The 47,948-nt window shown below is 65.5% G+C and carries 39 protein-coding genes, 1 tRNA gene and 1 pseudogene; 24 read left to right on the top strand and 17 right to left on the bottom strand.

Translation table 11 applies throughout. The features are described from left to right. Window positions 1–260: 260 nt before the first annotated feature. From RCF13_RS16350 to thiS, 4 genes are all read right to left on the bottom strand, one after another. Complete coding sequence (locus tag RCF13_RS16350) at window positions 261–2,108, bottom strand: SLC13 family permease (RefSeq protein WP_005418803.1); 1,848 nt, start codon at window positions 2,106–2,108, stop codon at window positions 261–263. A 27-nt stretch (window positions 2,109–2,135) separates the two neighbouring features. Next, window positions 2,136–2,870, bottom strand: a complete 735-nt coding sequence (trmB, locus tag RCF13_RS16345; RefSeq protein WP_053501092.1) for a tRNA (guanosine(46)-N7)-methyltransferase TrmB — start codon at window positions 2,868–2,870, stop codon at window positions 2,136–2,138. Further along, window positions 2,870–3,664, bottom strand: a complete 795-nt coding sequence (locus RCF13_RS16340; protein WP_005418798.1) for a thiazole synthase — start codon at window positions 3,662–3,664, stop codon at window positions 2,870–2,872. Before RCF13_RS16340 ends, trmB begins: the two co-directional genes overlap by 1 nt. Window positions 3,665–3,782: 118 nt before the next feature. Next, window positions 3,783–3,983 (bottom strand): sulfur carrier protein ThiS, encoded by a 201-nt coding sequence (gene thiS, locus RCF13_RS16335; RefSeq protein ID WP_005418796.1) that lies wholly within the window; start codon window positions 3,981–3,983, stop codon window positions 3,783–3,785. A 207-nt stretch (window positions 3,984–4,190) separates the two neighbouring features. Here thiS and RCF13_RS16330 point away from each other — a divergent pair, with 207 nt between their 5' ends. Together RCF13_RS16330 and RCF13_RS16325 are read left to right on the top strand one after the other, a co-directional pair. Further along, window positions 4,191–6,044, top strand: coding sequence for an autotransporter domain-containing protein (locus RCF13_RS16330; protein ID WP_134968674.1), 1,854 nt, complete (start codon window positions 4,191–4,193; stop codon window positions 6,042–6,044). 120 nt (window positions 6,045–6,164) lie between these two features. Then, window positions 6,165–6,238: transfer RNA gene (locus tag RCF13_RS16325), tRNA-Gly, on the top strand. 50 nt (window positions 6,239–6,288) lie between these two features. Here the strand turns inward: RCF13_RS16325 and RCF13_RS16320 are convergent. Then, complete coding sequence (locus RCF13_RS16320; protein ID WP_134968673.1) at window positions 6,289–6,792, bottom strand: hypothetical protein; 504 nt, start codon at window positions 6,790–6,792, stop codon at window positions 6,289–6,291. A 145-nt stretch (window positions 6,793–6,937) separates the two neighbouring features. Here RCF13_RS16320 and RCF13_RS16315 point away from each other — a divergent pair, with 145 nt between their 5' ends. From RCF13_RS16315 to RCF13_RS16280, 8 genes are all read left to right on the top strand, one after another. Beyond that, window positions 6,938–7,180 (top strand): hypothetical protein, encoded by a 243-nt coding sequence (locus RCF13_RS16315; protein ID WP_053499212.1) that lies wholly within the window; start codon window positions 6,938–6,940, stop codon window positions 7,178–7,180. Window positions 7,181–7,277: 97 nt separating this feature from the next. Then, window positions 7,278–8,156 carry a 30S ribosomal protein S6--L-glutamate ligase gene (gene rimK, locus RCF13_RS16310; protein WP_005418651.1) on the top strand — a complete coding sequence of 293 codons (879 nt, stop codon included), beginning with the start codon at window positions 7,278–7,280 and terminating at the stop codon, window positions 8,154–8,156. A gap of 258 nt (window positions 8,157–8,414) precedes the next feature. Then, the gene (locus tag RCF13_RS16305; protein WP_061479299.1) at window positions 8,415–8,894 is read left to right on the top strand and encodes a hypothetical protein; all 480 of its coding nucleotides are present in this window, start codon (window positions 8,415–8,417) and stop codon (window positions 8,892–8,894) included. A gap of 94 nt (window positions 8,895–8,988) precedes the next feature. After that, complete coding sequence (locus RCF13_RS16300) at window positions 8,989–9,459, top strand: hypothetical protein (RefSeq protein ID WP_111202060.1); 471 nt, start codon at window positions 8,989–8,991, stop codon at window positions 9,457–9,459. Window positions 9,460–9,574: 115 nt separating this feature from the next. Beyond that, window positions 9,575–10,036: a hypothetical protein gene (locus tag RCF13_RS16295; RefSeq protein ID WP_134968672.1), complete on the top strand. Its 462-nt coding sequence runs from the start codon at window positions 9,575–9,577 to the stop codon at window positions 10,034–10,036. A gap of 162 nt (window positions 10,037–10,198) precedes the next feature. Beyond that, complete coding sequence (locus RCF13_RS16290; protein ID WP_005410804.1) at window positions 10,199–10,876, top strand: response regulator transcription factor; 678 nt, start codon at window positions 10,199–10,201, stop codon at window positions 10,874–10,876. Further along, window positions 10,839–12,209, top strand: coding sequence for a HAMP domain-containing sensor histidine kinase (locus RCF13_RS16285; protein WP_032954439.1), 1,371 nt, complete (start codon window positions 10,839–10,841; stop codon window positions 12,207–12,209). Before RCF13_RS16290 ends, RCF13_RS16285 begins: the two co-directional genes overlap by 38 nt. A 541-nt stretch (window positions 12,210–12,750) precedes the next feature. Then, window positions 12,751–13,137, top strand: a complete 387-nt coding sequence (locus RCF13_RS16280; RefSeq protein WP_231352268.1) for a hypothetical protein — start codon at window positions 12,751–12,753, stop codon at window positions 13,135–13,137. A 173-nt stretch (window positions 13,138–13,310) separates the two neighbouring features. On the opposite strand, the pseudogene RCF13_RS16275 reads toward RCF13_RS16280, so the two are convergent. Continuing rightward, window positions 13,311–13,451: pseudogene (locus RCF13_RS16275) on the bottom strand (dephospho-CoA kinase); the annotation flags it as partial. Window positions 13,452–13,540: 89 nt separating this feature from the next. Between RCF13_RS16275 and RCF13_RS16270 the strand changes: the two are divergent. Beyond that, entirely contained in the window at window positions 13,541–18,376 is a 4,836-nt protein-coding gene (locus RCF13_RS16270; protein WP_308141346.1) for an RHS repeat-associated core domain-containing protein, read from the top strand. Between the two features lie 352 nt (window positions 18,377–18,728). Here RCF13_RS16270 and coaE read toward each other — a convergent pair whose 3' ends face one another. Genes coaE through RCF13_RS16255 form a run of 3 tightly spaced genes read right to left on the bottom strand, consistent with a single transcriptional unit; the run spans window position 18,729 to window position 21,482 of the window. Further along, window positions 18,729–19,340: a dephospho-CoA kinase gene (gene coaE, locus RCF13_RS16265; protein WP_134968481.1), complete on the bottom strand. Its 612-nt coding sequence runs from the start codon at window positions 19,338–19,340 to the stop codon at window positions 18,729–18,731. Between the two features lie 11 nt (window positions 19,341–19,351). Beyond that, a complete protein-coding gene (locus RCF13_RS16260; protein WP_065185263.1) occupies window positions 19,352–20,215 on the bottom strand; it encodes an A24 family peptidase in 864 nt (287 codons plus the stop codon). A 7-nt stretch (window positions 20,216–20,222) separates the two neighbouring features. Next, window positions 20,223–21,482, bottom strand: coding sequence for a type II secretion system F family protein (locus RCF13_RS16255; protein ID WP_134968482.1), 1,260 nt, complete (start codon window positions 21,480–21,482; stop codon window positions 20,223–20,225). A 356-nt stretch (window positions 21,483–21,838) separates the two neighbouring features. Here RCF13_RS16255 and RCF13_RS16250 point away from each other — a divergent pair, with 356 nt between their 5' ends. From RCF13_RS16250 to pilB, 3 genes are all read left to right on the top strand, one after another. Beyond that, window positions 21,839–22,255 (top strand): pilin, encoded by a 417-nt coding sequence (locus tag RCF13_RS16250; protein WP_134968483.1) that lies wholly within the window; start codon window positions 21,839–21,841, stop codon window positions 22,253–22,255. A 116-nt stretch (window positions 22,256–22,371) separates the two neighbouring features. Next, a complete protein-coding gene (locus RCF13_RS16245; protein ID WP_134968489.1) occupies window positions 22,372–22,779 on the top strand; it encodes a pilin in 408 nt (135 codons plus the stop codon). Between the two features lie 224 nt (window positions 22,780–23,003). Then, window positions 23,004–24,734 (top strand): type IV-A pilus assembly ATPase PilB, encoded by a 1,731-nt coding sequence (gene pilB / locus RCF13_RS16240; RefSeq protein WP_134968484.1) that lies wholly within the window; start codon window positions 23,004–23,006, stop codon window positions 24,732–24,734. Between the two features lie 173 nt (window positions 24,735–24,907). Here pilB and RCF13_RS16235 read toward each other — a convergent pair whose 3' ends face one another. Together RCF13_RS16235 and RCF13_RS16230 are read right to left on the bottom strand one after the other, a co-directional pair. Then, a complete protein-coding gene (locus RCF13_RS16235) occupies window positions 24,908–26,281 on the bottom strand; it encodes a sigma-54 dependent transcriptional regulator (RefSeq protein ID WP_075676419.1) in 1,374 nt (457 codons plus the stop codon). Between the two features lie 60 nt (window positions 26,282–26,341). Next, a complete protein-coding gene (locus tag RCF13_RS16230) occupies window positions 26,342–27,955 on the bottom strand; it encodes an ATP-binding protein (protein WP_134968485.1) in 1,614 nt (537 codons plus the stop codon). 407 nt (window positions 27,956–28,362) lie between these two features. On the opposite strand from RCF13_RS16230, the gene sucC reads away from it, so the two are divergent. From sucC to RCF13_RS16215, 3 genes are all read left to right on the top strand, one after another. Continuing rightward, window positions 28,363–29,532, top strand: coding sequence for an ADP-forming succinate--CoA ligase subunit beta (sucC, locus tag RCF13_RS16225; protein ID WP_005418614.1), 1,170 nt, complete (start codon window positions 28,363–28,365; stop codon window positions 29,530–29,532). A 24-nt stretch (window positions 29,533–29,556) separates the two neighbouring features. Beyond that, window positions 29,557–30,432 (top strand): succinate--CoA ligase subunit alpha, encoded by an 876-nt coding sequence (gene sucD / locus RCF13_RS16220; RefSeq protein ID WP_005418610.1) that lies wholly within the window; start codon window positions 29,557–29,559, stop codon window positions 30,430–30,432. A 230-nt stretch (window positions 30,433–30,662) separates the two neighbouring features. Next, window positions 30,663–32,297 (top strand): NAD+ synthase, encoded by a 1,635-nt coding sequence (locus RCF13_RS16215; protein WP_134968486.1) that lies wholly within the window; start codon window positions 30,663–30,665, stop codon window positions 32,295–32,297. A 114-nt stretch (window positions 32,298–32,411) separates the two neighbouring features. Here RCF13_RS16215 and RCF13_RS16210 read toward each other — a convergent pair whose 3' ends face one another. Continuing rightward, window positions 32,412–33,614: a lipase family protein gene (locus tag RCF13_RS16210; protein ID WP_134968487.1), complete on the bottom strand. Its 1,203-nt coding sequence runs from the start codon at window positions 33,612–33,614 to the stop codon at window positions 32,412–32,414. A gap of 198 nt (window positions 33,615–33,812) precedes the next feature. After that, the gene (locus RCF13_RS16205; RefSeq protein WP_032960726.1) at window positions 33,813–34,700 is read right to left on the bottom strand and encodes an outer membrane protein assembly factor BamD; all 888 of its coding nucleotides are present in this window, start codon (window positions 34,698–34,700) and stop codon (window positions 33,813–33,815) included. Window positions 34,701–34,813: 113 nt separating this feature from the next. Here RCF13_RS16205 and rluD point away from each other — a divergent pair, with 113 nt between their 5' ends. From rluD to RCF13_RS16185, 4 genes are read left to right on the top strand one after another with little or no spacing between them, the layout of a single operon-like run. Beyond that, window positions 34,814–35,803: a 23S rRNA pseudouridine(1911/1915/1917) synthase RluD gene (rluD, locus tag RCF13_RS16200; protein WP_080376926.1), complete on the top strand. Its 990-nt coding sequence runs from the start codon at window positions 34,814–34,816 to the stop codon at window positions 35,801–35,803. Then, window positions 35,803–36,573, top strand: coding sequence for a peptidoglycan editing factor PgeF (gene pgeF, locus RCF13_RS16195; RefSeq protein ID WP_154351294.1), 771 nt, complete (start codon window positions 35,803–35,805; stop codon window positions 36,571–36,573). The genes rluD and pgeF overlap by 1 nt, the downstream gene beginning before the upstream one ends. 20 nt (window positions 36,574–36,593) lie before the next feature. Continuing rightward, window positions 36,594–37,100, top strand: a complete 507-nt coding sequence (locus tag RCF13_RS16190) for a DUF4166 domain-containing protein (protein ID WP_154351293.1) — start codon at window positions 36,594–36,596, stop codon at window positions 37,098–37,100. Continuing rightward, entirely contained in the window at window positions 37,075–37,512 is a 438-nt protein-coding gene (locus RCF13_RS16185; RefSeq protein WP_231352266.1) for a thiol-disulfide oxidoreductase DCC family protein, read from the top strand. Before RCF13_RS16190 ends, RCF13_RS16185 begins: the two co-directional genes overlap by 26 nt. A 70-nt stretch (window positions 37,513–37,582) precedes the next feature. Here the strand turns inward: RCF13_RS16185 and otsA are convergent, their stop codons facing one another. The 4 genes from otsA to RCF13_RS16165 all read right to left on the bottom strand — a co-directional run bounded on the left by otsA (window position 37,583) and on the right by RCF13_RS16165 (window position 44,127). Then, window positions 37,583–38,947, bottom strand: coding sequence for an alpha,alpha-trehalose-phosphate synthase (UDP-forming) (gene otsA, locus RCF13_RS16180; protein ID WP_134969526.1), 1,365 nt, complete (start codon window positions 38,945–38,947; stop codon window positions 37,583–37,585). After that, complete coding sequence (locus RCF13_RS16175; RefSeq protein ID WP_308141345.1) at window positions 38,944–40,725, bottom strand: glycoside hydrolase family 15 protein; 1,782 nt, start codon at window positions 40,723–40,725, stop codon at window positions 38,944–38,946. Before RCF13_RS16175 ends, otsA begins: the two co-directional genes overlap by 4 nt. 41 nt (window positions 40,726–40,766) lie before the next feature. Further along, on the bottom strand, window positions 40,767–41,525 hold the full coding sequence (otsB, locus tag RCF13_RS16170; RefSeq protein WP_134968416.1) for a trehalose-phosphatase: 759 nt from the start codon (window positions 41,523–41,525) through the stop codon (window positions 40,767–40,769). A gap of 166 nt (window positions 41,526–41,691) precedes the next feature. Continuing rightward, window positions 41,692–44,127, bottom strand: coding sequence for a TonB-dependent receptor (locus RCF13_RS16165; RefSeq protein WP_308141344.1), 2,436 nt, complete (start codon window positions 44,125–44,127; stop codon window positions 41,692–41,694). Between the two features lie 214 nt (window positions 44,128–44,341). On the opposite strand from RCF13_RS16165, the gene RCF13_RS16160 reads away from it, so the two are divergent. The 3 genes from RCF13_RS16160 (at window position 44,342) to RCF13_RS16150 (ending at window position 47,543) form a co-directional block, all read left to right on the top strand. Then, window positions 44,342–44,824: a DUF3574 domain-containing protein gene (locus RCF13_RS16160; protein ID WP_134968414.1), complete on the top strand. Its 483-nt coding sequence runs from the start codon at window positions 44,342–44,344 to the stop codon at window positions 44,822–44,824. Between the two features lie 36 nt (window positions 44,825–44,860). Beyond that, the gene (locus tag RCF13_RS16155) at window positions 44,861–45,715 is read left to right on the top strand and encodes an SH3 domain-containing protein (protein ID WP_134968413.1); all 855 of its coding nucleotides are present in this window, start codon (window positions 44,861–44,863) and stop codon (window positions 45,713–45,715) included. 109 nt (window positions 45,716–45,824) lie between these two features. After that, entirely contained in the window at window positions 45,825–47,543 is a 1,719-nt protein-coding gene (locus RCF13_RS16150; protein ID WP_134968412.1) for a thiamine pyrophosphate-dependent enzyme, read from the top strand. Window positions 47,544–47,948 lie beyond the last annotated feature (405 nt).

The raw sequence follows: 47,948 nt of genomic DNA, 5'->3' as shown, positions 1-47,948 counted from the left end.
CGCGGTGCCGCCCCGGGGGGGGCCCCCCCCTGCCGCCGGGTGAACGTGTCTTGGGGGGGGGGGGGGGGTTGGGGGGGGGGGTGTGCCGATTGTTGGGGGCCCCGGCGTTTACTGGGAGGTATTTCCTGGGGCCCCCGCGATACCGGTGTGCACGGGCCCGCCCCCCCCCCCCCCGCCCCCACCCCGCCATCCCACAGGAAGCCAGCTGTTGCTTCGGCTTCTGCGGGTGCAGGGCGCAGCCCTGCCAACAAACCCAACCCTCAGAACATCAGGTTGATCATCAGCACCACCACGCAGGTATAGATCAGCGACAGTGGGCCGCCGACCCGCCACATCTCGCGCGGGGTGTAGTTGGCCGGGCCAGTGATCATCGAGATCACCGGGTTGGAGGCCGTCATCAGGTTGTTGGACGCCGACAGCGCCACGATCAGCGCGAACGCGGTCGGGTTGCCCCCCGCTGCCAGTGCCAGGTTCACCGCGATCGGCACCATCACGATGGTCGCACCCACATGGCTGATCACCAGCGAGAACGCCGTGGTCAGCAGCGCCAGCGCCACCTCCAGCACCCACACCGGAATGCCGGTCGGCAGCTTGTCGATGGTATGGCCGGCCACCCATGCGGCCGCGCCGCTGGAGTCCATCGCCCAGCCAAGCGGAATCAGCCCGGCCATCATGAACACCGTCTTCCAGTTGATCGAGGCATACGCCTCGTCCATGCGCAGCACGCCGGTCAGCAGCATGCCGGCCACGCCGGTCATCAGCGTCAGCGCCACCGGCAGCTTGCTGGTCAGCGCGATCAGGATGGTCAGCGCGAAGATCGCCATCGCAATCTTGAACTTGTGCGGGCGCTGCTCGCCGGTCGGGTAGTCGGTCACCACCACGAAGTCGCGGCTGCGCGCGGCCTGCGCCAGGTCGGTCCAGATGCTGTGGAACACCAGCATGTCGCCGGCGCGCAGTTGCACGTCGCGCACGTCCTCGCGGATCACCTGCTTGTCGCGGTTGATCGCCAGCAGGCTGATGCCGCGCTCCTTGCGCAGGCGCAGATCGGCCGCACTCTTGCCGATCACGTTCGAGGTCGGTGGCACCACTGCCTCGGAAATACCGGCACGGCTGGGGTTGAACAGGTCACCCAGGTGCTTCAGGCGCGAGGACATGCGCAGGAACTGGTTCTGCGCGAAGTCGCTGATCTGCTGGCGCGGTCCCATCGCACCAAGCACGCTGCCGACCCAGATGCGCATCTCCGCCGGCGGTGCCAAGCGAGTGTCGTTGCCGGTCTTCAGCGCCAGCAGCAGCGGCGCATCGTGCAGGGTCTCTGCCTCGCCCAGGGTCATGCCCACCAGCGGGCTCTCGGCGGTCACCACCAGCTCGAACACATCGCCTTCGATGCCATAGGTCTTGGCGAAGTAGCTCTCGGTGCGCGCCGGGGTGACCCCGTCATTGACCAGGCTTTCCTCTTCGATCAGCTTGCGGTCACCGTAGTAGCGGAAGTACAGCAACGAAGCGATCAGCAACGCCACGCCAATCGGCAGCGGCGCGAACATGCGCAGCGGCTCGATGGTGGCCAGGCCGGAAGGCAGGTTGTTGTTGGCCGAGGCCAGCAGATCGTTCAGCAGGATCAGTGGCGAATTGCCGACCATGGTCAGCGCGCCGCCCATCACGATCGCCGCCGAGATCGGCAGCAGCAGGCGCTGCATCGTCAGCCCGGTGCGCGCCGCCAGTCGCGAGGCGACCGGCAGATACAACGCCATCACCGACGGGTTCTGCATGAAGGACGAGTTCAGGCCGGCGATGGCGGTGGTCATCATCAGCAGCCGTTGCTCGACGCCGTGGCCGCGCCGCAGCAGCCAGGCCGCCAGCCGGTTCAGCGCCCCGGTGCGGTCCAGGCCCGCACCGAGGATGGTGGTGGCGATGATGCTCATCACCGCGTTACCGGAGAAACCGCCGAAGATCTCCTCCGGTGCGATCAGGCCGGTGACACCGAGCACCACCAGCACCACCAGCGCGACCACGTCGGCGCGGATGCGCTCGAACAGGAACATCGCCATCGTGAAGCCGACCAGCCCGAGCACGAGCTTCATGTCGTTGGTCAGCGTCAGCGCGGTATCCATGTGGGGCGCGGCGTCCTCAGGCGATCGTCAGGTGCGGTCGTACAGCAGGTCCCAGACGCCGTGGCCGAGCTTCTGGCCGCGGGTCTCGAAGTGCGTCTGCGGGCGCCAGTCCGGGCGCGGCACGCTGCCTCGCGGGCCGGCGCGGTTGACCAGCCCGGCGGTGGCGTCGAGCACGTCCCACATCTGCTCGGCGTAGTCTTCCCAGTCGGTCGCGCAGTGCAGGCGGCCCCCCGGGCGCAGCTTGCGCACCAGCAGTTCGGCGAATGCCGGCTGCAGCAGGCGGCGCTTGTTGTGGCGCTTCTTGTGCCACGGGTCCGGGAAGTAGATGCGCACTTCATCGAGCGCGCCGTCGGCGATCTCGTTCTGCAGCACTTCCACCGCGTCGTGGTGGTACAGGCGCACGTGGTCGGCATTGTCCTCGGCCAGCGCGTTCAGCAGCCGGCCCACGCCCGGGGCGTGCACCTCGATGCCGATGTAGTCGCGCGATGGGTCGTGCTGGGCCGCGAAGCGCAGCGCGGCACCATTGCCGAAGCCGATCTCCAGCACCTTGTGTGCCGGGCGGCCGAAGGTGGCGTCCAGGTCACGCGGCTGGCCGTTGTAATCGATGCCGAAGCGCGGCCAGCGTTCGTCGAATGCGCGCTGCTGGGCGGGAGTGAAACGGCCCTGGCGCAACACGAAGCTGCGCACCTCGCGGCGGCCCTCGCTCACGGTGAAGGGCTTGGGCGGGGCCTTGGAACCGGCGCTGTCAAAAGGATTGGTCATCAGCCGATCAGCCCGTCCACCGGCGAGGAGGCGCTGGCGTAGCGCTTGCGCGGGATGCGCCCGGCCAGGAAGGCCTCGCGGCCGGCCTCGACCGCCTTGCGCATCGCGCTGGCCATCAGCACCGGGCTGCGCGCACCGGCAATGGCGGTGTTCATCAGCACGCCGTCGCAGCCCAGCTCCATCGCGATCGCCGCGTCCGACGCGGTACCCACGCCGGCATCAACGATGATCGGTACCTTGGCGTCTTCGATGATCTGCAGCAGGTTGTACTTGTTCTGGATGCCCAGGCCCGAACCGATCGGCGCGGCCAGCGGCATCACCGCAGCGCAGCCGATCTCTTCCAGGCGCTTGGCCAGGATCGGGTCGTCGGAGGTATAGACCATCACCTCGAAACCGTCCTTGACCAGCTGCTCGGCAGCCTTGAGGGTCTGCATCACGTCCGGGTAGAGGGTCTTCTGGTCGCCCAGCACTTCCAGCTTGGTCAGGTTGTGGCCGTCCAGCAGCTCACGGGCCAGGCGGCAGGTACGCACGGCGTCCTCGGCGGTATAGCAGCCGGCGGTGTTGGGCAGGATGGTGAAGCGCTCCGGCGGCAGCACGTCCAGCAGGTTCGGCTCGCCCGGATTCTGCCCGATGTTGGTGCGGCGGATGGCCACGGTGACGATCTGGGCGCCAGCGGCCTCGGTGGCCAGGCGGGTTTCTTCCAGGTCCTTGAACTTGCCGGTGCCGGTCAGCAGCCGCGAGCCATAGGTCTTGCCGGCGATCACCAGCGAATCGGGGGAGACATGAACGTTCATGGCGCGATTATCGCTTATCCGCCTGAAGATGGGGTCACGTAGAGGGCGGGGGCGAGCGTGGGATCAGATCCCTTTGCCACCGGCAAAGGGATCTGACCCCTGAACACCCGCGCAGGTCTCAGCCCCCACCCAGCGCGTGCACGATCTCCACCACGTCGCCTTCGGCCAGCACGTGCTCGCCGTGGCGGCTGCGGCTGACGATTTCGCCGTTGACCTCGACCGCGACCCGGCGTTGCAGCAACTGCTCGGCCTGCAGCAGATCGTGGAGGGTCGCCGAGGCGGGCAGGGTACGGGGTTCGCCGTTGAGCTGGATGTTCATCGCCGCATTGTCGCCTATGGCCTTCGCGGATCGGAACCCTTGCAAATTGCCTCGGCCGCCAGCCCCGGCACAGTGTTGTCCGACGCTGCCGGGCGACAATCCATGCGGCGGCGCAGCGTGAGCAAAAGGCGGCGCAGTGAAACCATTCACCGTGCGCCGGCGTACGTCCGCCGGGTCCTCAACGATATCCCCACAGGAGTTTCTTACATGCTGCTCAGCAAACGCCCGATCCGCTCCCTGATGGCGGCCGCGATCGCGCTGGCCGCGGTTCCGGCCATGGCAGGCGAATCCCCGTATTCCAAGGCCGTGTTCTTCGGCGACAGCCTGACCGACGCCGGCTATTTCCGCCCGCTGCTGCCGGCCGATGTGCGTCCGGTCACCGGCCAGTTCACCACCAACCCCGGTTGGGTGTGGGCGCAGCAGGTCGCCAACTACTACGGCCTCAATGGCGCCGCCAACGGCAACGGCCAGAGCGGTGACAACTATGCAGTCGGCGGTGCCCGCGTGTCAGTGGACGAGGCCGGTGGCCTGGGCGTGATTCCGTCGCTGAAGTCGCAAGCAACCCGCTACCTTGCCGCGAACGGTGGCAAGGCTGACGGCAACGCCCTGTACACCGTATGGGGAGGCGCCAATGATCTGTTCGCGGCCACCCGTGCGGCGGCAGGTGGTGCGTCGCAGGCCCAGGTGCAGGGTATCATCGGCGCAGCGGTCACCGACCAGATCGCGCTGGTGGGTGCGCTGAAGCAGGCCGGCGCCCAGTACGTGCTGGTACCGAACCTGCCGGATGTGGGCATCACCCCACAGTTCCGCGGCCCCAATGCCGCCGCCGCCACCGCACTGTCGGCCGGCTACAACAAGGCCCTGTACGGTGGCCTGAAGCAGGCGGGCATCGAGTTCATTCCGCTCGATACCTTCAGCATCCTGCGTGAAGTGACCGCCAACCCGGGCATGTACGGTTTCACCAACGTCACCAGCACCGCCTGCAAGATCGATCCGGCCAACTCGACGCAGAGCATCCTGACCTGCAACCCGACCAGCTACGTCAGCCCGGATGCGGCCAACACCTACCTGTTCGCCGATGGCGTGCACCCGACCACCGCCGGCCATCAGCTGCTGGGCCAGTACGCGGTCTCGGTGCTGGAAGCGCCGCGCCTGCAGCAGGTGCTGAGCCACTCGGCGCAGACCATCGGCCGCTCGCGCGCCGACCAGGTCAGCATGCACCTGGGCGGTCGTCCGGCTGACGGCCTGTCCTGGTGGGGTGGCGTGCGGGGTGACCTGCAGCGCTACGACCACGCCGACCTGTACGACGGGCTGGCCCCGGCCGGTCTGTTCGGTATCGACTGGGCACGCGACGGCATGGTGTTCGGCGGCTTCGCCGGTTTCGGTCGCCTCAACGCCGACTTCGGCAACAACCGCGGCGACTTCACGCAGAAGGACACCACGGCCGGTCTGTTCGCTGGCTGGTACGGCGACCGCATCTGGGTGAACGGTCAGGTCAGCTACACCTGGCTGTCCTATGACGTGAACCGCAAGGTCCAGCTGGGCCCGGCCACCCGTGAGCACGGTGGTTCGCCGGACGGCAGCAACCTGACCGCCGCCCTGAACGCCGGTTACGAGTTCGGCACCGAAGGCGGCTTCCGCCACGGCCCGATCGCTTCGGTGATCTGGCAGAAGGTGAAGATCGACGGTTACACCGAAAGCGCCGCGGCCGGCACCCTGGCCACTGCACTGGGCTATGACCGCCAGAACGTCGATTCGACCGTCGGCCGCATTGGCTGGCAGGCCCGCTTCGATGGCGGCACCCTCAAGCCGTATGCGCAGGTGACTTACGATCACGAGTTCGAGGACACCAAGCAGGCCAGCGCCTGGCTGCAGACCCTGCCGGAACTGGGCAGCTACCGCGTGCCGGGCCTGAAGTTCGACAAGAACTACGCCACCGTCGTGCTGGGTGCCCGCACCGAACTGTTCGGGCTGCAGAGCAACTTCGGCCTGAGCGCGTCGACCGGCCAGAAGCGTGCGCAGGACGCCACCCTGTTCGCCAACTTCAGCGGCACGTTCTAACTAAGCAGCAACCGCCGGGGTCGGAGCCCTTTCCGCAGGGAAAGGGCTCCGACCCCTCGCGGATGCGGTGGCCACCATTGCGCTCTACCGGCCCAACCGCATAGACTTTCACCGCGCACTGCGGGCGTAGCTCAATGGTAGAGCTGTAGCTTCCCAAGCTACTGACGTGGGTTCGATTCCCATCGCCCGCTCCATCCTTCAAGACCGCGCCGCGTTTCCGCCGCGCAGGTTCCTTCAGACCGCCTCAGTACGCCGCGAACACCGCGGCCAACGCGTCGGCGTCCAGCACGCGTCCCTGGGCGCGATCATGCGTGTGCAGGTACCAGACCTCGTCCGGCTCCAAGTGCCGTGTCAGGTGCCACTGGTTTTCCCGGGCCAGAATATCCACCCGTCCCTGGCAGCCGAAGCAGAAGCGGGCCAGAGGCTTGATCGCGGCGGCCTTGCCATTGACGTTCAGGGTCAGTGCGGGGGCCGCGTAGGTTTTCAGTTCCCCGGATGACGGATTCTCGGTGATGGTGACCGTGTCCCGACGCAGCGTGGCCACCTCCGCCTGCACCAACGGTTGCAGCCACCGTTCGAGGGTGTCGAACAACACATGCAGCGATTGGATCCAGTCCTGGTACTGCTTTTCGACAGCGGCGGCCCTGGCCTGCTCCGCGTGTGCGGACTGCTGCAGCTTCTGTGCAAGTTGCTCCATTTTCGACATCGGGATTTCCGCTTTGGGAGGAGCTTCCATGGTGATCGGCACGCTCGCCTGCTTCCAGCCGAAAGCGACATTTTCGTAGAAGTCCTAGAGGCGCTGCGGAGGGGCGCGTAACGCTTCAAACTTTTCCCATGGGCAGGCCGGCGCTGAGCAGCTAGCGTGAGCGGATACTGATCAGGAGCTGCCTTCCATGAACTGCCGGAACGACGTCGTCGAGCGCATCCATCGGATCTTTCTTTCAGCCGGCGTCGGCTCGAACAAGCAGCTTGAGGCCGTGCGCGCGCTCGGGCGTGCCGGTGGTCCCAAGGCCGCGGAACTGCTCGAACAGATCTACCAGCAGGCGTTCAGCAATTCTGCCCTGCAGATGGCCTGCGTGGCGGCGCTGGGCGAAGCGGCCCGTGGCTTCCAGGCCAGTGCTGAACGGGACAGCTGAAGCTTCATCCACAACGCTCGAGATCGTCGGCGACGGGCATCATCCGCCCGCCACACGCCCGCGCTATGCTGCGCGCCTGCCGACCGATCCCGCCGCGATGAAGCTCGCCATCCTGTCCCGCAACAGCTCCCTGTATTCCACCCGTCGGCTGGTCGAGGCGGCGCGCGCGCGCGGCCATACCGTGCGCATCCTCGACCCGTTGCGCTGCTACATGCGCATCGCCGCCGATGGCTTTTCCATGCACTACAAAGGCCGGCCGATGACCGGCGTGGACATGGTCATTCCGCGCATCGGCGCCTCGATCACCCGCTACGGCACCGCCGTGCTGCGCCAGTTCGAGCTGATGGGCGCGCGCACGCCCAATCCGTCCGATGCCATCCTGCGTTCGCGCGACAAGCTGCGCGCGCACCAGCTGCTGGCGGCCAAGGGCATCGACATGCCAGTCACCGTGTTCGGCGACAACCCCGATGACACCGTCGACCTGCTGTCCATGCTCGGTCCGCCGCCGCATGTGGTGAAGCTCAACGAAGGTACCCAGGGGCGCGGCGTGATCCTGACCGAGAAGGCCAGTGCCTCGCGCGGCATCGTCGAAGCGCTGCGCGGCCTGTACGCCAACTTCCTGATGCAGGAATTCATCGGCGAGGCCAAGGGCGCCGACCTGCGCTGCTTCGTGGTGGGCGACCAGGTGGTGGCGTCGATGCAGCGGCAGGCACCGGAGGGTGATTTCCGCTCCAACCTGCACGCTGGCGGCACCGCCGTGGCGGCCAAGGCCAGCCGCGCCGAGCAGCAGGTGGCGGTGCGTTCGGCCAAGGCGTTGGGCCTGTCGGTGTGCGGCGTGGACCTGATCCGCTCCGCGCGCGGCCCGCTGGTGCTGGAGGTCAACTCCACGCCCGGTTTGGAAGGCATCGAAGCGGCCTGCGGGGTCGACGTGGCCACACGCATCATCGAACACGTAGAGAAGATCAAAAAGCCCTGATTATTCATGGGGTTGAGATTCTCATGGGTGAATGAGCCAAGGCTTTAACGAGGCTTTAATCGACGTCGGCGTAGGCTTCAGCGAACCGCAGCTCTGCCTCTCAGCAGGATCGGTATCGGGATACGACTTCAGGCCCAGGCGGGTGCACCGTCTGGGCCTTTTTTATGCCTGTCGGCTCTGTGCCCAAGGTCTCTTGTGGAGGCCGCGTGACGGTCGTAGAGTTGGCCCTTCGTTCCGGGATGGATCGGGAGGTTGGCGATGTACCGCATCATGACGATCGCGTTGCTGCTGGGCCTGTCTGGCGCTGTTGCCGCCAAGCCGGAGAAGGTCGCCGTACAGATGGACCGGCAGGGCTCGGTCGCCGAGCAGATGCGCCAGGTGGAAGCCGCGCTGGCCGCCCCCGACTACGCCGAGCTGTCTGCCGAGGATCGCGGCCAGGTGCAGCAGTCGCTGTCGCGTATCCGCCAGCACCTGGGCGAACGCCAGACCGTGCAGGAGCTGCCGCCGCAGCTGCAGGCCGAGGTCTTCAACGAGCAGGAACGCATCAACACCCTGATGGCGCGTGGCCATGACGACAGCCGGCAGATCTGCAGGTACGAACGCACCACCGGCAGCAACATGCCCAGGAGCCGCTGCCTGACCGTGGCCGAACGGCGCCGGATCGAAGAGAAAGGCAAGGCGCTGATCAACGACCAGCGCAGCTACAACACGCTCAGCCCACCGCCCGCTGGGCGTTGACCGCACCGCCTTTCGGTCCACCGGGGTGCCGTAACGGCGTATCGGTGGCACCGCAGGGCCGATGTTCCACTCATGGAAGAACCTGGAGGTAACGATGCAGCGCATGACCCCCTTCGCCCTGATGCTGGGCCTGGCACTGGCCACCACCGCGCACGCCAAGCCCGAGAAAGGGCAGGTAAAGTTCGACGCCAACGCACCGGTGGCCGAACAGATCCGCAACGTTGAGACGGCGATCAACACCGAGGACTACAGCGAGATCGGGCTGGAAGACAAAAGCCGCGTGCAGCAGGCGCTGGGCCGCATCAAGATCAAGATGGGCGACCACGAACGGGTGGAGCAGTTGAGCCCGCAGGACCGCACCGAGATCTTCAACGACCAGGAAGTGATCAACACGATCATGACCCGCGCCCATGCCGACAGCCGCATGGTCTGCCGCCGCGAGCGCACCACCGGCAGCAACATGCCGCAGAGCGTCTGCCTGACCGTGGCCCAGCGCCGCAAGGCGCAGGAAGACAGCCGCAAGACGCTCAACGACAACCAGCGCTTCAACAACTACAAGCCGTAACCGTGGTTGGGCGGGTCGCAGGCCGCCATCGGTCACCCTGCCGTGCGTCCCTTGTGGACGCATCGGCGCAACCGTAAAGTCGAGACCCTATTCATGGACGAACATGGAGCTCGTCATGTACCGCATCACTACGCTCGCCCTGATGCTGTCGCTCGGCCTGGTGACCACCGTGCAGGCCAAGGCGCAGAAGGACACCGTGCAGATGGATGCCTTCACCCCGGTATCCGAACAGATCCGCCGCGTTGAAACGGCCATGGGCAGCGAGGACTACAGCGAGATCGGGCTGGAGGACAAGAGCCGCGTGCAGCAGGCGCTGAACCGGATCCGGATCAAGATGAATGGCCGCGAGAAGGTGGATGAGCTGGCCCCGCAGGAGCGCAACGACCTGTTCAACGAGCAGGAGATCGTCAACACCATCATGACCCGCGCCCAGGCCGACAGCCGCATGATCTGCCGCCGCGAGCGCCTGACCGGCAGCAACATGCCGACCAGTGTCTGCCTGACCGTGGCCCAGCGTCGCAAGGCCCAGGAAGACAGCCGCCAGGCGCTGACCGACCAGCAGCGCATCAGCCGCTGACCCGCCGACGCAGGGGCCTTGCCCGGTGTCGCCCCGTCGGTACGAAATGTTAAGAATGGAACCTGTATCGTTCAGCAGGTAGACGTCGCGTCCACCCGCACAGGGGCATCCTGAGCGGGTGGGCCTGGCCCCCCGACGACCCTTCAAGAACCAGAGGTCCCAGTGCGCATTCTCGTAATCGAAGACAACAGCGACATCGCCGCCAACCTTGGCGACTACCTTGAGGATCGTGGCCACACCGTGGACTTCGCCGCCGACGGCGTGACCGGCCTGCACCTGGCCGTGGTCCACGAGTTCGACGCCATCGTGCTGGACCTGAACCTGCCGGGCATGGATGGCATTGAAGTCTGCCGCAAGCTGCGCAACGAGGCGCGCAAGCAGACCCCGGTGCTGATGCTGACCGCCCGCGACTCGCTGGACAACAAGCTGGCCGGTTTCGATTCCGGTGCCGATGACTACCTGATCAAGCCGTTCGCGCTGCAGGAAGTGGAAGTGCGCTTGAACGCGCTGTCGCGCCGCGGCAAGGGCGTGCAGACCCGCGTGCTGGAAACCGGCGACCTGGAATACAACCTGGACACGCTGGAGGTGCGTCGCCAGGGCAAGCTGCTGCAGCTCAACCCGACCGCGTTGAAGATCCTGCAGGCCCTGATGGAGGCCGCGCCGGCCGTGGTTACCCGCCAGGAACTGGAGACCCGCGTCTGGGGCGAAGAGCTGCCCGATTCGGATTCGCTGCGTGTCCACATCCACGGCCTGCGTGCGGTGGTCGACAAGCCGTTTGAAGTGCCGCTGATCCAGACCCGCCATGGCATCGGATACCGCATCGCCACCCCGGAAGCCTGATTCCGTGGCAACCAAGGGGGAGCGCCGGCGTTCGCCGTATCGGCGGCGCCTGCGCAGCCGCATCATCGTCTCGTTCGTGTTGTTGGGCTTCTGCCTGACGACACTGTTCGCGTTCGCCACCAACTGGGCCCGCATGCGCGTGGAAAACCAACTGGTGGAAGACGTGATGAACCGCAACATCAACGAGTACGTGCGGCGGTTCTACGAGAGCCCGGATCGCAACCCCGACCTGCCCGTGCAGCAGATGCGTGCGCGCCTGATCAAGCCTGACAAGTTCGAGGCGCTGCGCGAGGAAGAGCCGGACTGGTACGAGTTCAAGGATGGCCTGTACAACATGGGCGGCGTGGACGAGCGCGGCCAGCGCTATTCCTACAAGCTGGCCGTGCGCAAGACGCCCGACGCCTGGGCATTCCTGGCCTACGACATGACCGACAGCGTGCGCGGCGGGCAGCAGCTCAACCGCGCGCTGGTACTGTCGGTGCTGGTGTTCAGCCTGTTGTCGCTGGTGCTGGGCTGGTGGTCGGCGTCGAAGGTGATGAAGCCGGTTTCGGACCTGGCCGCGCGGCTGCGTGCCTATCGCGGCGGCACGAGCGAGCCCGAGCCGCTGGCGCCACGTTTCCCCGATGACGAAGTGGGGCAGCTGGCGCAGGCGCTGGATGACTATTCGTCGCGGCTGACCGAAGTGGTGCAGCGCGACCGTGAGTTCAACGCCGACGTCAGCCACGAGTTGCGCACGCCGCTGGCGGTGATCCGTGGCGCCACCGAACTGCTGCTGACCCGGCCCGGCCTGGATGAGAAGGTGCTGCAGCGTCTGCAGCGCATCCAGCGTGCCGAACAGCAGTGCAGCGACCTGATCGGCGCGCTGCTGCTGCTGTCGCGCAACGAACGCGGGCAGGGCACCAGCAACGTCGCCCGCGTGGCCGAACAGCTGCTGGACGCCCACCGCGCACAGCTGGGCGGCAAGCCATTGGAACTGGCGCTGGAAGGCGAACGCAACCTGGTGATCGATGCGCCGGAGGCGGCATTGTCGGTGGCGCTGGGCAACCTGATCGGCAACGCGGTGAAGTACTCGCAGGATGGTGAGGTCCGCGTCTTTGTCGGCAGCAATTCGGTGTCGGTAACCGACAGCGGACCGGGCCTGAGCGAAGAGGATGCCGCCAAGCTGTTCCAGCGCGGCTATCGCGGCACGCACGCCGGCCATTCGCAGGGCGGTGGTATCGGCCTGTCGATCGTCAGCCGTCTGTGCGATCTGTATGGCTGGCAGGTGAGCGTGCGCCCCGGTGGCGAGCGCGGCGTGATCGCCACCCTGACGTTCTCGCCGAAGCCGTTGTAAGGGGCTTTACTTTGGTGGGGGCTCCACGTTTGTAGAGCCGAGCCCGCGCTCGGCTGCGGTGGCTTCCCGAAGCCGAGCATAGGCTCGGCTCCACAGCGGGTTCGTGTCGCGCCCTGTGTCGCTTGTGCCATCGAATTAACTTCGCAGTCGTGATGCGCCAGAAGCCCAACACGACATCACCGTGACCGCCGCCACGCCGCGTGCGTGTCCGCATGCACGCATTCGTACCCTCAGCGGCGGCTTGAGAATTTCCTTACAGATCACAGCGCTACGTGATGGCCAGATGGAGCGGCCAGGGCAGGTGCCCTGGCCGGGATTGGCGTCCTGAAAAAAACCTTCAACTCAAGCGCTCCGGGTGTGCTGCGGCTCATCATGGAAAATGCATCGGCTGCCTTGTTTCGGCGGATGGTGCGTGGGGATTCATCAGAATCCGCTGGAGTCTTTTTCCTCGCGCTTGAGTTGTTGGGTCTCCGGTACGCCAACCCGCACCGTCCGCCACCTTGCATCCGCAGGTGGCTCGCCGACTGCGAGGAGATCCACCATGTCCGCACGCCCCGTGTTCCCCCAACTGTACGCACTGATCGGCGAAGCCGCTGACCTGCTGCCGGCCGACGTCGCCGCGCGCATCGAAACCCTGCTCGATGATCCGAAGGATCTGCTGCCTGCGCTGCTTGCCCGCATGGACGGGCGCGATGCAGCAGACGGCCGACGGCTGGAAGCGGAGGGACTGAGCCCGGCACAGGCGGCCACCATGGCCGGCCTCAGCCGCACCCTGGCCGGCTTGAATGCACTCATGCAGGTGCTGCACGCCGCCGAAGCCGCCCGCGAGCAGGGCGGTGCCCACCAGCAGCTCAGCCCGGATGTCGTAGATGGATTGCTGCTTGGCGCACGAGAACTGGCCCGCTATGCCCGCCTGCAGTTGGAGTAGATCCACGCCAGGCGTGGATGCAGAACACTTTGTAGAGCCGGGCCCATGCTCGGCTTGATGATCGCAGCCGAGCATGGGCTCGGCTCTACAGCAGTTCCACGCTGGCGCCCGGTAGATCACCGCCGTGCGTGGAGTCGCTCCGGTAGTGCCGGCCGCTGGCCGGCAACCCGGCCTCAACTCCCAGCCAACCCCAGGTACCGCTCATGCAGCGCTTCCACCTGCGCCTGCAGGTCTTCCGGGTGGCCATCGTTGACCACCACATCATCGGCCAGTGCCAAGCGCTGCGCGCGGCTGGGCTGGGCGGTTGAGATCTGGTACGTATAAGTTGGGGGAACGGCCTCCGGACGCGTTACGCTCTTGCTACGTCCAGAAAGGCCGTCGGCATCTGGGGCCGAGGTAGCAGTTGGGACGCAAGTTGCACTACGGCCAGCTCAATCGCACGAATTTGGTATTTCTACAGGCCTGTTTAATCCAGGGATTGGAGCGTATGTTCAGATTCTATTTTTCGTTGTGCAGTTTCGTCTGCTTTGGCGTAATGCTGTTTGTCGGGGCCGCATTTGCGCAGACGCCGCCTTCCGAAACCAGGTACTGTTATCAGGGGAGCTGCTTCGACAACATTGGTGCAGCGGAGTCTCTGATGCGGTCGAAGTCGCGGTACGGAAGTGCACTTCGCAAAGAAAGGACCATTCGGGACAGTTGGTCTCCCGCCACTGGTGATGTGCTTAGAATTCTCTACCAAGCACCTGATCGGCAGCCTGAAGTTTGGTACGAGCCTGGCTATGGTCTGGGCAATGACGGCCCAGAGCTGGGCTACTGCCAAGCTGCCGCCGCAGGGCATGGAAAAAGCCACTGCAAGAGTGAAGACGAGATGGTCAGTGGCTATATGGCATATATGCAGTCACTGTTCCCGGAGTGTACGCATGTCAGTCGTGGAGTGTCAGGCGAACACCTGCAACCGTACTCGAGCATAACGTCCCACTACGGCTACGGGACTGCAGTTTTTTACTCTCTCGCCAGCCCGCGTGAACTGCACTATGAGGTCTACTGTCCTGGCTGGGGTACTGGAGTGCCTGATCAGAGGAAGAACAGTATCGGGAGATTTCAGTACTTTGACTGTCCAGTTGGCTATCGGGTCATCGATGGTGGGCATCCTCAGTACAATCCGAATTCAACGCTCATTGATTGGCCAAATGTATGCCGGGCCGTTGATGCACATGAATCCATCTACATCTACAACGTCACTCAGACTGAGTCGACTCCAGGCAACTGCAATCCCTGTTTTCCTGCAACGGGTGATAAGGCGCGATTTGAGGTGGACTTCCAGTTTGCCGGGAAGGACTTCGTTCGCTCCTATCACTCGCTGGGGCAGATTCAAATTTCGCCAGATGTGGGTACCAACTGGTCGCATTCCTATATGGGTTCATTCACGTCCTCCTATGGGGAGGGACGCTTCACGGAGCGAGGCTATCTGGAAGCCTACTCATCCGGACGTGGTGAGCGCGCTTCTGCGGAGACGCTCAAGAAGCTCCCTGGCGGTGAATTCGAGCTCGTTGAGGAGTCAGGTTCAACGCGGCGCTTCACCGCGCAGGGGCGTTTGATTGCGATCGGCGACCCGGATCCAAAGAACGGAGTGTCGCTCAGCTACGATGTGAATGGCAGGCTGCAGCGAGCCGTTGATGGGTTGGGCCGGTCGCTGGTCTTCGCCTACGAACGTGGCAGGCTGATCTCAATTACGCTCCCCGACGGCTCAGCGGCTTCATACACCTACGATGACTTCGATAACCTCACAAGGGTCGTGAGGCCCGATGGCACCTCTCGACAATATCTGTACGCGGAGCCTGGGCTCGCCCCGGCGGCGGGGCGTAACCTGTTGACTGGCATCGTCGAAGGCGGCGCGCGTCACGCAACGTTCTCGTACAACGAGAAGGCCAAGGTCACGGGGAGCCATCTCTGGTCGGCGGGGCAGTCTGTGGATGCCATCACCATCAGCTACAACAATGATGGCTCGGCGACGACCGTGAACAGCTTGGGTGAGGTACGTCAGAACTTCATTGGCGGTGAGAAGTTCCGGCAGATCACCCAAACCACAGATTCCAAGGGGAGCAAGTCGTTCGGTTTCACGCCATATGGCCGCCCCTCCTATACGCAGGACGCGCTGGGGAATCGCACTTCGTACGCCTACGCCGACTCCAGCAGCGGCCCGGTTTCGCAGGTGCTGACGACGACAGAGGAATCATTGGGGCGGGTGACGCGGACGGTCCGTGATTCGGGCAACAGGGTGATTGAACAACGTGTGAGCCAGAAGAACGCTGGCGATGAACAGCTCGTTTCGCTTGATAGAGAAGTGCTGGATACAGCGGGGCGTGCTCTCTATTCATGCCAGTACGATGCAACGCAGAGCACGGATTACGTGTGTGGCTCCCTACCCGTTGCGCCTGGCAATGTCCGGCAGACGGCACGTGCGTATTGCACGGATGCAGATGTGGCCGCCAATGCAATGCTATGCCCCCTCGTGGGCCTTCAGCGCTCGATCAAGGATCCGGCGGGCAATGTCACGCAGTTTGAGTACTTCGGCGCAAATGATCCGGGCTGTGACGCAGGGGGCGCATGTTCCCATCGCAAGGGCGACCTGCGGGCAATCGTCAATGCGTTGGGTCAGCGCACCGAGTTGCTGGAGTATGACGCGCTCGGTAACCCGGTTCAGATCCGTGGCATCGATGGTTCCGTAGTCGAGCGGTTGTTCGATTCGATGGGGCGCGTTCTGACGGAGGCGCTCAAGGGCGATGTGCCGGCCAATGATCGCATCAGCCTTTACGAGTACAGCTCTACTGGCAAGCGGACTCGTGTCACCGGGCCAGATGGTGTGTGGGTTCGCATGGTCTATGACACGGCCGATCGACTGGTGGCCATCGAGGATGCCGCTGGCAATCGTGTTTCGTATACCTTGGATGCTGCAGGCAACCGTATCCGCGAAGAGGTCCGGGACAGTAGTGGTGCGTTGAAGCGGTTCGGGGATCGTCAGTTCGACACCCATAGCCAGATGACCCGACAGGCGGGTGCTGACGGACAGCCTTTCCTCTTCCGTCATGATGCCAATGGCAACGTGCTGGAGACCGAGAGTCCGCTGGGTGTCATCTCAATGAGTACCTACGATGGTGCAGATCGCCCCAAAGTGCAGATTCAAGACGCGGGTGGGATCAATGCCGAAGTCCGCTATGCCTATTCCGCCAACGGGCAGGTAGAGCAGGTCGTCGATCCCAAGGGGCTTGCGACACGGTACGTATACGATGGATTTGGCACTCCTCAAGGCCAGCTCAGCCCGGATACTGGCACTGATGCCTTTACGGTGGATGCCATGGGCAACCGCACCACGCGCACTGATGCGCGTGGTGTGAAAGCGTCCTACAGCTACGATGTGATCAATCGCCTCAAGAGCATCACTTATGCGGACCCGAATCTTGATGTGGTCTACGCCTATGATGCTGCCCCTGCGGTCTGCCCGGCTGGTGAGCGCTTCGGCGAGGGGCGCGTGGGTCAGGTGCTGCATGCGGGTGGCAGTACGGCATACTGCTATGACCGTTTCGGTCAGTTGGTACGCAAGGTACAGACGGTCGATGGGGTTGGTTTGACTCTGCGCTACTCCTACACCAAGGCGGGGAGGCTGGAGCGGTTGACCTATCCGGATGGCAGTATCACCGACTATGCCTACGACAATCTGGGCCGTGCCAGTGAGGTAGGACTGACGCTTCCAGGGCAGGCTCGGAAGGTGGTCGTTACCAACATCACGTACGCACCGTTTGGCCCGATGACGGGTTGGGCGTACGGTAACGGCCGCCATCTGCTTCGGGAGTTGGATGCCGATTACCGTCCGACTCGGGTGTATGACGCGGCGCCCGGAGGCTTGTCCATCGGATTCGGCTACGACGCGGATGGGAATATTGTTGAAGTCAAGGACGGCACCGGGACGACCAGGCTGGCGCGATATGGCTACGATGCGCTGGGCCGCCTGACTCAGACCCGGGATGGTGCAACCGGCACGCCGATTGAAACCTATGCCTATGACGCCACCGGTAATCGGACCGCGCTGACCACCTCGGCAGGCACCGCCAGCTACACCTATCCAGCAACCAGCCACCGGTTGACCGCGGTGGATGGCGAGGCACGTAGCCATGACGCAGCGGGTAACACCACCAGCATCGGCAGCAAGATGTTCACCTACAACGATGCCAACCGCATGAATGCGGTGAAGCAGGACGATGCCGTACTGGAAAGCTACGGTTATAACCATCGCGGTGAGCGCGTGCTGCGCACCCCAGCCGGTGGCGCTGCTCAGATCACCCTGTATGACGAAGCGGGGAAGTGGCTGGGCAACTATTCGGCCACGGGCCAGGCACAGCAGCAAGCCATCTGGCTGGAAAACTATCCGGTGGCGCTGATCAGCATGCCGGCTACCGGCGTGCCGGACCTGGCCTACGTCCAGCCGGATCATCTGGGCACGCCGCGCGTGGTAATCGACCCGGCGCGCGATTCGGCGATCTGGGAGTGGAGCAGTAAGAGTGAAGTGTTCGGCAACCAGATTCCGAATGCCGATCCGGACGGAGACGGTGTGGCGTTCGAGCTGGCGCTGCGCTTTCCTGGGCAACAGACCACGGATGCAAATGGACTCTTCTACAACTACCGCCGCGACTATGATTCTGAGACGGGACGATATCTGCAGAGTGATCCCATTGGACTATGGGGTGGGTTGTCAACGTTTTCCTATGTCGAAGGAGATCCGTTGTCACTAGTGGACCCACTGGGGCTGAGAGGCGGAGTCCCGCCGAACATGAATAGACATGGGGGCGGGAACTCAGCACAGAGAAGGCGGGCGCTTCGTGCGCAAGTAAGAGCGGTTCAATCGAACTCACTCTCCTCGCCCATCTATTCACGGGGGCTTTCGCCTGAGGACGTGGGGTCATTGGAGAACGCGGCAAGTCTTGTGAGTGAGCATGACTACACCCAGTATTGTGCCGTTGAAATTTGCAGGGCATCTCAGGACCGCTGTACCAGTGGCGACGTAATGGTGGGCGGATTTCCGTCTGATCCAACTGTGGCGCAGGTTCATGCGCGCGGCTGCTCTTGTGCGAGCGCCTACTATACAAATCCGTATCCGCCACTTCTATCAAGGCCCGAGGTCGAGTCTGCCGATATCATTGAGATAGTGCGCGACACGTTAATCAATTGGAAGGGGCGCAGATAAGTGGTGGTCCTGCGGATATTCGGCTTTCTTGTGGGTCTATTGATGGTCGTCTATGGCGTTGCAGTCATGGACGATGCATTGATTGGGACAGGGCCTTGCCGAGCGAACTGTGGTCTGTATAGCGCCTTGATTCGTTTGTTCGGCCAGTCGATCTATAACAAATTGATGGGCTTTTCCTGGATTGTTGCGGGAGTGATGTTCATTTTTGTTTCCATTGTGGTTTGGCACGGAAAAGGATCTGCGGAAAGGCGTAGGCGGAAAAAGGGACGCCGAGGCCGATCGAGATGAGTGGATGAAATATCTCAGGAGATCCAAGTTGTGTGTGAAAGCGCTTCCGCGCAATGCGGACGGCTCAGCCCCCAGCCAAATCCAAATAGCGCTCATGCAGCGCTTCCACCTGCGCCTGCAGGTCTTCCGGGTGGCCATCGTTGACCACCACATCATCGGCCAGTGCCAACCGCTGCGTGCGGCTGGCCTGGGCGGCGATCATCTTGTCGGCCAGTGCGGCGTCGATGCCGTCGCGCTGCATCAGCCGGGCGTGCTGCACGGCTTCGGGTGCATCCACCAGCAGCACCCGGTCCAGCCACGGGTAGGCGGTCCGCCCACCGACCTCGGTCAGTAGCGGAATGGCGGCAATCGCATAGGGGCTGGTTGCCTGCTCGCACTGCTGTTGCATCAGCAGGCGGATGGCCGGGTGGGTGATCGCTTCCAGTGCCGCCCGCTCGGCCGGGTCGGCAAATACGTGGGCACGCAGGCGCGCCCGGTCCAGGCTGCCATCCGCCTGCAGCATGTCGGCGCCGAAACGCTCGGCGATGCGGTTCAGGGCGGGGCTGCCGGCAGCGACCACCGCGCGGGCGGCCAGATCGGCGTCGGCCACCACGATGCCCAGCGCCTCGAAGCGCCGGGTCACCTCGCTCTTGCCGGCGGCAATGCCGCCGGTCAGGCCCACTACATACCGGCTCATGGGGATTCCCCTCAGCGCAGTCCGCTCAACACCAGGTACTGCTCGACCACGGGCGCGCCCCACATGAAGTACAGCCAGCCTGCGATGGCCAGGTAGGGGCCGAACGGAATCGGCGTGGCGCGGTCACGGCCCCGGGTGTACAGCCAGATCGAACCGATGATGGCGCCCAGCACCGACGACAGCAGAATGATCGGCAGGATGCCCTTCAGCCCGCACCAGGCGCCGAGGGCGGCCAGCAGCTTGAAATCGCCGTGGCCCATGCCTTCCTTGCCGGTCAGCTGCTTGAACAGCCACCAGACCATCCACAGCGACAGGTAACCCACCGCCGCGCCGACCAATGCAGGCTTGGCCGGCATGTACAGGTTGTCGATGTTGCCTATCAGGCCCAGCCACATCAGGGGCAGGGTCAGCTGGTCGGGTAGGAGCTGGGTGCGCAGGTCGATGCCGGACAGGGCGATCAGGAAGCAGGTCAGCACGATGGCGCCGAAGCCCTGCCAGCCGAAGCCGAACTGCCAGACGCAGGCCAGCACGAGCACCGAGGTCAGGGCCTCGACCAGCGGATACTGCAGCGAGATCGGCGCCTTGCAGTGGCGGCACTTGCCGCCCTGGATGAGCCAGCTGAACAGCGGGATGTTCTCGTACCAGCTCAGCTTGTGCTTGCAGTGCGGGCAGTGCGAGGGCTCGACCACGATCCCCGGTGGTGGGGGCTCGTAGAAGTCCGGTTCCTCCAGGACCTCGCGCGCATCACGCTTCCACTGCCACTCCAGCCGCTTGGGCAGGCGCAGGATGACGACGTTGAGGAAACTGCCCAGCAGCAGCCCCAGGGCGGCCGCGGCGGGGTAGCCGAGGCCGGGATGCTGGTCTAGAAATGCCATGTATTGATTATCCGACGACGGAAGCGAGCTTGAAGATCGGCAGGTACATGCCGATGACCATGCCGCCGACGATGGTACCAATGATCACCATGATGATCGGCTCCAGCAGGCTGCTCAGGGCGTCAACGGCATTGTTGACCTCCTGCTCATAGTACTCGGCCACCTTGAACAGCATGGCGTCCAGGGCACCGGCCTCTTCGCCGATGCCGGTCATCTGGATGACCATGTGCGGGAACAGGGCGGTCTGCTTCATGGCCATGTTGACCGGGTAACCGACCGATACGTCATCACGCATGCGCAATACGGCATGCTCGTAAACCGTATTGCCGGTGGCGCCGGCCACGATGCCCAGGGCCTCCACCAAAGGTACGCCGGCCTTGAAGGTGACAGCGGTGGTACGGGCGAAGCGGGCGATCGAGCTGTTGTGCATGATCTGCCCGATGACCGGCAGCTTCAGGACCAGCCGGTCCATGCTGTGCTGCATCTTCGGCGACCGTTTATATGCGGCAATGAAGCCGACGATTGATCCGATGATGACCAGCAGGATCAGCCACCACCACGAGACCATGAAGCGGGACAGATTGACGATCATCTGGGTGAACGCGGGCAGGTCCGCGCCAAAACCCTTGAATACATCTTCGAACTGAGGAACCACCCAGACCAGCAGGATGCCACTGACCAGCAGGGCAACTGCCAGCACCATGGCGGGATAGAACATTGCCTTCTTGATCTTGCCCTTCAGGGCTTCAATGTTCTCTTTATAGTTGGCGACAGTGTCCAGCACTGTTTCCAGAACGCCGGCACCCTCGCCCGCCTTGACCAGATTGCGGTAGAGCTCGTCGAACTGCACCGGATACTTGCTGACCGCTTCGTAGAGCGATGATCCGCCCTCGATATCGGTGCGCAGGCCATCCACCATTTTCTTCATGCGCGGGTTCTTGTGCCCGCTGGCAATGATTTCTAGCGAACTGACGATAGGCACACCGGACTTCATCATGGTGGCCATCTGCCGGCTGAAGAAAGCGATGTCCTTCGGCGAGATTCGGCTGCCGGAGCCACCGAACAACGGTTTGGGCTTGAGCTTGACCGTGCCTGGCGTAATGCCTTGCCGGCGCAACTCAGCCCGCAGCAGGTTCGCATTCTTTGCGGCCTGCTCGCCTTTCATCTTCACGCCCCGCTTGTCGGTCCCCACCCAGACAAACGGCTGCAGCTCCGTGGTGCTGCGCGCCACGGGCTCCTTCTTGATCGCACTGCGACTGACAGACATATCGGCTCCCCAAGACCCGCCATCCCCAGGCGGGCATCTAGCCCCTGATGGTAGCGGGTTCATGCCCGTCTGGGCAGTTGCCAAGGGGCCCATGATGCGAATTCGTGCCAGGTGCCGACCAAAGGTGACGCACTGCGTCACATTGCCGCGTCCATCGCAGATTCGCATGCGGGGGGTTCCCATCCGTGAAATAGCTGCCATCATGGGCGCGGGGAAATCCAGGGGGAGGCGTGCCGGGGTTGGCACGCAACCTGCGTTGATCCACCCGCAGGGGGCAGGACCCGCTCAGCTGGCCGCCGGCCAGACCGATCCTGTGCTCTGAAATCAACCACCACTTATCTTGGGGATGTACCAAAATGAAGAACCAGAAGGGCTTCACCCTTATCGAACTGATGATCGTCGTTGCGATCATCGCCATCCTGGCCGCCATCGCCCTGCCGATGTACCAGGACTACGTGGCCAAGTCGCAGGTGACTGCTGGCCTGGCTGAAATCACCCCCGGCAAGACCCAGTACGAAGTTGCCCTGAACGAAGGCAAGACCACCGTCGCCGACATCGCCGAACTGGGTCTGAAGGACTCTGACCGTTGCACCATCTCGCCGATCACCGCCCTGAGCGCGACGGGCTCGATCGAGTGCACCCTGAAGGGCAACACCAAGATCATCGGCAAGAAGATCCGTGTGGAACGTGCCGCTGATGGCACCTGGGCTTGCAAGACCGATATCACCGCAGCGGACAAGAAGTACATCCCGAGCGGCTGCGTCACTGGCTAATGTGACCTGCATCGGTTGATCAGAGGCCCCGCTCGTCGGGGCCTCTTTTTTGGGGCTGATTGCCTGGGCAGTCAGATTTGCTGGAGCAGGTCTGGAACCATTGGGGAGTGTTCCATATGAGCCGGGAGCGTGGGTTTTCTCTGATTGAGCTGATGATCGTCGTGGCGATCATTGCGATCATTGCGGCAATTGCATTGCCGATCTATCAGGACTATGTCGCGAAGACGCAGTTGTCGGCAGCCTTTGCCGATATCCGACCGGGCAAGACGACAATTGAAACGACAGTTCAGGATAGTCGCGATAGTTCGTTGATTGACGCGACCTATATAGGCTTGAGGCCTACTGCACGCTGCTCGGTTGTATCGGCAGAGTTGGCAGCCAGTGGCGTGGCCAGCATAGGCTGTACCGTCATTGGTGGCCCGGCGATCACCGGCAAAGACCTCATCCTCCGCCGCGCAGCCGACGGCACCTGGACCTGCGACGGCAGCGCCTTCGAAGCGCGCTATCGCCCAACCGGCTGTTGATCACACTTCGGCTTGCCAATGGGATGTTGGCGGGCCGTTGACGGGGCTATCATCCGGGGGGGAGTCAGGATCGTGCCTGCCGGACTGGGAGTGCCGGGCGAGGCAGTCATGCTGAAGGATTGGCGTCGTCGTCGGCCAGCGGGTCGCGGCAGGTTCTGCTGCCCTGTGCGGTGCCCCTGGAAGGCGCGCCGCACTGCCTGACCCATGATGAGCCAAGGATTCATATGAACGCCGTAACCACCGCCAATCTCGTCGGCATCACCGGCCTGGCCCGTCGCCTGGTCCAGGATGGTGCGCTGGACGAGGCTTCCGCCCGCGACGCCATGGCCAAGGCCGCTGCGGCCCGCCAGCCGCTGCCGACCTGGTTCGCGCAGAACAAGGTGGTTGGGGCGGCCCAGTTGGCGGCCGCCAATGCGGTCGAGTTCGGCATGCCGCTGTTCGACGTGTCCACGTTCGACGCCAGCCAGAACGCGATGAGCCTGGTCAGCGAAGAGCTGCTGCGCAAGCACAACGTGCTGCCGCTGTTCAAGCGCGGCGGCAAGCTGTTCGTGGGTACCAGCAACCCGACCCATTCGCTGGACGAGATCAAGTTCCACACCAATCTGGTGGTGGAACCGATCCTGGTGGATGAAGACCAGATCCGCCGCACGCTCGAGCAGTGGCATGCCAGCCATGACACGCTGGGCGACGCGCTCGGTGGTGACGACGATGGCATTGGTAACCTGGATGTGTCCGGCGGTGACGAGGACATTTCCGGGGGCGGCGACGCCGGCATCGATGCCAAGGGCGACGACACCCCGGTGGTGAAGTTCGTCAACAAGGTGCTGGTGGACGCGATCCGCAAGGGCGCCTCGGACATCCACTTCGAGCCCTATGAAGACGACTACCGCGTGCGCCTGCGCATCGATGGCCTGCTGAAGATGGTCGCGCGCGCGCCGGTGAAGTTGAACCAGCGCATTGCCGCGCGCCTGAAGGTGATGGCGCAGCTGGACATCGCCGAGAAGCGCGTGCCGCAGGACGGACGCATCAAGCTCAATCTGTCCAAGACCAAGCAGATCGACTTCCGCGTGAGCACGCTGCCGACCCTGTTCGGCGAGAAGGTGGTGCTGCGTATCCTCGACGGCAGCGCGGCCAAGCTGGGCATCGACAAGCTGGGTTACGAACCGGACCAGCAGAAGCTGTTCCTGGAGGCCATCCACAAGCCGTACGGCATGGTGCTGGTGACCGGCCCGACCGGTTCGGGCAAGACGGTGTCGCTGTACACCGCGCTGGGCATCCTCAACGACGAGACGCGCAACATCTCCACCGCCGAAGACCCGGTGGAAATCCGCCTGCCCGGCGTCAACCAGGTGCAGCAGAACAACAAGCGCGGCATGACCTTTGCCGCGGCACTGCGCTCGTTCCTGCGACAGGATCCGGACATCATCATGGTCGGCGAAATCCGCGACCTTGAGACGGCCGAGATCGCGATCAAGGCGGCGCAGACCGGCCACATGGTGCTGTCCACGCTGCACACCAACGATGCGCCGCAGACCATCGCGCGCCTGATGAACATGGGCATCGCGCCGTACAACATCACCAGCTCGGTGACGCTGGTGATCGCCCAGCGCCTGGCGCGCCGGCTGTGCAACAACTGCAAGCGCCCGGCCAATCTGCCCGAGCATGCGCTGCTGGCCGAAGGCTTCACCCAGGCGCAGCTGGACGCGGGTATCGAGCTGTACGAGGCGGTCGGCTGCGATGAGTGCACCGAGGGCTACAAGGGCCGTACCGGTATCTACCAGGTGATGCCGATGACCGACGAGATCGCCACGATCGTGTTGGCTGGCGGCAATGCGTTGCAGATTGCCGAGGCCGCGCAGCAGATCGGGGTGAACGATCTGCGCCAGTCGGCGTTGAAGAAGGCTGCTGCGGGCATTACCAGCCTGGCCGAGATCAACCGCGTTACCAAGGACTGAGGTAGAGCCGAGCCCATGCTCGGCTGAGGTACCGAAGAGCAGCCGAGCGTGGGCTCGGCTCTACAGTAGATCCACGCCATGCGTGGATGATCGGCCACGGGTCCCATAATAGATCCACGCCATGCGTGGATGGCGCGGTCCCGACCACCGCGCAGCCGGGCATGGGCTCGGCTCTACTCCATCCCCAGCTTCTTCAGCTTGTAGCGCAGCGCGCGGAAGGTAATCCCCAACTGCGCGGCGGTGCGGGTCTTGTTCCAGCGGTTCTCTTCCAGCGCGCGCTGGATGGCGCTGCGTTCGAGCTGTTCGATGTACGAGGGCAGGGCGGCGCTGCCGGGCTGCAGGTCCACCACGGCTTCGGCGTGTGCTGCGCTGCCGGGCGTGCGCGGGGCATGCTGCGGCAGGCGCAGGTCGTCGGCGCCGATGCGGTCTTCTTCGGCCAGGGCCAGCGCGCGTTCCAGGATGTTCTCCAGTTCGCGCACGTTGCCGGGGAAGGCGTACTGGGCCAGTGCATCCAATGCCGACGGCGCCAGCAACGGCGTCGGGCGGCCGTGGCTGCGGGCCAGCCGTGCCAGCACCGACGCGGCCAGTTCCGGCAGGTCCTGGCGACGCTCGCGCAGCGGCGGCACCCTCAGTTCGATCACGTTGATGCGGTAGTACAGGTCGTGGCGGAAGCGCCCGTCCTCGACCAGCTCGGCCAGGTCCTTGTGGGTGGCCGAGAGGATGCGCACGTCCACCGGCTCCTCGTTGGCGGCGCCGACCGCGCGCACCGACTTTTCCTGGATCGCGCGCAGCAGCTTCACCTGCATCTGCAGGGGCAGCTCGGCCACTTCGTCCAGGAACAGGGTGCCGCCATGGGCGGCCTGGAACAGCCCGGGCTTGTCGGCGTGGGCGCCGCTGAAGCTGCCCTTGCGGTGGCCGAAGAATTCGCTCTCCATCAGCTCGCCGGGAATGGCGCCGCAGTTGACCGGTACGAACGGGCCGGCCGCGCGGGCGCCCTGGGCGTGGATGGTGCGTGCGACCAGTTCCTTGCCCACGCCGGATTCACCGAGGATGTAGACCGGCGCCTGGCTGCGCGCGACCTTGCCGATGGTGGTACGCAGCACGTCCATGGCCGGCGAGTCGCCAAGCAGGCGTGCGCCCTGTTCGGCGGCAGGGCCGGGTGCAGGGCGCTCGGTGTTGTTCAGTTCCAGCGCGTGCTTGACCAGGCCACGCAGCACGGCGATGTCCACCGGCTTGCTGACGAAATCGAAGGCGCCGGCCTTCAGCGCTTCCACCGCCAGGTCCATGCTGCCGAAGGCAGTGATCATCGCCACCGGCGTGCGCGGGTAGTGCTGGGCGATCTCGCTGACCAGCTCGATGCCGTTGCCGTCCGGCAGGCGCATGTCGGTGATGCACAGGTCGTACGGATTGCTGGCCAGCAGTTCGCGCGCTTCGGCAAGGTTGGCTGCGGTACTGATGCGCAGCCCCATGCGGCCGAGCGTCAGTACCAGCAGTTCGCGGATGTCGCGTTCGTCGTCGACGACGAGGGCGCTGCGGGTTTCGTTCATGGGCGTGAAAGATAAACGAGGGGGCTGGAAGCGACAAATGTTTGACGCACAGAATCGAGATCAGGTGGGCAACAGCGTATGCGGGCCGGGCAACACCAGGCGGAAGCAGGAGCCGCCGGCGGGTACCGGGATGTAGTCCAGCCGTGCCTGGTTGGCCCGGCACAGCTCGCGGGCGATGTACAGGCCCAGCCCGGTGCCGTGCTCGGAGGTGGTGAAAAACGGCCGGAACAACTGCGCGGCCACGGTCTCGGGAATACCGGGGCCGCGATCCATCACGTCGATCACTGCGCTGCGTTCGTGCTGCGCCACGCGCAGGCGCACGCGGGCCGGCTGCTGGCCGATACGGCCGTATTTCAGGGCGTTGTGCACCAGTACGGTCAGCACCTGGTAGAGGTGTTTGGTGTCGACCTGGGCCATCACCGAGATCTCGCTGATGATCGGTTCGATGCTGTCGGTCTCCAGCGTCTGGCCCTGTTTGTACTCCAGCACGAAGCGGCGCACGAAGGCGGCCAGGTCGACGTTTTCGGGCGTGGCGCGCTCGCGCCGGGCCAGGCCCAGCACGCTTTCGACGATGCCGTTGGTGCGCTGGCACTGCTGGCGGATGATCTGCAGCAGGCGGCGGTCGCTTTCGTTGAAGCCGGTGCCTTCCTCCAGCAGCTGCACCGCGTAGTTGATCGCGGCCAGCGGGTTGCGGATCTCGTGGGCGAGGCTGGCCGAGAAGCGCCCCATTGCTGACAGGGTGAGCGATTCGGCACGGCGCGAGACCACGCTGGAGTCGTCCAGGAACACCAGGGCCAGCTCGCTGCCGGCCAGCAGGCGCGCAAAGCGGGGCTGCACTTCGGGCTGGTCGGGGTTGAGCTGCAGCGGCAGTTCGTCCTGGGCCCAGCCGTTGCGCCAGCGCTGCAGGCGACGGGCGAGTTCCGGGGCGGCGCTGGCCAGGTCCAGGCGGCCGCTTTCGCCGCTGCCGTCGCTGTCACCGAGCAGCATCGAGGCGGCCTCGTTGGCCAGGGTGACACGGTTGTCGGCGTCGACCACCAGCACGCCGGTGCGCATGCGGCGGATGATCAGCTCGTTGATCTGGAACAGGTTGGCTACTTCGTCGCCGCGCTGGTTGGCCAGCTGCTGGTTGCGGCGCGCGCGGCTGCCGACCTGGTAACTGATGAAGGCCAGCGCCAGGTAGCTGGTGGCGAACATCGCCAGTTCGGCCAGGGTGCGGGTGGGGTCGCCGCCTTCCAGCAGCTTCCAGGTGTATTCGACGCCGGTGGCGAGGCTGGCGGCCAGTGCCAGGCCCAGCCCCAGGCTGAGCGGCAGCAGGGTGGCGGCGGCGGCGATGTTGAACAGCAGCGACATCGAAATGCCGGCGCTGGCACCGGGCAGGGCATGTGACAGCAGGGTGGCGGCGACGATGTCCACCAGCACGCCGCTGACCACGATCGGGCGCAGCCAGCGTTCGTTGCGGCCGATCACCAGCGCCAGCAGCGACAGCACCAGGTAGATGGCGGCGACGGTGTCGGCCAGCCGCGGGTGGTGGGCTTCGCCGACCATGGCCGACAAGGGGCTGTAGAGCAGGGCGGCGATGACCGAGGCGATCAGCACCCGGTACAGCGCGAAGAAATACAGCTCACGCCGCGGAATCGATTCGATGCGGTCGATCAATGAAGCACTGGGTGACACGCCGGAACTCCCCTTCTGGCTGCCTGGGTCTGGAATCTGCGGCGGGCCTGCCCGGCGTCCCCTGAGGCCGGGCGGTACGTCGCTTCGATGTGGCCTGCGGTGGAAGCCGTCGAGCACCCCCGACGCTACACACCCTGGTTGACCAGTATAGGGCCCCCGGCAGGGCGCCGCCGGCGCGGCCCGGATCGCGCATTTGACCCGGGATGGATACCGCTGGCCAGCCGGCCCCCGGGCGCAACTGCCTGAATGACGGCGGAAATCTGGCCGGGTCTGGCGTTTTGTACAGACTTCTTTGCGCCCCGGCGCCGGCTCGGCCACAATAGTGGGCCCGCCGCGGTCCGTGCCGGTGCCTCTTTGAGGGGGCCCTGAGGAATTGCGTGCGGTCGTTCCTATTCCCACGGTGACGCATGAATTTCCACGAATACCAGGCAAAACAACTGCTTGCCGAATACGGCATCCCGGTCCCGGCCGGCAAGGTCGCGGCGACCCCGGACGAGGCGGTTGAAGTCGCCCAGTCGCTGGGCCAGGGCCCCTGGATGGTCAAGGCGCAGATCCACGCTGGCGGCCGCGGCAAGGCTGGCGGCGTCAAGTTCTGCAAGACCGTCGACGACGTGAAGGCCGCAGCGGCCAAGATGCTCGGCACCAAGATGGCCACCTACCAGACCGCCGGCGTCGAGCTGCCGATCAACCTGGTGCTGGTGACCACCGCCGGTGAGATCGTCAAGGAGCTGTACCTGTCGGTCCTGGTGGATCGCGGCACCCGCACCATCAGCTACATCGCCTCTTCCGAAGGCGGCATGGAAATCGAGCAGGTCGCTGCCGAGACCCCGGACAAGATCCACACCCTGAACGTGGACTTCGTCGAGGGCGTGCAGGGTTACCACGGCCGTGACATCGGCTTCAAGATGGGCCTGACCGCCAAGCAGGCCGGCCAGTTCGCCAACATCATGGTGAACCTGTACCGCATCTTCAACGAGAAGGACCTGGCGCTGGTTGAGATCAACCCGCTGGCGATCCTGGACGATGGCAACCTGTACGCGCTGGACGGCAAGTTCAACAGCGACGACAACGCCAACTTCCGCCACAAGGAACTGGTCGCGATGCGCGACAAGTCCCAGGAAGATGAAACCGAAGTGACCGCTTCGGAGCTGGACATCAACTACGTCACCATGGACGGCAACATCGGCTGCATGGTGAACGGTGCCGGCCTGGCCATGGCCACCATGGACGTGATCAAGCTCAACGGCGGCGAGCCGGCGAACTTCCTGGACGTGGGCGGCGGTGCGAACAAGCAGCGCGTCATCGAAGCGTTCAAGCTGATCCTGTCCTCGGACAAGGTTGAAGGCATCTTCGTCAACATCTTCGGCGGCATCGTCCGCTGCGACATGATTGCCGAAGGCATCATCGCCGCCGTGAAGGAAGTGGGCGTCAAGGTTCCGGTCGTGGTGCGCCTGGAAGGCACCAACGTGGAAGAGGGCAAGCAGCTGCTGCGTGACAGCGGCATGGCCATCATCCCGGCTGACAACATCAACGACGGCGCCAAGAAGGTCGTTGAAGCGGTCAAGAACGCCGCCTGATCCACGACACCGAAGGAAATTCCCATGTCTGTTTTGATTAACAAGAACACCAAGGTGATCGTGCAGGGCTTCACCGGCCAGCAGGGCACCTTCCACGCCACTCAGATGATCGAGTACGGCACCCAGGTTGTTGGCGGCGTGACCCCGGGCAAGGGTGGCACCACCCACATCGACCTGCCGGTCTTCAACACCGTTGCCGACGCCGTGCAGAGCACCGGCGCCAACGCGTCGGTCATCTACGTGCCGCCGCCGTTCGCGGCCGACGCGATCCTGGAAGCTGCGGCTGCCGGCATCAAGGTCATCGTCTGCATCACCGAAGGCATCCCGGTGCTGGACATGCTGCGCGTCAAGAACGTGCTGACCCGTTCCTACCCGGACACCGTGCTGATCGGGCCGAACTGCCCGGGCGTCATCACCCCGGGCGAGTGCAAGATCGGCATCATGCCGGGCCACATCCACAAGCCGGGCAAGATCGGCATCGTGTCGCGTTCGGGCACCCTGACCTATGAAGCGGTCAAGCAGACCACCGAAGTCGGCCTGGGCCAGTCCACCTGCATCGGCATCGGCGGTGACCCGATCAACGGCCTGAACTTCGTCGACTGCCTGAAGCTGTTCAACGAAGACCCGCAGACCGAAGGCATCATCATGGTCGGCGAAATCGGCGGTGACGCCGAAGAAGCCGGCGCCGAGTACATCAAGAACCACGTGAAGAAGCCGGTCGTCGGTTTCATCGCCGGTGCGTCGGCTCCGGCCGGCAAGCGCATGGGCCACGCGGGCGCGATCGCCTCGGGCGGCAAGGGCACCGCGGAAGGCAAGTTCGCCGCGATGGAAGCCGCTGGCGTGGTCACCGTCCGCTCGCCGGGCGACCTGGGCGCTGCCATCGCCAAGCTGGTGAAATAAGATCGGCTGCCTCTGGCAGCCGATTCTGTAGAGCCGAGCCCACGCTCGGCTTGCTTTGGAAAAGCCGCCCTCGGGCGGCTTTTCTGCGTCTGTCGCCCCGGCCATCCCGGCAACCCCATCCACGCATGGCGTGGATCTACTGAGCCAGGGCTGTCCACGCAGTGAGCGCGCCCGGCGTGCGCATGGCGCAGCGCTACAATGGCGGCATTGCAACCACAGGCTGGATTCCCATGGCTTCGATCCGCATCGCGATGGCGCAGTTCGACTTCCCGGTCGGCGACGTCGCCGGCAACACCGAGCGCATCATCGAGATGATCGGCCAGGCGCGCGATGAGTACGGCGCCGAGCTGGTGATGTTCCCCGAGCTGGCGGTGAGCGGCTACCCGCCGGAGGACCTGCTGCTGCGCCCGGGTTTCCTGTACGAGTGCGAGCAGGCGTTGACCCGCATCGCCACCGCCTGCCGTGGCATCACCGCCGTGGTCGGCTGGCCACAGGCGGCTGGCGCGGTGGTCTACAACGCTGCCAGCGTACTGCGTGACGGCCTGGTCGAGCAGACCTACCGCAAGCGCGAACTGCCCAACTACGCGGTCTTCGACGAGCGCCGCTACTTCGACGTCGATCCGGATGGTGGCAGCTGCGTGTTCGAGGTCAATGGCATTCCGGTCGGCCTGCTGATCTGCGAGGACCTGTGGTTTGCCGAGCCGCTGGCCGACACCATCCGCGCGGGTGCGCAGCTGGTGGTGGTGCCGAATGCTTCGCCCTACGAGCGTGGCAAGCACGCCCAGCGCGACGCCGTGCTGGCCGCGCGTACCCGCGAGAGCGGGGCGGCCATCGCTTACCTCAACGTGGTGGGCGGCCAGGATGCGCTGGTGTTCGACGGTGCTTCGGTGGTGGCGGATGGTGATGGCACGGTGCACCCGGCCGCTGCTGCCTTCGTCGACCAGTGGCTGGTGGTGGAGTATGACGGTGAGACCCGCCGCTTCATGCCGCATGTGTGGATGGACGACGGCGACGAGAGCATGGACGCGCTGGCCTGGCGCGCGGTGACCCGTGGCATCCAGGACTACTGCCGCAAGAACGGTTTCAGGAAGGTGTGGCTGGGCCTGTCCGGTGGCATCGACTCGGCCCTGGTGCTGGCATTGGCCGTGGATGCGATGGGCGCGGAGAACGTGACCGCCGTGCGCCTGCCGTCGCGCTACACCGCCGGCCTGTCCAACGACCTGGCCGCCGAGCAGTGCCGGGCGCTGGGGGTGAAGCTTGAGGCTGTGTCGATCGAGCCGGCGTTCAAGGGCCTGATGGAATCGCTGGCGCCGATGTTCGAAGGCACCGCGCCGGACGTGACCGAAGAGAACCTGCAGTCGCGCAGCCGCGGCGTGATCCTGATGGCGCTGGCCAACAAGTTCGGCGGCCTGCTGCTGACCACCGGCAACAAGAGCGAGTACGCGGTCGGCTACGCCACCATCTACGGCGACATGTGCGGTGGCTATGCGCCGTTGAAGGACCTGTACAAGACCGAGGTGTTCGGCCTGTCCAAATGGCGCAATACCGTGGGCGGCGCACCGGTGATCCCGCCGGCGGTGATCAGCCGCCCGCCGTCGGCCGAGCTGCGCGAGAACCAGCTGGACCAGGACTCGCTGCCGGCCTATGACGTGCTGGACGGCATCCTCTACCGCTACATCGACCAGGAGCAGTCGCGCGGCGAGATCGTGGCCGCCGGCTACGACGCAGCGGTGGTCGACCGCGTGCTGCGCCTGGTGCGCATCAGCGAGTGGAAGCGGCACCAGGCCGCGCCGGGGCCGAAGGTGTCGCGCCGGGCGTTCGGTCGCGAGCGTCGCTATCCGATCAGCAACGGCTACAAGGGCTGAGGCAACGGTGGGTGGGCAGTGCCGGCCGCTGGCCGGCAACCCGTCGGCCTCTCTCCGGTGGGTGCGGAGCTTGGTCCGCACGATGGTCGAAGATCATCCTCGCTCGGCGTGGATCTACCGGGCTTCGTCGAGCAGCTGTTCGATGCCGGCAGTTTCCGCAGCGTCGCTGAAGTGGCCATCCTCAAACCGCGCACGTACGAACGCCAGGCCATCGGCCGCCGCCGCGTCCAGCGTGCCCCGGTGGTCGACGGGGTAGCGCCGGAACGCGACCGGCTCGCCTCGCAGGGCCAGGCCAGCGGCGTACAGCAGGGTGGTCAGGTAGGGCACATCGCGGTCCTGGCTGCCATGGCCCAGCATCAGCGGTTGGCTGAAGCCGCGGCGCGGTACGCCGAGATAGTCGTACAGCACGGCCCAGATGCCCGGCACGTGGGTCAGCGGTGCAGTGAACATGCTGCCGGTGTCGGCGCCGTCCAGGGTGACGGCCAGTTCGCCCAGGCACTGCTGGCGTGCCACGGCCACACGCGCTCGGCCTTCTTCGCTGAGGACGCGGTCGATCTGTGGCGCGACCTGCAGCAGGCCATCGAGCAGATACGCGTGGTAGGCGTTGAGCGCGCCCGGATTGGCTGTGCGGTTGTCCGGCTTCATCACCAGTGCGGTCAGTTCGACTGCGGTGGGCGTGCCGGTGGTGAAGCTGCCGCGGTACTGCAGCGACGGTCCACCATAGGTGGGGGCGATGTGGCCCGCCGTGAGCGCGGCGGCACCGCCCTGCGAATGGCCGACCGAGACCCAGCGCGGCGACAGCGTCCCGTTGTCGAGGTACTGGCGGCTGGCCTTGATCATGTCGATGGCATTGCGCGCGGCAGTGCGCACATGCAGATAGGCATGGTCGCCTGAGCTTCCGAGGCCCTGGTAATCCGCGGCGACCACTGCATAGCCCTGTGCCAGGAACCGATCAAGAAAGCGCCCGTCGCGTTCGGGTTGGTAGGGGCCGGAGACCGAGGGCGCACAACGATCCGCAATGCCCTGGGTGCCATGGGCCCACGACACCACCGGCCAACCGCCGATGGGCGGCGTGCCGGCGGGCAGGTACAGCAGGCCGGTGCCTTCGGCCAGCTGCCCGCGGTGGTCAGGAGTGCGGTAGTGCAGTTTGTAGGCCTGGGCGGCCTGGGACGGCACCCAGGTGGCGCGATAGGGGGCTGCGGACAGCAGATCGCCCGGTGCGCCCTGTGCGGCGGCCGGTGGCGCCGAGGTCAGCGCCAGCAGCGCGATGGCGAGGAGGCAGGACAGAGGGCGGATGCTGCAGGGCAGTGGGGCCATGGGGCGCTCCGTGATGGCCGGTGTGGCCGTGGCGCTGCAGTGTGGATGGCCGTGCCCGGGCGGGCTGCGACCGGCGTCGCATCCGCCGTGGATTCGTAGCATTCCTAGGTGCCGCCCCGGCGCGGGGAGGCGGACGAGGAAAGCAGTCCAGCATGGCTCGACTCTACAAAGAAGAAGGGCCCCTTTCGGGGCCCTCGCTTACTTCTTTTCCAGTCGCGCGTTGCGCTGGCCGGTGCTGGCGGACTTCTCGCCGGCGAACGGGTTCAGCTTGCGGATCATCCACGGGTACTTCGGCCACTTCCCTTCCAGCCACGGGTGGTCCGGCTGGTTCAGCTGCAGGACGCGGCGGGCGTCGTCGGCCAGGGTCTTGTTGCCCAGGTGGGTGTAGGAATCGGCCAGCACGGCCACGGCGTCGTACTGGAAGGCGCTCTGCGGGTAGGTTTCCAGCAGGTAGTTGGCGCGGCCCACGGCTGACACCCAGGCGCCGCGGCGCATGTAGTACAGCGCGTTGTCCAGCTCGTGCTGGGCGAACACGTCACGCAGCTCCAGCATGCGCTGGCGCGCATCGGCGGCGTAGCGGCTGTTCGGATAACGATCAACCACGATGTTGAAATCCGAGTACGCCTGGTGCGGCGTGGACAGGTCGCGGCGGCTGGCATCCAGCGACCATACGCGGCGCAGGAAAACCGTACTGCGGTTGGAGTTGGCCAGGCCGCGCAGGTAGTACAGATAGGCAATGTTGCGGTGGGTCGGGTAGGTACGGATGAAGCGGTCGATGCTGGACACCGCGTCATCGTGCTTGCCGGCCTTGTACTGGGCGTAGGCGGTTTCGATCATCGCCTGCTCGGTGTACGGACCGTACGGATACTGGGCCACCAGGCGGCGGAAGCTGGCTTCGGCGCCGCTCCAGTTGCCGCCCTGCATCAGCTTGTGGCTTTTCTCGTACAGCTGTTCGACCGGCACGCCTTCATCGGGGCGATCACCCTTCTTGGCGCCGCGATGGCAGCCGGTTGCGGCGATGACCAGCACCAGCAGCAGGGCGGTGAGGCGGACGGGCGCGGAGAGCATGGCGGAGCGTCGGATCATGGGGTCGAGGCGGGACGCGGCTGGAATACGAAGGGTCGATGATAGCCTAGTGTCCTGTCCAGCGACTGAAACCGGCCGCCGGGACCCCAAAATTTCAAAGAATGCCCCCTGCCATGTCTGAACAACCCTCTGAATCGGCCCGCCAGGCCATCGTCCCCGACACCGCTGCCGGCCGTCGTTTCGACGCGGTCGTGGCCGAACTGTTCCCCGAATACTCGCGCTCGCGGTTGACCGAGTGGATCAAGGCCGGTGAGGTCCTGCTGGACGGTGCCCAGGTGCGGCCGCGCGATCCGCTGCGTGGCGGCGAGGTGGTGACCCTCAACGCGGTGCTGGAAACCCAGACCGACGCCCAGCCGGAGGACATCCCGCTGGACGTGCTGTTCGAGGACGAGCACCTGCTGGTGATCAACAAGCCGGTGGGCCTGGTGGTCCATCCGGGTGCCGGCAACCACAGCGGCACCCTGGTCAACGCGCTGCTGTTCCGCGATCCGTCGGTGGCGGTGCTGCCGCGCGCCGGCATCGTGCACCGCCTGGACAAGGACACCAGCGGCGTGATGGTGGTGGCCAAGACCCTGGAAGCGCAGACCGCGCTGGTCGAGCAGCTGGCGGCACGTGACGTGCACCGTCAGTACCTGGCCATCGTGATGGGCGCGCTGGTGGCCGGTGGTACTGCCGATGCCCCGATCGACCGCCACCCGCGCGACCGCCTGAAGATGGCGGTGCGTGAGGACGGCAAGGAAGCGGTGACCCACTACCGCCTGCGCGAGCGCTTCCGGGCACACACCGCGCTGGAGTGCCGCCTGGAAACCGGCCGTACCCACCAGATCCGCGTGCACATGGCGCACGTGCGCCATCCGATCATCGGCGACCCGCTGTATGGCGGCGCGCTGAAGCTGCCCAAGGGCGCCAGCGACGAGCTGGTGGCCGCGCTGCGCGGCTTCAAGCGCCAGGCCCTGCACGCCGAGACCCTGGAGTTCACGCACCCGATCACCGGTGAACCGGTGCGCAACACCGCGCCGGTGCCGGAGGACATGCTGCACCTGCTGAAGGTGCTGCGCGAAGACAGCGAAGCCTTCGCCGCCCGCGAGCGGGACCGCTGGTGATGGCGGCCGCGCTGCCGTTGCTGCAGGCCGACTGGCCGGCGCCCGCAGGCGTCCATGCGCTGACAACGCGCCGGCACGGCGCGGGCATCTCGCCGGTACCGTTCGCGCAGTTCAATCTGGGCAACCGGCACGCGGCCGATGGTGATACCCCGGCCAACGTGGAGCACAACCGCCAGCTGCTGCAACAGGGGCTGGCGCTGCCGTCGGCGCCGCACTGGCTGCGCCAGGTGCACAGCAGCACCGTGCTGCGCTTCGATGCACCGCCGGCGCCTGGCGCGAGCGAGCCGGTGGCCGACGCGGCGGTAACCTCGGTGCCGGGCGTGGTGCTGGCGATCCTGACCGCCGACTGCCTGCCGGTGGTGTTCGCCGCCGCCGACGGCAGCGAGGTGGGCGCGGCCCATGCCGGCTGGCGGGGGCTGGCCGACGGCATGCTGGAGGCCACGGTAGCCGCCCTGCAGACGCCGCCGGCGCAGCTGCGGGCCTGGTTGGGCCCGGCCGCCGGGCCATCCGACTATGAGATCGGCGAGGAGGTCTATCACGCCTTCGTCGGCCATGATCCCGCTGCTGAGCGGGCGTTCGTCGTGACCCGCCCCGGACACTGGAAGGTGGACCTGTTCGCGCTGGCGCGGCAGCGCCTGCAGTCTGCGGGGATGGACCCGGCACAGGTGTATGGCGGCACGGTGTCGACGATGGCCGACCCGGACCTGTATTCGCATCGGCGCGATCGTCGCACCGGGCGCATGGCGACCCTGGCCTGGATCGCGCCCTGACTGCGCCGCTGTTCGCGCGTGTGCTGGGGCCGGCCTTCGTCACCCTGGCAGGACCGGTGCAGGCGCTGCATGCCGCGCCGTTGCCGTGCCGCTACGCAGGGCAGGCCTGCATCGTGAGGGGGCGGCACTGGCTGGTGCCGCTGCTGGCTGCGTTGGCGCGGTTGCCACAGGACGGTGACGCGCTGCCCACCGAGGTGGCGTTCAGCCGCTACCGGCAGGGCGAGCAGTGGGCGCGGCGGTTCGGGCGCTGGCCAATGGTGTCGCGGCTGTGGGCGCACGACGGGCATCTGCGCGAGCAGCTGGGCGCGGTGCGCTTCGAGTTCGCGCTGCGGGCCCGCGACGGTGGTATCGACTGGTCGGTGCGCCGGGTCTGGGCGTTCGGGCTGCTGCCGCTGCCGACGCGTTGGTTCGGCGGTGTGCGCTGCCGTGAAGCCTGGCAGGGCGAGCGCTACACTTTCCTGGTCGATGTGACGCTGCCCTGGGCCGGAGCCCTGATCCGCTATGAAGGTTGGCTCGAACCGCAGTGACGCTGCCGCCGAGGCTGGCAGCGCGGTGATCGTGTTCGATGGCGTGTGCGCACTGTGCAATCGCTGGGTGCGGTTCCTGCTGCGTTTCGACCGCAGGGGGCGCTACCGCTTTGCAGCGATGCAGGGGCAGAAGGGCAGCGCGATGCTGCGCGCGCACGGGCTGGATCCGCAGGACCCGATGTCGTTCCTGCTGCTGGACGCACAGGGTGCCTGGACCGATACCGATGCGATCCTGCGCGTATTTGCGGGGCTGGGCGGCGCCTGGCGCGTGGCCGGCGTGCTGCGGCTCGTGCCGCGCCGCTGGCGTGATGCGGCGTATCGCGCGCTGGCACGCAACCGCTACCGCTGGTTCGGTCGGCATGACACCTGCCATCTACCCGCACCGGAACAGGCCGCGCGGTTCCTGGATTGACGAAAAAGGGGACGGAGGGGATTAAGTCGTTTGTGCACAAACGACTTAATCCCCTCCGTCCCCTTTTTCTTCAGCCTTCGAGTGCGTCGAGGTAGCTGCGGCGCCAGTGGTTGATGTCGTAGGTGCGCAGATGTTCCATCATCGCGTGCCAGCGTTCCTTGCGCCTGCTCAGCGACATCGTCGCTGCGGTGGCGATCGCATCGGCCACGCCGTCCAGATCATGCGGGTTCACCAGCAGTGCCTGCTTCAGTTCGTCGGCGGCGCCAGCCAGCAGTGACAGCACCAGCACGCCGGGATCCTCCGGGTCCTGCGAGGCCACGTATTCCTTGGCCACCAGGTTCATGCCATCGCGCAGCGGCGTGACCAGGCCGACCGCCGCCGCCCGGTAGAAGCCGGTGAGCGTGGCATGGGTGAAGTTCTGGTTGACGTAGCGCAGCGGCGTCCAGTCCGGCTCGGCGTGGCCACCGTTGATGTGGCCGGCGATCTGTTCCAGTTGGCTGCGCAGCTGCCGGTACTCGGTGACATCGCCGCGCGAGACCGGCGCGATCTGCAGGTAGGTGAGCGAGCCGCGCTGGTCCGGGTGGCGCTGCAGGTAGCGCTCGAAGCCGAGGAAGCGTTCGGGCAGGCCCTTGGAGTAGTCCAGGCGATCCACGCCGATCGCCAGCTGGCGGTCCCGCAGGCTGCTGCGCAGGTTCTTCACTGCGGTCTTGGTCGCGGCGGTGCCGGCCTGGCGTGCGATCAGATCGGTGTCGATGCCGATCGGGAAGGCCGCCGCGCGGAATCGGCGCCCACCGGGTGCTTCCAGCTCACCGTTGTCGAGCACGCGGCCACCACCGAACAGGCGCAGGTAGGTCTGGAAGCGATCGGCATCGCGCTGGGTCTGGAAGCCGACCAGGTCGTAGGCGTACAGCGCGGAGAACAACCGCAGATGATCGGGCATGGCCTGCAGCAGGTCGGCCGACGGCATCGGGATGTGCAGGAAGAAGCCGATGCGGCAGCCGATGCCGCGCTCGCGCAGCAGTGCGCCGAGCGGGATCAGGTGGTAGTCGTGGATCCAGACGATGTCGTCCTCGCGCAGCAATGGCGCGAGCTTGTCGGCGAACAGCGCATTGACCTTGTGATAGGTCTCGCGGGTGCCGCGGTCGTAGTCGACCAGGTCCAGCCGGAAGTGCAGCAATGGCCACAGCGTGCGGTTGGCGAAACCATTGTAGTAGCCATCGACCTCGCGCTTGCTCAGGTCCATGGTGACGTAGTCGATGTCACCGTCCTTCTGCCGGTGCAGCGTGCCGCTGCCTTCCTTTACGGTCTTGCCGCTCCAGCCGAACCACAGGCCGCCGCGCTCCTTCAGGGCGGCCAGCAGGCCGACCGCCAGGCCGCCTGCGCGGTTCTCGCCGGGCACGGCCACACGATTTGATACCACGACCAGACGACTCACGATGCCTCCTGCCAGGACCGCGACAGGCGCATCGCGGCGGTGATCAGGCCGACATGCGAATAGGTCTGCGGGAAGTTGCCCCAGGCCTCGCCGGTGTCGAAGGCCAGATCCTCCGACAGCAGGCCCAGGTGATTGCGCTGCTTCAGCAGCAGCTCGAACATCTCGCGCGCCTCGTCCAGGCGCCCGATGGCGGCCAGTGCGTCGATGTACCAGAACGTGCAGATGGTGAAGCTGGTTTCCGGCTCACCGAAGTCATCCGGAGCGACATAGCGGTACAGCGAATTGCCGTGCTTGAGGTCACGGCCGATGGCTTCGACGGTGGCGATGAAGCGGGCGTCCATCGCGTCGATGAAGCCGATGTCGGCCAGCAGCAGCAGCGAGGCGTCCAGGCGATGGCCACCGAAGGTATCGGTGAAGTGGCCCAGCTCTTCGCTCCAGGATTCGGCCATGATGCGCGCGTGGATGGTGTCGGCACGTGTGCGCCAGTAGTGGGCGCGGTCGTCGCGCTTCAGCCGTACGGCGATCTTGCACAGGCGGTCACAGGCGGCCCAGCACATCGCGCTGGTGTAGGTGTGCACCTCGGTGCGGCCGCGGAACTCCCACAGGCCGGCATCGGGTACGTCATGCAGGGCGAAGGCCTGCTCGCCGAGGGGTTCGAGGCGGGCGAAGGTGTGCGCATCACCCGGGTCCTGCAGGCGCCGGTCGAAGAACAGCTGCGTGGACGCCAGCACGACGCTGCCGTAGACATCGTGCTGGCGCTGCACCCAGGCCAGATTGCCGCGCCGTACCGGGCCCATGCCGCGATAGCCGGACAGGCTGGGGACCTCATCCTCGTCCAGCTTGGCTTCGAAGCCGATGCCGTACAGCGGCTGCAGCGTGCCGTCGGTGGTGGCCAGGTTGAAGATGTAGCCGAGGAACTGTTCCATCGTGCGCGTGGCGCCGAGGCGGTTCAGCGCCCGCACCACGAATGCCGCATCACGCAGCCAGCAGTAGCGGTAGTCCCAGTTGCGCACGCTGCCGGGGGCTTCAGGAATGGAGGTGGTCATCGCCGCGATGATCGCGCCGCTGTCCTCGTACTGGCACAGCTTCAGCGTGATCGCACTGCGGATCACCGCGTCCTGCCATTCCAGGGGAATGGACAGGTAGCGCACCCATTCGCGCCAGTAGTCGCGGGTACGCTGGAAGGCCTCCTGCACATAGCCGCTGATCGAACGGTTGAGCGATTCATCCACGCCCAGGATCAGGTGGATGGGATGGTTGAGCACGAACGGCAGGCCGTCGCGCACGAAGCGCACCGGCACGTCGGTGGTCAGCCGCAGCACGTGTTCGGGCAGCACCCAGCGCACATGGTTGCTGCCCCAGGTGGATTCCGGAACGCGCGCGCCCCAGTCCGCCAGCGGGCGTGCGCGTATGGTGATGCGCGGGCTGCCAGCCAGCGGACGCACCTGGCGGATCAGGCTGACCGGGCGGTAGAAACGGTCGTTCTGGCGCCAGCGTGGGGCGAAGTCGAGGATTTCCAGTTCGCCGCCGTGCGTGTCGCGCAGCACGGTGCGCAGGATCGCCGTGTTGGTCAGGTATTCCTGCTCGCTGCTGGCGAAGTCTTCCAGCTCGATGGCGAAGTCGCCACCGGTCTGCTGGTTGGGGCCGAGCAGCGCACAGAAGGTAGGGTCGCCGTCGAAGGTGGGCAGGCAGCTCCAGACAACGCGGGCACGTTTGTCGACCAGGGCGCCGAAGCTGCCGTTGCCGACCACGCCCAGATCAAGATCGGGTTGGGTCATCACGCGGTACATCTCGGTTGCGGCCGTGGGGGGGGGCCGGGTCAATAGGCATTCTCACGCAGCCAGGCGTGCACGCTGCGTATGTCGGGCAGCGCGAACACCGCCGCGCTGGGTTCACGTTCACCCACCAGCACGCTCCAGCCATGCTGGCCGTTGGCGGCATCGAAGCCGAACTCATCGGTCAGGTCATCGCCGAGGAACACCGGCAGGCGACCGCGGAAGGGCAGGTACTGCATCATCCGAAGCACCGCACGGCCCTTGTCGGTGCCGACGGGCACGAACTCGACCACATGGTCGCCGGGCTGCAGGCGGTAGCTGGCACGGCCCCGCACGTGGCGGTCGGCGAAGGCGCGGACGTCCTTGGCTGCATGCGGCGCGCCGCGCCAGTGCAGGGCCAGGCCGACACCCTTGTCTTCCACCAGCACGCCGGGATGGCCGTGGGCGAAGCGCATCGCCTGCTGGTGCAGTGCGTGCAGCCATTCGGCGGTGTCGTCATCGTGTTCGTCGCGCAGTACGCGACCATCCTGCCCACGCAGTTCATGGCCATGCAGGCCCGCAGCAGGCAGTTGCAGCGGAGCGAACAGTTGATCCAGCTGTTCGAGCGGGCGGCCACTGACCAGTGCCACGGCACCTTCCAGGCGGTCGCTGATGCGGCCGATGGCTTCGCGCACATCCGGCAGCAGCTGCACGGCATCCGGGCGTGCAGCGAATTCGATCAGGGTGCCGTCGACATCGAGGAACAACGCGCAGGCGTCATCCAGCAATGGCGGCGGCGGACGCAGGGGGAGCGGTTCAGCCATGAAGCCCAGCTTGCCAGCGTGGGCGTGTACGTGGGGTCGAGGGCAGGCTACGGCCTTGCTTCGGTGGGTGCCGACCGTTGGTCGGCATAAAGGGTCAGCCTGCATTGAACCCGGGCAGTGCGGACCAACGGTCCGCACCCACCCAAGGCAATTACACCCAGAGCAATCAGAAGGTATAGCGGACGCGGCCGTAGTAGTACGCACCGTTGCTGCCGATCGGCGACAGCACGTCGTACGGCAGGTTGCCGAAGTAGTGGATATCGCTGTTGGATCGATCCGGATAGTTGTCGGTCAGGTTCTGCCCACCGAGGGCCACGCTCCACTGCGGGGTGATGCGGTATTCGACTTCCGCATCCAGCTGCCACTCGGCCTGGTAGGTCTGGCGCGGGATGTAGCCGTCACCGAAGTTGAACACGCGGGTGGCGCTGCCATAGCGGTTCACGCGGGTGCTCAGCGACCAGTGGTCATTGCTCCATGCGGCCGAGAAACTGCCACGCGTGCGCGGTGTGGCATCGGTCAGCGTGTTGGTCTCTTCAATCCCGAACAGCACATAATCCGGGTCCAGCGCCTGCAGCTGGGCCGGCGTGGCCAGCACGTTCTTCAGCGTGGTCTTGGTATAGGCATAGGTGCCGGTCAGCAGCAGCTGGCCATCGCCCAGCGACTGCCGCCAGTTGGTGACCAGTTCGGCACCGCGGGTGCGGGTGTCGGCGGCGTTGACGAAGAAGCTGGCGCTCTGCAGGCCGCTGACGCCGTAGTTGGCGGCCACGTAGTCGGTCAGCGCATCGCCGGTGATGCTCTCCGACAGCGCGATGCGGTCATCGATGTCGATCTGGAAGAAGTCCAGCGACAGGTCGAAATGCTCGCCGATGCGGCTGGTGAAACCGAGCGAGGTGTTCAGCGATTTCTCTGGCTTCAGGTTCTGTGCCCCCAGGCCGCGTGCGATCGGATTGTTGACCGACAGCAGGCGGCCCTGCACCAGCTGGCCACCTGCGTTGTAGCCGGTAGAGGTGGACTCGTAGCCGACCTGCGCCAGCGACGGTGCGCGGAAGTTGTTGGAGATCGCGCCGCGCAGCGCGAACGCCGGGGTGAACTCATAGCGCAGGCCGAGCTTGCCGGTCAGCTCGCCGCCGAAGTCGTCGTTGTGCTCGTAGCGCGCGGCCAGATCGGTGGAGAACTTTTCGCCGAACTGGCTGGACAGGCTGGCATAAGCACTGGCCACATCGCGCGACAGGCGCGCCGCATCCTGCGGGGTCAGGCCGCCACCGGCCTGCGAACCGGTCGGGCGGTCGGTGTACGGACCGGCGGCATAGCTGGCCGGGTCGCCGGGGCGGGTCTGGTAGCGCTCATGGCGTGCTTCCACGCCCAGGCCCAGGGTGTGGCTGATGCTGTCGTTCTGGGTGAACACGCGGCTCAGATCGAGGTTGCCCACGGTCTGCGCATATTCGTAATCGGCGGTCTTGAAGCGGGTCGGGCTGGTCGGGCCCAGCGAGGCGTTGAGCGAATCACGCAGGCGATAGGTGAAGTCATTCTGGCCGTAGTCCAGGCTGCCGTCGTAGCTCCATTCGCTCCACTGCCCGCGCACACCGGCCACGGCCTGCACGTCGCGGTTCTCACCTTCGGAGATCGGCCGGTAGCCATTCGGATAGACCTGCTTCCAGTTGGCATCGCCATCGGGATAGCGGAAGTAGTTCGCGCCTTCGGTGTCACGCTGGTTGAAGGTACCGAACGCGTAGAACGTCGAGGTCTGGCCCACCGGAATCTCGGTGTTCAGCCACAGGTTGATGTCCTTGCTCTTGCCATCGCCCAGGACGTAGTTGCGCTTGCCCTGCAGTGCCAGGTTGCCCGGGGTCTGGTCCCACGGCGGAATCTGGTCGAAGCCGGCGCGGTTGGTGCCGTTGCGGTGCTTGTATTCCAGGCCGACGCGCAGGAAGCCACCGTCTTCGCCCAGCGAGGTGCCGACCTTGGCGCTGATGTTGCCGGTCTGGCCATCGGTGAGGGTGCGGCCGATCGGCTTGAGGTCGGTGTGGTTGGCACCGTAGCTCGCCTCGATCTCGCCGCCGTCACCGCCGTTGTCGAGGATCACGTTGATCACGCCGGCCACGGCGTCCGAGCCGTACAGCGCACCGGCGCCATCGCGCAGCACTTCAATGCGCTTGATCGCGCTGACCGGAATCGAATTGAAATCGACCGGGGTGGTGCCCTTGCCGATCTTGCTGTCGGTGTTGACCAGCGCGGTGTGGTGGCGGCGCTTGCCGTTGACCAGCACCAGCACCTGGTCCGGTGACAGGCCACGCAGCTGCGCGGCGCGCACATGGTCGGCGCCACCGGAGTTTGACTGGCGCGGGAAGTTGAACGACGGCAGCAGCGCCTGCAGCGCGCTGCCCAGCTCACCGTTGACCACGCCGGCCTTGCGGATGTCCTCGGCGGTGAGCACATCCACCGGCGAGGTGGATTCGAGCACGGTGCGGTCGGCGGCACGGGTGCCGGTGACGATCATCGTGTCCAGGTTGGTGGCGTCCTGGGCCAGGGCCGGGGCGGCGGCGGAGGAAAGCGCGAGGGCGATGGCGAGGCCGAGCGGCGACGCGGGCAGGCGGGCGGACATGGGGGCTCCAGCAACAACGACGGCGGGGAAGGGGAGATGGTTTCACTTACATCCATCCGGATGAAGCGATATATTATCTTCGCGTGATGACCGGTGCCGATGCAAGCCCCTGCCGGTCCGGCATGAGCTGATGCCCGGTTGGCATCAGCACGCCGGGCCGGTGGCGCTGTACGCTGCCGGCTCGCCTTGTCCCCCTTTCCCCGGAGCTGTACCGATGAAACACCTTGGCCTCGTCTTTGCCGTGCTGTTGGCCACCAGCGGCTGCGCCAGCCTCTCATCGCAGGCGCCCAGCGCCTATGCCACGGCCACCACCGCCGAACTGAAGGGCGATGCCGCACGCCCGTCCGCCGGCCACGGCTGGGTGCGCAGCGAGCTGTACTTCGGCGTAGGCGAAGAGCAAGGCGCCGGTAACCGCCCGCAGGCCGACACCATCAGCGAGGCGCAGTGGCGCACCTTCCTGGACAAGGAAGTGACCCCGCGCTTCCCGGATGGCCTGACCGTGTTCGATGCCTATGGCCAGTGGCTGTTCCGCGGCGATGCCGCGCCCAACCGCCTGCGCACCAAGGTGCTGGTGGTGCTGCATGAGGACACCCCGCAGCGCCGCGCCGATATCGAAGCGATCCGCCTGGCGTGGAAGCAGCAGACCATGCATCAGTCGGTGCTGTGGTCGCGGCAGCCGGTCGAGGTATCGTTCTGAGTTGAAGGTGCCGCTGCGGTGCCGCAGGGAGCAATGATGAACTACAGGGAATGCCTGCTGGGCCTGGTGTTGGCCGGCGCGCTGGCACCGACGGCGCAGGCGGAGGACGAGGGCGAAACGCTGCGCTTCCAGGTGGCCGCGCATGTGCAGGCGCACGCCGATCCCCAGCAGGACGGCAGCATTGCAGTGCAGCTGTCGCCGTCGGGCAAGCGCCAGACGTTGGAGGGCGCGGTGGATGCCGACGGCCGTTCGCGCTGGTCGCTCGAAGATGTCGATTTCGACGGTTACCCGGAACTGGTCGCACGCGCCCCGGTCGGCATGGTCAACGAAGCGGTGGCGGTGTACCGGTTCGATCCCGCCAGTGCCGGGTTCCGCGCGCTGCGGGCTGAAACCCACGGCAGGGAGAGCTGCGGCGAGCTGATGGGCCTGATGGTCGACCGCCCCAGCCGTACCCTGACCAGCAGCTGCCGCAGCGGCCCGATGTGGTACACCGACCAGTACCGGTTTGCAGGCGCGACACTCTATCTGTACCGCGCCGAGCGCGTGCTGATGCTGGGCGATACGGTAAACGCCGCGCTGCAGTGGGAACAACGCGAAGAGAACGGGCCGTTGGCGGTCTGGCGCACCTATGATCCCGCCGGCCGTGTGTTGGAAAGTGCCATTACCGATGGCCTGGGCGCACCACCGGATGGACCGTTGCGCGGCCAGCAGGCCACCGTGGCATCCGCGCGGCTGTTCCTGTTCGGCCGGCCTGGTGCGTCCAGCACCAAGCGTTACCTGGTGCAGGGCGATCGGGTGGAACTGCTGGATGAACAGGAGGGTTGGCTGAAGGTGCGGTATCACAACCCGAAAAGCGGCGCGGTGGAGGGCTGGATCAACGTCAATGATTGACGAGACGTCTGCCCGCATTTTGCACATCGAGGCGACGAGCGACGCGCCCACGGGGGCATCACTTCATCAGGTCTAGCCTCGGACGTTCCCCCGTTCGAGGATGTATCCGATGAGCAAGCGCGTGGCCGAAATCGTGGTGGACGCCCTGCAGCAGGCCGGTGTCCGCCGTTGCTACGGCATCGTGGGCGATACGCTCAACCATGTGACCGATGCGATGCATGGCAGCGAGATCGCCTGGGTGCACGTGCGCCATGAAGAAGTGGCAGCGTTCGCTGCCGGCGCCGATTCGCTGGTGAGCGGCGAGTTGACCGCCTGCGCGGGTTCCTGTGGTCCCGGTGGCCTGCACTTCATCAACGGCGTCTTCGAGAGCAACCGCAACCGTGCGCCGATGGTGCTGATCGCCAGCCAGGTGGTGACCAGCGAGCTGGGCATGGAATTCCCGCAGGAAGTGGATTTCAAGTCGGTCTATGGCAGCTGCACGGTGTTCTGCGAGCAGGTGCACAGCCCGGAGCAGGCGCGACGCGTGGTGGCCCTGGCCTGCCAGGCCGCGATCAGCCGCCGTGGCGTGGCGGTGGTGATCCTGCCGGCCGATATCAGCCAGGCCGAGGTGAAGCACGATGTGCCGTTCTCGGTGCATTACACCCAGCCGGTACTGCGCCCCTCCGACGCCGAAATGCAGCGCATCGCCGAATTGCTGGGGCAGGGCAAGCGCGTCGGCATCTACGCCGGTGCCGGTTGCCAGGGCGCGCACGCACAGCTGTTGGAACTGGCCCGGCGCCTGCAGGCCCCGATCGCGCACACCTCGCGCGCCAAGGACTTCGTCGAGCCGGACAACCCGTACAACATGGGCATGACCGGCATCTTCGGCATCGAGTCCGGCTTCCACACGCTGATGGCGTGCGACACGCTGCTGCTGCTCGGCGCCGACTTCGCCTGGGGCCAGTTCTACCCGGACAAGGCCACCATCATCCAGGTCGACCGCGATGGCAGCCACCTCGGCCGCCGCCACCCGGTGAACCTCGGCGTGGTCGGCGATATCGCACCGACGCTGGATGCGTTGCTGCCGATGCTGCCGCCGCGCGAGGACAGCAGTTTCCTGGACGAGTGCATCGAGCATCGCGACAAGGCGCTGAAGAATCGCGAACAGGAGGAGCAGCCGGGCGAAGGTGAATTGATCCATCCGCAGCACCTGACCGCGCTGCTCTCGAAGCACGCCACCGAAGATGCACTGTTCACCGCCGACGGCGGCTCGCCGATGGTGTGGGTGCTGCGCCATATCCGGGTGAACGGTCGCCGCCGCACGCTGACCAGCCTGCTGCACGGCACGATGGCCAACGCGATGCCGCAGGCGCTGGGGCTGCAGAAGGCCTTCCCCGGCCGGCAGGTGATCTCGCTGTCCGGCGATGGTGGCCTGGCGATGCTGCTGGGTGATCTGTTGACGGCGGTGCAGGAGAACCTGCCGATCAAGGTGGTGGTGTTCAACAATGGCTCGCTAAACTTCGTCGAGCTGGAGCAGAAGGTGGAAGGCCTTCTGGACAACTACACCGACCTGAAGAACCCGGACTTCGGCCGCTTGGCCGAAGTGATCGGCTTCCATGGCCGCACGGTCACCCGCAGCGAGGATCTGGAGGAAGCGGTGCAGGATTTCCTGTCGCAGCGCGGCCCGGCATTGCTGGACGTGCACACGAGTCGCGCCGAGCTGGTGATGCCGCCGCAGATCGAGGCCAAGCAGGTCGCCGGCACGGCGCTGTATGCGGCCAAGGCGGTGTTGAACGGTCGCTTCGACGACGTGAAGCATCTGCTGGTGGACAATTTCCTGAAGAAGTAGGGGGTGGTCGATGCAGGGCTGCGCCCTGCACCTGCAGAGGCCAAAGCAACAGCCGAAGCAACAGCAACAGCTAGGTATCCGTGAGATGGCGGGGTGGGTCCGGTTGCGGGGGGCGCTGCAAGTACGTCCATGTAAGCTCGGTCGCCGCATCCATGCGGCTCACGCCCCCGCAACCGGACCCACCCCGCCTTCGACAGATTTCCGCGATCTGCAGTAGATCCACGCCATGCGTGGATGAATCTCCATCGGAATCGAATATTTCGAATTGGAATCGAAATGCATCCACGCATGGCGTGGATCTGCCGTGTCGACCAAGGTCGACACCCACCAACAGCAGCAGAAACCTGTCAGAGGTGGGGCGGTGTCGGAGGGCGGGGTGTCAGCCGCATGGATGCGGCTGACACC

The organism is Stenotrophomonas maltophilia group sp. RNC7, assembly GCF_030910085.1.
GTDB lineage: Bacteria > Pseudomonadota > Gammaproteobacteria > Xanthomonadales > Xanthomonadaceae > Stenotrophomonas > Stenotrophomonas sepilia.
This window is presented reverse-complemented; position numbering and strand designations above follow the sequence as displayed.

Coding starts and splice junctions, on each gene's coding strand:
- pgeF (WP_154351294.1), top strand. CDS start 35,803: ATGGCGGCCGCGCTGCCGTTGCTGCAGGCCGACTGGCCGGCGCCCGCA.
- RCF13_RS16175 (WP_308141345.1), bottom strand. CDS start 40,725: ATGACCCAACCCGATCTTGATCTGGGCGTGGTCGGCAACGGCAGCTTC.
- RCF13_RS16205 (WP_032960726.1), bottom strand. CDS start 34,700: ATGATCCGACGCTCCGCCATGCTCTCCGCGCCCGTCCGCCTCACCGCC.
- RCF13_RS16280 (WP_231352268.1), top strand. CDS start 12,751: ATGTCCGCACGCCCCGTGTTCCCCCAACTGTACGCACTGATCGGCGAA.
- RCF13_RS16155 (WP_134968413.1), top strand. CDS start 44,861: ATGAACTACAGGGAATGCCTGCTGGGCCTGGTGTTGGCCGGCGCGCTG.
- RCF13_RS16245 (WP_134968489.1), top strand. CDS start 22,372: ATGAGCCGGGAGCGTGGGTTTTCTCTGATTGAGCTGATGATCGTCGTG.
- RCF13_RS16340 (WP_005418798.1), bottom strand. CDS start 3,664: ATGAACGTTCATGTCTCCCCCGATTCGCTGGTGATCGCCGGCAAGACC.
- pilB (WP_134968484.1), top strand. CDS start 23,004: ATGAACGCCGTAACCACCGCCAATCTCGTCGGCATCACCGGCCTGGCC.
- thiS (WP_005418796.1), bottom strand. CDS start 3,983: ATGAACATCCAGCTCAACGGCGAACCCCGTACCCTGCCCGCCTCGGCG.
- RCF13_RS16295 (WP_134968672.1), top strand. CDS start 9,575: ATGTACCGCATCACTACGCTCGCCCTGATGCTGTCGCTCGGCCTGGTG.
- RCF13_RS16210 (WP_134968487.1), bottom strand. CDS start 33,614: ATGGCCCCACTGCCCTGCAGCATCCGCCCTCTGTCCTGCCTCCTCGCC.
- RCF13_RS16150 (WP_134968412.1), top strand. CDS start 45,825: ATGAGCAAGCGCGTGGCCGAAATCGTGGTGGACGCCCTGCAGCAGGCC.
- RCF13_RS16285 (WP_032954439.1), top strand. CDS start 10,839: ATGGCATCGGATACCGCATCGCCACCCCGGAAGCCTGATTCCGTGGCA.
- otsB (WP_134968416.1), bottom strand. CDS start 41,525: ATGGCTGAACCGCTCCCCCTGCGTCCGCCGCCGCCATTGCTGGATGAC.
- RCF13_RS16260 (WP_065185263.1), bottom strand. CDS start 20,215: ATGGCATTTCTAGACCAGCATCCCGGCCTCGGCTACCCCGCCGCGGCC.
- sucC (WP_005418614.1), top strand. CDS start 28,363: ATGAATTTCCACGAATACCAGGCAAAACAACTGCTTGCCGAATACGGC.
- RCF13_RS16300 (WP_111202060.1), top strand. CDS start 8,989: ATGCAGCGCATGACCCCCTTCGCCCTGATGCTGGGCCTGGCACTGGCC.
- RCF13_RS16235 (WP_075676419.1), bottom strand. CDS start 26,281: ATGAACGAAACCCGCAGCGCCCTCGTCGTCGACGACGAACGCGACATC.
- RCF13_RS16215 (WP_134968486.1), top strand. CDS start 30,663: ATGGCTTCGATCCGCATCGCGATGGCGCAGTTCGACTTCCCGGTCGGC.
- RCF13_RS16330 (WP_134968674.1), top strand. CDS start 4,191: ATGCTGCTCAGCAAACGCCCGATCCGCTCCCTGATGGCGGCCGCGATC.
- rluD (WP_080376926.1), top strand. CDS start 34,814: ATGTCTGAACAACCCTCTGAATCGGCCCGCCAGGCCATCGTCCCCGAC.
- RCF13_RS16315 (WP_053499212.1), top strand. CDS start 6,938: ATGAACTGCCGGAACGACGTCGTCGAGCGCATCCATCGGATCTTTCTT.
- trmB (WP_053501092.1), bottom strand. CDS start 2,870: ATGACCAATCCTTTTGACAGCGCCGGTTCCAAGGCCCCGCCCAAGCCC.
- RCF13_RS16160 (WP_134968414.1), top strand. CDS start 44,342: ATGAAACACCTTGGCCTCGTCTTTGCCGTGCTGTTGGCCACCAGCGGC.
- RCF13_RS16255 (WP_134968482.1), bottom strand. CDS start 21,482: ATGTCTGTCAGTCGCAGTGCGATCAAGAAGGAGCCCGTGGCGCGCAGC.
- RCF13_RS16185 (WP_231352266.1), top strand. CDS start 37,075: ATGAAGGTTGGCTCGAACCGCAGTGACGCTGCCGCCGAGGCTGGCAGC.
- RCF13_RS16250 (WP_134968483.1), top strand. CDS start 21,839: ATGAAGAACCAGAAGGGCTTCACCCTTATCGAACTGATGATCGTCGTT.
- coaE (WP_134968481.1), bottom strand. CDS start 19,340: ATGAGCCGGTATGTAGTGGGCCTGACCGGCGGCATTGCCGCCGGCAAG.
- RCF13_RS16350 (WP_005418803.1), bottom strand. CDS start 2,108: ATGGATACCGCGCTGACGCTGACCAACGACATGAAGCTCGTGCTCGGG.
- RCF13_RS16305 (WP_061479299.1), top strand. CDS start 8,415: ATGTACCGCATCATGACGATCGCGTTGCTGCTGGGCCTGTCTGGCGCT.
- sucD (WP_005418610.1), top strand. CDS start 29,557: ATGTCTGTTTTGATTAACAAGAACACCAAGGTGATCGTGCAGGGCTTC.
- rimK (WP_005418651.1), top strand. CDS start 7,278: ATGAAGCTCGCCATCCTGTCCCGCAACAGCTCCCTGTATTCCACCCGT.
- RCF13_RS16165 (WP_308141344.1), bottom strand. CDS start 44,127: ATGTCCGCCCGCCTGCCCGCGTCGCCGCTCGGCCTCGCCATCGCCCTC.